The organism is Marinobacter sp. (genome assembly GCF_033722735.1).
Classification (GTDB): Bacteria; Pseudomonadota; Gammaproteobacteria; order Pseudomonadales; family Oleiphilaceae; genus Marinobacter.
The window spans coordinates 1-55,900 of sequence record NZ_JAWVYN010000002.1; the positions used below are offsets into that span (position 1 = coordinate 1).

Below are 55,900 nucleotides of genomic sequence, written 5' to 3' on the forward strand. Positions count from 1 at the left end.
GTTGTGGGACAGAGCGTTGACGGTCTTGATAGCCATCATCGGCCCTTCGAAGGTGGACATGCCGTAAAAGGACAGGGACACCACCAGGAACCGCAGGATCGGGTCGGTACGCAGTTTGTGCCAGGCGCCGGACAGGGTCATCATGCCGTTGATCATGCCGCCCCAGCTCGGAGCCAGCAGAATCAGGGACATAACCATGCCCGCGGTCTGTGCCCAGTCGGGCAGGGCGCTGTAGTGAAGGTGGTGGCCGCCGGCCCAGACGTAGGTGGCGATCAGGGCCCAGAAGTGGACGATGGACAGGCGGTAGGAGTAAACCGGACGGTCCGCCTGCTTGGGAACGAAGTAGTACATCATGCCCAGGAAGCCGGCGGTGAGGAAGAAGCCAACCGCGTTGTGGCCCCACCACCACTGGATCATGGCGTCGGTCACACCTGAGTAGATGGAGTAGGACTTGAAGGCGCTGACGGGCAGTGCCAGGTTGTTACCGATGTGGAGAACGGCCACGGTCAGAATGAAGGCGCCGTAAAACCAGTTGGCCACGTAAATGTGTGCCGCCTTACGCTTGACGACGGTGCCGAAGAAGACAATGGCGTAGGCTACCCAGACCAGCGTGATCAGGATGTCGATGGGCCATTCCAGCTCGGCGTATTCCTTGGTGGACGTGAGTCCCTGTGGCAGGGTGAGCACGGCGGCCACGAGCACGGCTTGCCAGCCCCAGAAGGTGAACTGGGCCAAGCCATCAGAAAACAGGCGCGCCTGACAGGTACGCTGCACCACATAGTAGGAAGTTGCAAACAAGGCAGAACCACCAAAACCGAATATCACGGCGTTGGTGTGCAGCGGCCGCAGCCGGCCGAAGTGAGTAAAGGGTAGGTCCAGGTTGACCGCGGGCCAGACGAGTTGCGCTGCAATCAGCACACCCAGGCTCATCCCGATAATACCCCATACCACTGTCATGATGGCGAACTGTCTCACCACCTTGTAGTTGTATGTCAGGTTTGGATTTACTGTGCTCATAGCCTTACCAATGGATTTAGAGTGGGGAAATGTGCGGGCGCAAGTATGGAGAAACCGTGACGGCTTTGCAATGACTCAGATCAAGTCGTCCCTTGGCTGTCAAAGTCACTCAAATCAGCAACATGGCCATTAATCACCAACAAGAACCGACACTTGGCCATGGTATGCTGACGGCGCCCGGGTGAGGATCATCGCTGCTCGGACGTCATTGTGCCGGCGGGATGGATCCTCAGGGTCCTCTTGGGTGCCCATATAATAGTCACAATTGGAGGTCAGGTGAATTCTACGGTGGGATATACGACCAAAGCGCAAGGTACGGATTGCGGCGCCGTCCTGTTACTTGCTCACGGCGCAGGTGCGCCAGCGGATTCGCCGTTTATGGAACAGTTGGCGAACGCGATCGCCAGTCGGGGCATAACTGTGGTTCGGCTGGAGTTTCCCTATATGAAGCGGCGTCGAGAGGATGGCCGCAAACGGCCGCCGGATCGGGCCGAGAAACTGTTGGCCAGTTTTCGTGACGCTATCGCCCGGTTGCGGGACGAGCTTGGGCCCGATGCTCCCCTCTTTATCGGGGGAAAATCCATGGGTGGACGGATGGCGAGCTTGCTGGCCGCTGAGGACGAGGATCGCGGCGCCTTCAGCGGGGCTCTGTGTTTCGGTTATCCCTTCCACCCGCCCGGCAAAGTCGATAAATGGCGGGTCGAGCACTTTGCCAGACTCTGGTGTCCGGTGTGTGTGGTACAGGGTACCCGTGATCCCTTTGGTAAACCGGATGAGCTCGCCGACCGGTTGGGCGACGCGGTACCTTTTGCCCTGCACTGGCTGCAGGGGGGCAACCACGACTTTCTGCCACTGAAGGCTTCGGGGTTAAGTCAGGGTGATCTCATTGACGAGGCTGCCGAAGTTGCGGCGGCCTTCATTCACAAATCCCTGTAGTCAGCACTCGTCAAGGGCCCTGCGTGCATCGGTGGCGGCGGTCTCGATCCTGTTTCTGCCCCGCTCCTTGGCGCGGTAAAGCGCCTTGTCGGCGCGCTCGAACAGCTCCCGTTCCGATTCGCCAGGGGCCAGGGCGGCGATCCCGGCACTGAGGGTGAGGTTGACCGCCTGGCCGTTGTCGCAGACCAGCTCTGTGTTTTCCATGTCTGTCAGGATCTTTTCGCACACCCGACGGGCGCCGTGAAGATCGGTGTCCGGGAGCAGCAGAGCAAACTCCTCACCGCCAAACCGGGCAACAACGTCCTGTGGGCGGTGAATGTTCTTGGCCAAAACGTCCGCAATGGTCGCCAGGCAGTTGTCGCCAAATCCGTGGCCGTACCGGTCGTTGATTCGCTTGAAATGGTCCGCATCCAGCAGCACCAGAGACAGCGGCTTGCCGCTGCGCCGGGAATCAGCGGTGAGCTGGCTGAACATGGTGTCGAGGTAACGGCGATTGTTCAGACCGGTCAGCCCATCCTGTGTCGTCAGCTCTTCCAGCCGCCGGTTGGCCCGTTCCAGATCCACCATGGCGGAGCGCAGTTGGGCGGTTCGTTCCTGTACCTGGTGTTCCAGGTGTACCTTGGCATCGTGTTCAATGGCCAGGAGCTTCTGGTTCAACAGACGCCAGCGTTGAACCATGGCGTAGTTGAGAAGCACAATCTGCCCGCCAATGGCGGCCTGCATGGTCATCTCGCGGGACAGGAAATCGGGCAGGAAGCCGAAGGCCGCGAGGGCGTAGGAACTGGTACCCAACACCATCAGCGACCAGGACAGGACATACCACTTGGCGTGGGCGTAGCCGCGGCGCCAGCGAGACGCTCCAATCAGGAACAGATTGCCGATGACCACCAGGGCGAACAGCGTGTTGATCTTGATGGCCACCGTATATTCCAGCTCGAATACCAGGGCCAGCAGGAGGATGCTGATGGCACTTTGCGTGGTCAGCAGTCGGGAGGTGGGAGTGGCGTTGCGCTCAACCTCCAGGAACGAGCGACCAAACAGATTCATGGACAGGGCGCACAGGGCGATCAGTAACGGAATGGCGGTATTGGCCATGATCGGCAGGTTGGGCCACAGGTGCTGGTAGGCGAAGCCGCCCATGGTAAACAGGAACAGCCCCATCGACACCATATAGAACGCGTTGTAGAAGTAATAGGTGGTACCGGAGGTGGCAAACAGCAGCAGGTTGAAGACCGAGAATATTGCGATCGCCCCGTAGAACAACCCGTGAGTCAAGGTTAAGTTGTTGCTGTAAGCAACTAGTTCATCGGTGGTAATCAAGGAAAGGGGGACGTTGAGGGCGCCGCTGCTTCGCAGTTTGATGGTGATGCTCTTGGATTCGCCCTGTTCCAGGATGACGGGCAGCAGGTAATACCGGTAGTCTATGCCGCGAGATTGAAAGGGGCGCTGGTCGCCGGTGTCGATGCGAGTGGAATCCCGCTCACCGTCGATCATCAGGGTAACGAAGTCCAGCGGGGCATAGTTGAGCTTCAAATACCAGAAGCCAGCCTGGTTTGAGGGGTTATGCACATTGAGCCGGATCCAGTAGGTGGCGTCCGTCTGGGTGAAGGCCAATTCCTGGCCATTTGCGGACTGCCAGGCGTGTGCGGCGGACAGTTGTTCGGGCCTGTCAGCCTGCCAGTCGGGATCCCCTTGCGGAATGGCCAGGTAACAAAGGTAGCTGAGCAGGCCGGCTCGCTGCTCCGGATCGGTGGCGGCAATGGACGGGCACTGGGATTGCTCACCTATAGGCTGGGCGACCAGGCTGGCCGGCCACAGGAGTAGGGCCATGAGCAACGCCGACAGTGGCAAAATGCGGTCCATAAACTCGGTACCTGTGCAATAAAGGGCAGAAGTGTAGCCGATTGCGAATGGTATAGATGTTAAACAGTTTCAAATTACGGCATAGGGTGGTCATGGCGGAAGTATTGCTGTTCTGTCGGCCCGGCTTTGAAGTGGAGGCGGGCCGTGAAGTGACGGACATCGCAGCCGTCGCCGGGGTGTTCGGATATTTTCAGGCGGGGCCCTGCGCCGGTCTGGTGACGTTTCATCTGCCTGGCCCTGAAACCCCGGTCCAACTGATGGAATGGGTTCACCTGGACCAGCTGGTGTTCATCAGGGACTGGTGCATTTCACTGGGCTCGATGTCACTGCCACCGTCGGATCGAGTCGGGGCGGTCATTGAGTTTCTCCGCGCACAGGAGCAGCCGTTGCCACCCTGTGCCCGGGTGGAGGTGCGGTTGCCCGAGTCCAATACCGACAGCGACTTGGGCAACTTCGCCCGCAAATGGGTGGCGCCCCTTGCCAGGGGGTTGAGGGGAGCGGGCTTGCTAATGGACGCAGCGGAATCCGAATCGGCTTATCGGCTGGAAATGGTGCTGCATGACTTCGGCTCGCTGTCCATTGGCGTCAGCCGGGCGGATAACCGGGCACGGTACCTCGGCGGTATACCCCGACTGAGGCTGCCAGCGGCCGCTCCGAGCCGGTCGGCGCTCAAGCTGGAGGAGGCCTGGAAGGTTTTTCTGCCGGCCGATGAGGAGCTGGCTTACCTGGGCGGCGGCAAGAAGGCGGTTGATCTGGGCGCAGCCCCCGGGGGATGGACCTGGCAGCTAGTGCGTCAGGGCATGACGGTGGCGGCCGTTGATAATGGACCGATGAACGACGAGCTGATGAAAAGTGGGCTGGTGCAGCATGTTCAGGCGGATGGCTACCAGTGGCGGCCCAAAAGGGCGGTGGACTGGATGGTCTGCGATATCGTCGACAAGCCACGGAAAACAGCCCGGCTCGCGGCCGAGTGGGTAGCCGACAGGCTCTGTCGGTACACGGTATTCAACCTGAAGCTGCCGATGAAACAGCGTTACGATGAATGGTTGCTGTGCCGCCAGGTCATTGGCGATGTCCTGGGCCGGGCCGAGGTCGGTTACCGGCTTCGGGCCCGACAGCTATACCACGACCGGGAAGAAATCACCTGTTTCATCGAGCGGCTGGACTAGTGACCACTCTGCTCCAGAATGGTAATTTTCTCGTCCTGGTCCATCATCGGAACGATTTCCGTCATCAGATCCTTGCGGGTCTCCGAGTGGTACCAGCGGTCCCAGTGTGCCACCGAGCGCCAATTGGCCAGGGTCAGACGGTGGTTGGGGTCGGACGTATCCACCAGTGTTTCGCCGGAAATGAATCCGGGTGCGCTCATGGCCTGTTGGAGGATCTTGCGTGACCGGGTTTCGTAGGCGTCTTCCAGGGTCTCGGCGATATGGCGTTCAATCAATACTCGAATCATGAAATACCTCGTCGTTGATCGTCGGCAGCGAGTGTCACCGGAGCGGCTGCTTCGGCGGGCCCGACTTTTTAGTGACTATAAACAAAAATTTAGCACGGTATTGGGAATTTTCCCTGTATCAGGAGGAAGCGAGTTTGGAGAACCCTGAATATGAGGCGGAGCTGGATGCGCGGGGCCTGTTCTGCCCGGAGCCGGTCATGCTGTTGCACGGCCGGATAACCGAGGTGTCGCCGGGTGGCATCCTGAAGGTGATTGCAACCGACCCGTCGACCACCCGGGACATTCCCCGTTTCTGCCAGTTCCTGAATCATGAGCTGGTGGCCCAGCAGACGGACGGGCCGGAGTATCTCTATTTCATTCGGCGGGGTGACTGATCACCTGGCCGGGCTTCAGCTCTGTTGCAGGCCGGTGGCTCCGGTTAGGTGATTGAGGAACTGGCTCCGGGACATTTCCCCCAGAACCCTCAGGTTCCTGGCTTCCTCGCCGTTCGGCTGAAAAAACAGGATGGCTGGCGGGCCAAACAGCCCCAACTCATTCAACAGCTCCTGCTGGGCCGGGGTGTTTTCGGTGAGGTCGATCTGCAGCAGAGTGTAGGGGGTCATGGCCTGGCGTACCTGTGGGTCCGTAAACACCTCCCGCTCCATGATCTTGCAGGAAATGCACCAGTCGGCGTAGAAGTCCAGAATAACGGGGCGACCCTCTCCGGCAGCCTGCTGCATGGCCTGGCGCAGGCGATCCGGTGAACTCAGTCGCACGAATGCCTGCCGTGAAGCATCGTCCTGCAAAGGGCTGGTTGCCCGCACTGTGAAGGGCGACAGCGGTTTCAGCGGATCGTTGGCGCCGGCCATGGCGCCGGCCAGCAGGGCCAGCCCGTAGGCAAAGAGCACCAGTCCGAGGCCTTTCCAGGTGCGTTGCCACCCGGCCCTGGCGGCATCGAAGGCGCCCAGTTGAACCCCGGTAATGGCGGCCAGTATGCCCCACAGTGTCAAGGCCACCCAGTCCGCCACCAATCGTTCGACAAGCCAGATGGCCACGGCCAGCAACATGATGCCGTAGAATGACTTGACCACATTCATCCACTGGCCGGAGGCTGGCAGGAACCGACGCCCCCCCACGGCCACCAGGATCAGGGGTAGCCCCATGCCCAGACCCAGTGTGAACAGCGCGATGCCACCGATCGCCGCGTCCTGGGTGGTGCTGATGTACAGCAGGCTGCCTGCCAGTGGCGCTGATACACAGGGCGAGACAATCAACGACGAAATGGCGCCAATGGCGAACACGCTCATCACCCGGCGACCGGTGAGCCTGTGGCTGGCCTGGTTGAGGCGATCGCGAATGGAGCGGGGCAGCTGCAGGTCGTAGAGGTTGAACATGGAAAGGGCAAAGACGACAAACAGCGTCGCGAATACTCCCAGGACCCAGGGTGACTGCAGGTGCGCCTGCAGGTTGAAACTCGCACCCAGCAGGCCGGTGAGCACTCCGGCCAGGGCGTAGGTCAGGGCCATGCCCAGCACATAGCTGGAGGACAGTAGCAAGGCGTGGGTGTGGGTCTGGGTGTTGCGGCTGGACACCAGGGCGGAGATGATCGGAACCATCGGCAGCACGCAGGGTGTGAAGGTCAGGCCAAGACCCAGCGCCAAGAAGACCGCGGCAATGGTCAGGGTGGATCTGCTGGCCAGGAAGCCGGCCAGGCCGGCGGCGGTGTCGGTGTCATGGGAAGGCCCTGACAACGCAGGTCTATCGCTACCGGTGGCGGTATTCCCGGTGCGATAGAACAGCGCTTCCCGAGTCTGGGGCGGGTAGCACAGGCCCGCTTCGGCGCAGCCCTGGTAGGTGACCTGGAAGACTGCCTCGCTGGCATCGTCGGGCAGGGTAACCGGTAAGGTGACCGAGACTGGTGCACGGAACACCGTCACCTCACCAAAATACTCGTCCTCGGTCACCGCCCCGGGCAGGCTATAGTTGGGGGTGCCCAGTTGAACCTGATCACTGACCGGTTGGACGGTGATGCGGTCCTTGTACAGGTAATGGTCCGGCGCCACGTTCCAGGTCAGAACCAGGTTGTTCCCCTCGGTGGTGAAGGAAAAGGGCAGTGCCTCGTCCACCGGCAGAAACCCTCCGGCTCCTCCGCCAAACAGGCTTGAAGTTGAGGCGGCGTGCCCGGAGATCGGGGCGATCGTCAATGCCACTGCCACGACGAGCGAGAAACAACAGGCGATAAGGGTCCGGGTTGCTGAGGTCATAGATTCCGTAATCTTGTAGAAAACTGGTAAGGGCGCGGTGGATCGATACCGGTGTCCGGATTCTGAGAAACCGGTGGACACAGGAGCTCGTGGAAAGTTCCCTCTGGTATTGCGGGCACTAAAGTCGCACAATAGCCGATCCATGACACACCATCCAAACGATCTTATCATGCTGTTCAACGACCTGTTCCGGGAAAAGTACCGGACGATACTGGTCCGCGGCGGTGAAGAACCCGAGTATATACCGGGCCTTGGCGACCAAGAACCAGCACAGGTGATCTTTGCTCACGGGTATTATGCCAGTGCGCTGCATGAAATCAGCCATTGGTGTATTGCCGGTGAGCACCGGCGCACACTGTCGGATTACGGCTACTGGTATTGTCCGGATGGCCGCACCGAGGAACAGCAACAAGCCTTTGAAAAGGTGGAAGTGAAGCCCCAGGCGCTGGAATGGCTGTTCTCGATAGCGGCAGGTTTTCGATTCCACGTCAGTATTGATAACCTGTCCGGTGGCGGAGCCGCTGATGAGGCAGGTTTTCGGCGCGAGGTCTGGGCCCAGGCCAACCGGTATCTGGAACAGGGACTGCCGGCTCGGGCCGAACAGTTCATTCAAACACTCAAGACGTTTTATGGCACGGCAGACCGGTTTGCAGCAGCGTGGCAGGCTGAAGATCCAGACACGGCAACCGTGAACCAATGACTGCAAGGTAATCTGACTGCTTATGACAACATCGACCCCCCAGGCGACATCGCCGGCTGCCGCTGAGGCAGAGCAAGAGCAAGAGACTTCGGCTCCGTCGACCAGTTCCGATGTGCGCTTCAAGGACCTGAACCTGGATTCGCGCCTATTGGCTGCCATCACCGAGATCGGCTTCACCCATTGCACGCCGATCCAGGCCGAAACCCTGCCATTCACGCTGGCCTGTGAAGACCTGATCGGCCAGGCCCAGACTGGCACCGGCAAGACCGCGGCCTTTTTGATCACCGCCATCCAGAGTCTGCTCGAAACGCCGGTGCCGGAGAAGGATCGCTTCGCCTCCGAGCCGCGAGTGCTGGCGCTGGCGCCGACCCGGGAGCTGGCCCTGCAGATTGCCAAGGACGCCGAGCAACTCTGCGGCTACACCGGGCACAATGTGGTCACCGTGGTAGGCGGGATGAACTACGACAAACAGCGGGACCAGCTGCAGAATGAAATCGTCGATATCCTGGTGGCAACGCCGGGTCGACTGATCGATTTTCTGGGCTCCCAGGACGTATTCCTGGACCAGATTGACCTGCTGATCCTTGACGAAGCGGATCGCATGCTGGACATGGGGTTCATCCCGGACGTCAAGCGCATCATCCGCAAGTGCACAGGCAAGGAAGACCGCCAGACCCTGTTGTTCAGTGCCACCTTCAACCAGGACGTGTTGAACCTCGCCTCCATGTGGACCCGCAATGCCGAGTTCGTCGAGATTGAGCCTGAGCAGAAAACCGCGGAACGGGTGAAGCAATCGGTCTATCTGGTCAGTGAGGATGAGAAGCTGACCGTACTGACAAACTACCTGAAACGGTCCGGAGTGGACAAGGCCATTGTGTTTGCCAACCGTCGCGACCAGTGCCGCGACCTGGAGCAGAATCTCAGGAATCAGGGCGTCAAGGTGGCCATGATGTCTGGCGAGATTGCACAGAACAAACGCCTGAAGACGTTGGACCAGTTCAAGCGCGGCGCTATCCAGGTGTTGGTGGCCACGGATGTCGCCGGGCGGGGCATTCACGTGGAAGGTGTCACCCACGTGTTCAATTACAACCTCCCGGAGAACGCCGAAGATTACGTCCACCGTATCGGCCGTACGGGACGTGCCGGTCAACATGGTATTTCAGTTAGCCTCGCTGGGGAGGATGATTCCTTCTCGCTGCCGGCCATTGAGAAGTACATCAGTCAGAAACTCAACGCGACCGTGCCGGACGAAGACCTGATGACGCCGCTCTCAAAGCCGCCTATTCCTCGTCGACGCGGTGGCGGCGGGGGGGGCGGCGCCCCTCTGGTGGTCGCAGGCCCCGTCCTAACCGGGGCTGAGGATACACCGGGAACTGCCATGCTGATCGTAGCCGACGAAAACATACCGTTGCTGGATTCGTTCTTCGAAGACGTAGGGTGCATTCAGCGCGTATCGGGCCGAGCGATGACTCCCGAGGATGTTCGCCAAGCGGACATCCTGCTGGTGCGTTCGGTGACTCCAGTAAACCGGGCGCTGCTGGAGGGCAGTCGGGTCAAGTTTGTTGGCACGGCGACCATCGGTACCGATCATGTGGACAAGGAATGGCTGGCTGCCCGCGGGATCGCCTTCTGCGCAGCCCCGGGCTGTAACGCCAACAGCGTTGTGGAGTATGTGCTTAGCGTGCTGTCGCTGTATGCCGAACGGCGGGGCCTGGAGGACTGGAGCAGCCTGTCCGTGGGCATTGTCGGGGTGGGCAATGTGGGCGGTGAGCTGGCGCGAAAGTTAGGGCGCCTGGGGTTCTCTGTCAAACTCTGCGATCCTCCACGGGCGACCGAAGAGGAGGGCGAATTCGTTGAGCTGGAGGAGGCTCTCGCCTGCGATGTGGTCACCCTGCATACGCCGCTGACCACCAGTGGCGATTACCCCACCCATCAGTTGATCGATGAGTCGCGGCTGGCGCGTCTTCGCGCCGACCAACTGCTGATCAACACCAGTCGCGGTGGCGTCATAGACGAAGCCGCCCTGCTGCGCCGGTTGGCGGCTGCTGACGCTCCCACCGTGGTGCTGGACGTCTGGCAGGACGAGCCTGGCATCAATCCGGAGTTGGTCGATCAGACCTGGTTGGCGACTCCTCATATCGCCGGCTACAGCCTCGAGGGCAAGGTGCAGGGCACCGAGATGGTGTACCAGGCGGTGTGCCGTTACCTGGGGCTGCCGACACGGAAGAAGGCTGGACAGTTTCTGCCCGAACCGGCCCTGAGCAAGCTCGCGTTTACCAGTTCGGCGGATGAGCTTGGAGCGGTGGTGACGGCTATGAGATGCTGTTACGATCCACGCGGGGATGATGCCGCCCTGCGGCGCAGTATGCGCTTGAGCGCGGCTGAACGAAGGGAGGCCTTTGACCGTCTGCGCCGGGATTATCCGGTACGGCGGGAATTCTCCAGCGTGAAAATCCAACTCAAAGGATCCAGTCGCTCCTCCCAGGACACCTTCAAGTCCCTGGGCTTCAAACTGAAAATCTGAGCCTGTGCCTACCGCGGTGTCAGGCGGTTTTCCGGCGCTCGATGGGTAGTTCCGGCTGGGACTTGAGCAGGCGCTCCAGCGACTGACGCACCATGGTCTCCGTAATCGGGATTTCGCGGCCGTCCGACAGGACAATGGCGGCACCGTTCATCCAGGGTTCCGGGCTTTGCTTGGGTTGTACCACGGCGTTTCCCTCTCTCATTGGTTTATCTCTCTAAGTGGCTGTCCAGTGCATTGGGACGATTCGACACTACCGGTTGATTATGTCCGAATGATGACGCTTCCCCTGTGATGGGCGCTGCACTCTGTGGAACGAGTATGCCGGCCACAAAACTGGTTATCTATTGTACAAAAGGAGGGCGTGGGGCTGCCTGGGGGAGGTCAGCGGGCGGCGATCGCCCGCTAACGGATGGGGGCTTGCGGTTAGATGCGGGCCTGCTGCAACGCCTCTATTCGGCTCTCCAGGGGCGGGTGAGTCATGAACAGGGCGCTGAGCCCCCCGCGTGCACCGCGGTTGATGCCGAAGGCCTGCAGGGTATCCGGCATCTGGTCGGGGACCTCGCTTTCCTGTTTGAGGCGGGACAGGGCGGCGATCATGGCGCCACGACCGGCGAGCTGGGCGCCGGCAATATCGGCACGGTACTCCCGACGGCGCGAGAACCAGAACACGATCGTGCTGGCGAGAATGCCCAGGACGATTTCGGCGACCAGGCTCACCACAAAAAAGCCGATGCCATGGCCTCCCTCATTGCGGAAGACAACACGGTCCACCACTGAACCAATGACCCGTGACGCGAAGATGACGAAGGTGTTCACCACGCCCTGAATCAGGGCCAGGGTGACCATGTCCCCGTTGGCCACGTGACCAATCTCGTGCCCCAGCACCGCCCGTATTTCATCTTTGTTGAATCGGCCTAGGAGTCCTTCGCTTACGGCGACCAGGGCGGCATTGCGATTCCAGCCGGTGGCAAAGGCGTTGGACTGTTGCGCGGGGAAGATGGCCACTTCCGGCATGCCAATGCCGGCATTCCTGGCCAACTCGGCCACGGTCTCCACCAGCCAGCGCTCTGCGGGGGAGCGGGGCGCATCGATGACGCGGGCGCGCGTGCTCCACTTGGCTATGGGCTTGGACATCAACAGTGAGATGATGGCGCCCGCGAAGCCGAACACCGCCGCAAAGGCGAGCAGGGGGCCGAACTGGATGCCGTTGGCCGCCAGGTAGCTGTCTACGCCCAGTAATCTCAGGGTAACGCTGGCGACCAGGATGACCGCGAGGTTGGTGGCGAGAAACAACAGTATTCGCATGGAATGTCCCTTCTTGAAACGAATCGGATCGACGAATCAACCGTCCACCCATTATATCGGGACGAAGGATAACGGCTTCAAGAGACTAACCAAGAATTTAGGCGCCGCTGAATGGCGCCCGATCCCTTCCCCTTCCTGTCCGGTCAGAGGGGCGAGGGTCAGCGGTCGGTCGGGCCGTCGCTGAAAAACGTGGCTCGCATCACCTGGCTGACCTTGGCGGAATGTCCGCCGCGAAGCGCCTGGCGAATCAGGTAGATGTGGGTGGAGTAGTCCGACCGAACCGACGGCGGCGCCTTTTCGGCTTCGGTCAGCGCCTGTGGTGCGATTTCCCTGACCAGTTCCGGGCTGGCCGGCGCGCTTAGCCGGATAAAGGCCGACTGGGTCAGTACCGCCTGATCCAGGGCTTCCTGGCGAATGGTGTCGACATACCGCAGCAGGCCTTCCTCGGCGAGCCACAGCAGACCGCCAAAGCAGGCCATATGCCGCCGGCTGTGAAGGCCGAACTCGTCGGGCTGGTCCGGCCCCGCGATGTCTTCCACAAACAGGTTCACCCGCCTCGGGAACGCGTTATACAGCTGGACCAGGGCAATGGCGGTGTCTTTGTAGAACTCTTCGATGTGAATATCGGCCACGCCGGCACCCATTACTGCTGGTACGTTGAGAGGAAGTGTGCCAGGCGCTTCATGGCGTCTCCCAGGGCATCCTCACGGGGCAGGAAGACCACCCGCAGGTGCTGGCGGTCGTCGATATTGAACGCGGAGCCCTGAACCAGCAGGATGCGCTCCTGCAGCAGCAGGTCGAGCACCAGCTTCTCGTCGTTGACAATGGGGAAGCGCTTGGGGTCCAGCTTGGGGAACAGGTACAGCGCCCCCTTTGGTTTTACGCAGCTGACCCCGGGGATGTCGTTAAGCATCGACCAGGCGGTCTCACGCTGTTCGTACAGTCGGCCTCCCGGTGCCACCAGGTCGTTGATGGACTGGTAGCCGCCCAGGGCGGTCTGGATGGCCAGCTGTGCCGGCACGTTGGCGCACAGTCGCATGTTCGAGAGCATTTCAATGCCTTCGATCAGGTCCGTGGCCCGGTGCTTGGCTCCGCTGATAATCATCCAGCCGGAGCGGTAACCGGCCGCACGGTAATTCTTGGACAGGCCGTTGTAGGTCAGGAACAGCACGTCGTCGGCGAGCGAGGCGGTGGAGACGTGCTGGGTACCGTCGAAGAGGATCTTGTCGTAGATCTCGTCCGACAACACGATGAGGTTGTGCTGACGGGCCAGTTCGATGACCTGTTCCAGCAGGTCCCTGGAGTAAACGGCGCCGGTCGGATTGTTGGGGTTGATCAGGACAATCGCCCGAGTGCGGCTGGTGATCTTCTTGCGGATGTCGTCCAGGTCCGGGAACCAGTCCTGTTCTTCGTCGCAGCGATAGTGCACCGGCTTGCCGCTGGACAAGGTGACCGCGGCGGTCCACAGCGGGTAATCCGGTGCGGGAATCAGCACCTCGTCACCGGTATTGAGCAGCGCCTGCATCGACATGACGATCAGCTCGCTCACCCCATTGCCGAGAAAGATATCGTCGATGTCCACCTTGTCGATGCCGCGCTGCTGGCAATAGTGCATGACGGCCTTGCGGGCGGAAAACAGCCCCTTGGATTCCACATAGCCCTGGGCCAGGTGCATGTTGTAGATGACGTCCTGCTGGATCTCTTCCGGCACATCGAGTTCGAAGGCGGCCGGATTGCCGATGTTCAGCTTGAGTACTCGATGACCTTCCTCTTCGAGCCGACGGGCTTCACGCAAAACCACTCCGCGAATCTCGTAGCATACGTTATCCAGCTTGGCGGACTTCAGGTAGTTCTGCATAAACCTCGGCTTCCCATTGGTGAATCTAAAGGGTCTATTCTATCGGAGCCGGCGACGGCGGCAACAGGGGAAAAGTGATCAATTGTGGAGGAAATGGTACAGATCCCAGGTATTTAACCAGTACAGTGCCCGAAGCGGGTTGAAACCTGCTTCGGGCTGACGTATGGTGCGAAATTATATTGCGCGCAACATAAGATGGGGCGCAATCCAATTGATGCCAATGCAAAAGGAAGCCAGTATGACCGCGCAATCGCTGTATGACATTGAGGTCCGGGATATCAACGGCAACAGCCACTCCATGGCCGAGTTCAGGGGCAAAGTCCTACTGATTGTCAACACCGCCAGTAAATGCGGGTTTACGCCCCAGTTTGAAGGTCTGCAGGAACTGTACGGGGATCTCAAGGGGCGAGGCCTGGAAGTGCTGGGTTTCCCATGCAACCAGTTCATGAACCAGGATCCGGCCGACAACGATGCCATCAGCCAGTTTTGCAGTCTGAACTACGGGGTGGATTTTCCGATGTTCGCCAAGATTGAAGTCAACGGGCCAGGCACCCATCCGCTGTACCAGTTCCTCAAGTCCCAGGCCAAGGGGCTGCTGGGGTCCGAAAAGATCAAGTGGAACTTCACCAAGTTCCTGCTCAACCGGGACGGGCAGGTGGTCAAGCGTTACCCACCGACCGCCAAGCCGGATGCCATTCGGAACGACATCGAAAAGCTGCTGTAATTGCGATGAACCCGGAATCCGACCAGCGGCTGGCGCTGGACAATCAGCTCTGCTTTGCGATCTACGCCGCCAACCGGGCAGTCACTGCCCGGTATCGACCGATCCTGAGCGAACTGGGCCTGACCTATCCCCAGTACCTGGTAATGCTGGTGCTGTGGGAGGCCGATGGGGCGGTAGAGAGTGTCCGGGTCTCTGAGATTGGTCGACGCCTGCGACTGGATACCGGAACGCTGACGCCGTTGCTTAAACGGCTACAGAGCAACGGCTTGTTGGACCGGCGTCGTGACCCAGCGGACGAGCGGGTCGTTACCATTACGCTAACCGCTCGGGGGCGGGAGATGCGTCAGCGCGCCCTGGCCATACCCGGCCAGTTGGTCTGTGGCACCAACCTGGAGCCGGATCGGCTGTTGGCATTGCGGGAGGAGCTCAGGAGTCTGCTGATTGCGCTCGATGATGCCGCCGGCTCCAGCGTTGAATAACTGACAGCAGTTCCTGACGGTTATAGGGTTTGGTGACGTAGTCGTTCATGCCTGCGGTAAAGCAGTCGTCCCGGTCACCCTGCATGACGTTGGCGGTGACCGCGATGATCGGTAGCTCACGCCACCGCGGGTTCTCCCGAATCCTGCGGGTGGCGGTGTAGCCGTCCATGACGGGCATTTGGCAATCCATCAGCACGATGTCGTACGGTCGTTCAGCAAGGGCCGCCAGTGCCTCTTCGCCATTTTCCGCCACGTCCACGGTGTGCCCCATTTTTTTCAGCATGGTGCCGGCAACCATCTGGTTGACCTGATTGTCCTCCACCAGCAGCAGCGTCAGTGGCGGGGTCTGGTCGAGGTCGAGCGCCGGTTCGCCGCCTTCCTGCCTTGCGGGCTCCGGTTGGCACAGGGCCCGGTGTAAGGCCTCCCGTTGCAGTGGCATGGCGACCACGGTCTGGTTGGGTTCAGCCTGGTAGGTGCCACTGCGGTCGAGCCAGATGACCCTTTCCCCCTCCCAGTGCCGGGCAAGGGCAAGGCACTGTTCGTCTTCCGGAGCGGTTATCAGGATCGTTGTCCGGCTGCTTTTGGCGTCATGAACCGGAATGCCCCAGGTTTGCAGTTGCTTTTCCACCGGCGCGCGGTGGGGGTATTCCCGTGGCGTTACCAGGGTTACGCCGGCCTGTCTCAACGAATCCGGTATGGCTCCAAGGTCCCCGGTGTCGACGTCCGGTTTGTGGGGGGGGAGGGAGAGGAGAACGGTGAAATGGGTGCCGCGGCCTGGCTCGGAATCCAGCAGGATCTGGCCGTGCATCCTTTCCACCAGTTGCCGGCACAGGGTCAGCCCCAGACCCGTACCACCATACAGGCGGGTGGTGTCCGAATCCGCCTGGGCGAAGGGCGCGAAGATACGGTTGAGCCCTTCCGAAGACATGCCAATACCGGTGTCGATGACATCGAGCCGGACCTTGCCATTGATCTGCTTTACCTGAATCCGCACTTCGCCGGTATTGGTGAACTTGATGGCATTGCTGAGCAGGTTGTTGATGATCTGGCGAGTTCGTGTGGGATCCCCCAGGAACGTCTCCGCCAGCTTGGGGTCGATGTCGGCAACCAGGTCTATGTGCTTGCGCCGGGCCTGTTGGGCATGCAGGGTGGCGCATTCATCCACCAGGCGGCGCAGGCTGAAAGGGATGACTTCCAGGTTGAGTTTGCCGGCTTCTACCTTGGAGATATCCAGAATGTCATTCAGCAGTCCCAGCAGGCTCTGGCCGGCATTGTAGGCAATCTCCAGACGATCCCGTTGGGCGGTTTCCAGGTCACCCTCCAGGGCCAGCGACAGCATCCCCAGTACGCCATTCAGCGGCGTGCGAATCTCGTGGCTCATGTTGGCCAGGAAGGCCGCCCGTGACCGGGCCCGGCGGACCGCGTCTTCCTTGGCCTTGATCAACGCCCGGTTGCCCCGTTGTAGCGCTTCGTTCTTCTCCGAAATCTCGCGGGTGCGATCCACCACCTCCGTCTCAAGCTGGTTGGAGTAGTTCTTCATGGCGCTTTCGGCCGCGCGCAGCTGCGCCAGGCTGGAATCGATGGTGTCCAGGTGATCGTTAATGATGTTGATCATCAGGCCGATTTCATCGTCCTGGTGTTTCACTGGGACCGGCAGACGGATCTTCTCCGGTGAGTCGGTCTCCACTTTGCTTAGCGCATCCACCACCCTGAGCATGGGCTTGGTCAGCATGAAATAGAACACAAACAACAGCATGATCGACAGGGCGAGGCTCTTAATGAAGCCGCTGATCACGGTGTACCCGGCCCGTTGGAGAAAACTCAGGCCATAGTGGTAGGTGTCGATGGTGATGGCCAGCTTACCCAGGGGAATGTCGGCCAGTTGGGGAACGCTGAGGGGGTCGGCGTAGAAACGGCTGGAGCCGAACAGCAGGTCGCTCAGCCAGCGGTAGCGGGAATCGGGGCTGCTTTCGCTGGCTGCGGCCAGGGTGTGGCCGTCCGGGTCAATGATCCGGGCATCGATAATGGCCGGATGCATCAGCAGGCCATCGAGAAGCTCCTCGGCCAGGCGGACATCAATGTTGTAGGCAATCTGCGACGCCGGGCTTCGGCTGATCTCGATGAGGGCACGGATGTCCTCGTCCATGGCCTCGCGGGCGTTGAAGAAATCCAGGGTCACCTGTGACAGGTTGAGCACCAGCCCCAGGGCCATGGCCAGGAGCACGGTGTTGCGGGTGAGGCGATAGGAGAGACGTTTGGTGAGCCGAGCTGTCACTGCGTGTGGGTTCCCTGTTAGGCGTGTTGGTTCGTCCTGAACGTGGGCATCGGGTCATTCGTCATAGTCGGCTTTCTTTTTCCATTTGTCGTCTTCCAGGAAGGTGTCCCATTCCTTGTCCAGGCGGCTTTGTTCTTCACTGGCCTGTTTGGGTTGGCCCTCGTTAACCTGGCCTTCCAGTTCCTTGATTCGGGTGCGAAGGCTCTTGATCACCTTGGCGGCCAGGGGGTTGTCCCTGGATTTGCCCATTTCGGTGGTGGCCAAATGATACTCGTGAATGGCCTTGCGTTTTTCATCCTGGCGGATGAATTCCCGGGCCTGGAAGATGTGCAGATCCGCGTGGGTTTTGTGGACCAGGAACAGCACGTATTTCAGGTTGCGTTTGGCCGTGGCGCTGTCCAGTTCGCCGGCCTTGTGCATGGTCTCGATGAGCTTGAACAGGTTTTCCAGCAACTCCTTGACCCGTTTTGATTTTTCCGGCGAGTCAATGCGAGTGGACGGGCGCTGATCTTCATCGGCCCGAACCTTCTTGGTGAGTGAATGCGCCTCCGAGAGCCAGTCCGCTACCGGCAGTGAGGTGCCCAGTTTCTGCAACGCCTGACAGCAATGTTCCATGCGTTGCAGCAGGATCAGCTTGAGCTCTCTGGTGAAATACTGGTTGGGTAGTTCGTCCAGCAGGGTGGCCGCACGCTTGTAGCCGTCTTCGAGGATCTTGGCCTTGCGGGCGCGTTCCAGTCTGGCGCGTTCCCGGAGTTGGGTGAATACGATGGCGGCAATGGAAACGACAACGATTGCGGCCAGCAGCCCGATTATAGCGGTGGTATCCATGGTGTCTGAACGCGCTCCAACTAAACCTTCGGAATAAATTGTTGTGTGTTCTGAATGTAGAGCATACAGAATTTCTCACAAGCTGCCGAAAGATTAACAGAAAAGCCGTTTGGCATCTTTTTGGTAGCGTACACCTTTTTCTGTTTTATATCATTGTCATGTATTGTTAAGCTGGCAACTATTAATGGCATGAATGTTGGTTGGGGTAGCCTGGTGTTCCCCCGTTTTCCCACAAAAGGTATGCAATGGATATTTCCCGGGTCGATCTGAATTTGCTGGTCTATCTCGACGTTCTGCTCAGGGAGCGCAACGTGACCAAGGCGGCCAATCACCTGGGGATCACCCAGCCGGCCATGAGCAATGGCCTGCGGCGACTCCGGGACCTCTTTGGCGACCCGCTCCTGGTGAGAACCAGTGAGGGTATGACCGCCACCGAGCGTGCCACCGAGTTGCAACCCCTGGTGCGCAGCATCCTGTCGGACATTGAGCAGGCGGTGCAGGAGAAGACGCCGTTCTCGGCGGGCGAAAGCCAGCGGGTATTCCGCATCATGGCCAGCGATTACGCCGAGTCCTGTCTGATGCCGAGGGTGTTGCGGCGCATTCGTCAGGAAGCGCCCAACGTCACGCTGGACGTCCTGACTCCCAGCGACGTGAGTTTTTTGGATGTCGAACAGGGGCGTCTGGATATGGCCATCAACCGGTTTGACAAGCTGCCCCAGTCCTTCCATCAGAAGACGCTGTGGACCGAGTATTTTGCCTGCCTGATGAACGCCCGTAACCCCATCCTGGGCCAGTCCTTTACGCTGGAGAGCTATCTGGCTGCCAATCACATCTGGGTCAGTAAGACCGGCTTTGGCGTTGGGGTGGGCGTCAATCCAAAGGATGTGCAGCGGCTGGGATGGGTGGACGAAGCGCTGTCCCTGATTGGGCACAAGCGGCAGATTTCGGTATTCACCCGGCACTACCAGGTGGCCATGTTGCTGGCGGAACAGCATGACCTGATTGCCACCTTGCCCTGTCGTGCCGCCTGGTTGCAGAAGGATAACGCCAATCTGGTGGTTAAGGCGCCCCCGTTCGAGATTCCGCCGTTCGAACTGAAGATGGCCTGGAGCCCGTTGCTGCAACACAACCCGGACCACCAGTGGCTGCGTCGTCTGATTGTGGAAGTGGCCGAAGAGGTGGACGCCGAGTTTGCGCCGTTCGGGCGTCGCTTCGAGGTGGACTGGCAGGCACAGGGTTCGGACGTAGGCTGAGCCGGGTCAAATGCCGAGTTGGCGAAACTCCTTGGAGGGTGTGGCGGTGTTCCACATCCGCTGGAAGCTTTCCGCCAGCAGCTTGGCCCGGCCACTGGCACTGAGCTGGGCGAAGCCGGCGGGCTTGCCGAATTCGTGGCGATAGACCACCGCCCGGCGATCGACCACCAAAAACGGCGTGTCATCGAACGGGTGATCCTCGCTGATGATCCTGAGTTCGATCTTGCTGGGAAGCCGTTTCATCAGCTCAATGATCTGGTGGCGTTTTTTGACCAGCGGCTTGTCGTCGTGAACCAGCAGCCGAATCTCACTGAGCCGGTGTCGGCGTGCCAGGGCGGATACGATGTCACGGAAGCGGAGTCGGTCGTAGAGGTCGTGCTCCAGCTCCCGATCATACAGCCAGAGCTGTTGGCGGGCCTGGTTCGCCACCGAATCCATCACCTCGATGAGGCCCTGTTCGGTGTCCACCAGCCAACTCTCCGGGTCCTCGCCCATTACCAGGGGCGCTGGACGCTCGTCCAGGGCCGGGAACACCAGCCCGGGGGCCAGGCAGCGCATATCCACGTGGGGAATGCCGGCGTCATCGTAGGGCCGGGAACACACATGGAACCCGAAACGCTGGTAAAAGGGGATGGCGTGTTCCTGGGCGGACAGGTACAGGTCCTGGAACTGGCCTTCGGCCTCACGGAGCATGGTCCTCATGAGGTGGGCCCCCACGCCCTGGCCCCGGTAGCGGGGCAGTACCGCCATGCGGCCAATATGGGCGGTATCGGTGACCGACGGGTACATCCGGGCCACCCCGACCGGGGTGTTGTCCGGCGTCACCGCCAGGTAATGATCGGCGATCTCATCGGTATCGTCCCACTCCAGTTCGGGGGGGACCTGCTGTTCCTCGATGAACACCCTCTGCCGGATGTCCTTCAGGGATTGGGGGGCCAGCTGCCAGCTGTATTTGCGGACGCGAATGTTCATTCGAAATACAGGCTGCCCTGATTGTGGAGGGCGGCCACCAGTTCGGCCAGGGCGGGTTCATCGAGCAGCGGAGCAAGCAGATCCGCGTCGACGCTGGAAGACCGGCACAGGATGGCGGCCAGGTCACGGGCCTCGCCACGCAACAGGTAGCGTTCACCATCGACGAACAGCGCGGTTTCGTCATCCAGTTCGTGAAACGCAAAGCGGGAGCCTTCGTTCCACCTGAGCGGTTCGCCGTGTTTGAGACGCTCGAGCAAGAGGTCCGGTGCCAGCGGGTCATCGGCGGGAACCACGATGTCGAGACTCTTAGGGGCCGTGGAGTACTGGCCAAACCACAGGGCCAACTGGCGGCGGTCGGACAGCTTGTCGCGGATCATCCTCTCCAGCTCGGAGATCACCTCCGAACCGATCGCGCCCGGATTGGTCTGGGGGGCGAGGTTGGGGTCGGCGTAATGCTCGGAGGCGTCCGTTTGGCTGCAAAGAAAGTCGGTGTAGCCGGTCAGGATGTCATCCATGGTCGGCGCCCGGAATCCGATGGATAGGGTGATGCAGTCGTTCAGCGCGACACCATGGTGACCGATGCCTGGTGGCAGGTACAGCATGTCGCCGGGTTCGAGTACCACGGTTTCCTCGCCCTCCCAGCTACTGAGGATGCGCAGGGGGGTGCCTTCCACCCGGGGCGAGGTGTGATCGCAATGGCCGCCGAAGGTCCACTCCCGCTGGCCCTGGGCCTGCAACAGGAACACGTCGTACTGGTCGAAGTGGGGACCGACACTGCCCCCCTGGGGGGCGTAGCTGGCCATGATGTCGTCCAGCCGCCAGTTGGGAATGAAGCGGAACGCTTCCAGCAGGTCCGAGATCTCCGGGGCCCAGTGGTCCAGCCCCTGAATCAGCAGCGTCCAGTGGGTGGCCGGCAGGGACTCGAAGCGTTCGGGGGAGAACGGACCGTTGTGCAGTTGCCAGGGTTTGCCGTCATCCCGCTCGATGACGATGCGGGATTCGACGCTGTCCTCGCAGGCCAGGCCCGCCAGTTCGTCCGCCGTTACCGGGCACTGGTAGCCCGGTAACGCCTGACGGATTACCAGCGGCTTTTTCTGCCAGTACTCCCGCAGGAAGGCCTCCGCAGTCAGTCCGCCCAGTACGTCCATGGATCAGATGGCCCCCGCCTGGTCGGTGGCGTTGCCAATGTAGGTGCCGGGGGTCAGGGCGAGCAATTCGCTCTTGGCTTCCTTCGGAATATCCAGGCTCTCGACGAATTCACGGATCAGTTCCGGCGTCATGGCCTTGCCGCGGGTCAGGTCCTTGAGTTTCTCGTAGGGCTTCTCGATGTTGTAGCGGCGCATCACCGTTTGGATGGGTTCTGCGAGCACTTCCCAGGCGTTGTCCAGGTCCTCGGCAAGACGGCCGGGGTTGACTTCCAGCTTGCCCAGCCCTTTCAGGGTTGCCTCATAGGCAATCAGGCTGTGTGCAAAGCCGACGCCCAGGTTACGCAGCACCGTGGAGTCGGTCAGGTCCCGCTGCCAGCGGGAAATGGGCAGTTTCGCAGACAGGTGGTTCAGCAGGGCGTTGGCAATGCCCAGGTTGCCCTCGGAATTTTCAAAGTCGATCGGGTTGACCTTGTGTGGCATGGTGGACGAGCCCACTTCACCGGCCACGGTTTTCTGCTTGAAGTAGCCGAGAGAGATGTAGCCCCAGATGTCCCGGTCCAGGTCGATCAGGATGGTATTGAAGCGGGCCACGGCATCGAACAACTCGGCGATGTAGTCGTGTGGCTCGATCTGGGTGGTATACGGGTTCCAGTCCAGGCCCAGGCTCTCGACAAAGGCCTTGGCGTTGGCCGCCCAATCGATGTGGGGGTAGGCGGACAGGTGGGCGTTATAGTTACCCACGGCGCCGTTGATCTTGCCCAGCAGTTCCACCGCCTGGATCTGCTTGAGCTGGCGCTGGAGACGGAAGACCACGTTGGCCAGTTCCTTGCCCACGGTGGTCGGGGAGGCGGTCTGTCCGTGGGTCCGGGATAGCATGGGCGCCTTGGCATGCTCCTTGGCCAGTTCACTGAGCCGGTCGACCACCCGCTCCATGGCCGGCAGCAGGCCTTCGTGCAGGCCTTCGCGCAGCATCAGGCCGTGGGACAGGTTGTTGATGTCCTCGGAGGTGCAGGCGAAGTGGACGAATTCGGTAACGGCGTTGAGTTCCGGAACGTCGGCAATCTTTTCCTTGATGAAATACTCGACCGCCTTGACGTCATGGTTGGTGGTGCGCTCAATGCCCTTGACCCGTTCCGCATCGGCCAGGCTGAAATCATTGACGATGGAATCGAGCACCTGGTGGGCGGCGTCGGAGAAATTCGGCACCTCGGTGATCGCCGGGTGCTCGGACAGCTGCTGCAACCAGCGGATTTCAACGGTTACCCGGTTTCTGATCAAGCCGTATTCACTGAAGATGTTGCGGAAGACGCTGACTTTGCTGCCATAGCGTCCGTCGACCGGTGAAATGGCGGTCAGGGCGGTGAGTTCCATCGAAAACCTCTCAAGTCATCAAAGAAAAATACAGGGTTATATGATACACCAGCCGTGACCGGTATTCAGTCGTAAACCGACCTATTTGCCTGCTCTGCAAGCCTTTTTGCGACGGTTACGGTCTTGCGGCGAGTGAAGATAAGCTGCCAGCGACGGCCGCCGGTCTGGCGCCAGAGAACGGCCGAGCGAATACCGGCCAGGAGCAGGGCGCGGATCCGTGCGGCGTTCTCCTCCATTCTCAGAATGTTGGGATCGCCGGTCACCTGGATGCGGGGGCGCAGGGTGCTGATGGTGTCGGAATAGATCGACGCTAGGTTGCTGATCAGATTGCCGTGGGTATAGCCAAAGTGGTCCGCGGTATGGCGGGCCTGGTCGATGCGGCTTCCGATGATGTTCAACATGTCGCGGTTACGGTTGAGCTTGGACTCCAGATGAACCAGATTGAGCGTGTAGCGGAGAATCTCGATGTCCTGGCGCCGGCTCTGCGTGCTCAACACACTGGCCAGGGTCGCCAGGCCTTCGCGGAGGTCTTTGAGCTCACCGTAGACGGCGAGGGTGGACTCCGGTGAGGTGGCAAACAGCGAGCGGATGCTGGTTTCAAAACTGGAATCGGCGCAGCGACCGGTATGGGCGATCTGCTGTACCAGCGCCGTTGCCTGGCAGACCCCGGCGAGGGCGAGGGTCTGATCCTGCAGTGAGCGGCTCATGAATCGGCTCCCGGTACCACGGATGGAACGAAGTCGGGCGGGGCGTCACCGTCTCGCCAGGTGCGCTCGATGACACCGCCACCCAGGCAGACCTCGCCGTCGTAGAAAACGACCGACTGGCCCGGGGTCACCGCCCGTTGCGGTTCGTCGAAGTCGACGCGTACCCCGGGACCGGATGGGTTCAGCGTGACCCGGCAGTCCTGGTCGGGTTGGCGGTACCGGGTCTTGGCCTTGCAGCGGAACTCGGCAGCCGGTGCTGCTCCGGCTACCCAGTCGATGGGCCCGCTGAGCAGGCCCCGGGAGAACAGCAGGGGGTGGTGCTTGCCCTGAACCGCGATCAGCACGTTGCGCTCGAGGTCCTTGTCCGCCACATACCACGGATCGTCATTGAAATCCTTCAGGCCGCCGATGCCCAACCCCTGACGCTGACCGATGGTGTGGTACATCAGCCCCTGGTGACGGCCGATAACCTGCCCGTCCGGGGTTTCGATGGCACCGGGCTGGGCGGGCAGGTACTGCTTCAGGAAATCGCGGAACTTCCGTTCGCCGATAAAGCAGATGCCGGTGGAGTCTTTCTTGTCATGGGTGATGAAGTTCTGTTTTTCCGCAATGCGCCGTACTTCGGGTTTTTCCAGTTCGCCCACCGGGAACAGCGTGCGGGCGATGCGTTCACCGGACACCGCATGCAGGAAATAGCTCTGATCCTTGTTGGGGTCCAGCCCTTTCAGCAGCTGGGCCCGTTCGGGATCCCCGGGCAGGGGGCGTTGACGGGTGTAATGGCCGGTGGCGATGAAATCCGCGCCCAGGGTGATGGCATAGTCCAGGAAGGCGCGGAACTTCACTTCCTTGTTGCACAGAATGTCCGGGTTGGGCGTGCGGCCGGCGCCATACTCCGCCAGGAAGTGCTCAAACACCCGGTCCCAATACTCTGCCGCAAAACTGGCAGTGTGCAAGGGGATGCCAATGGTGTCCGCCACCGCCTGGGCGTCGGCCAGATCCGCCATGGCGGTGCAGTATTCGGTACCGTCGTCCTCGTCCCAGTTCTTCATGAACAGGCCTTCCACCTGATAGCCCTGGGATTTCAGGAGCCAGGCTGCCACGGAGGAATCTACACCGCCGGACATGCCGACGATCACTCGGGTGTTTTCGGGTGCTTGGGTCATGACTGTGCCGATACTGGTAAAACGCCGAAGTGTATCACTGAAGCCGGGTTACGTCTGCGTGTCGACGATAACGTCCAGGGGAAATCGGCGGCCCTTACGGTAATCCTCTATACACCGCAGCACCAACGGGCTACGGAGTTGGGCCTGCCGGTCCCGGAGCTCCTCCAGGGTGAACCAGTGGGTCGCAATGATGTCGGAATCGAGTTGATCGGTCCGCTTGCTGACTGCGCGAGCCGAGAAGCAGAACCGGTAATAGGTCACGCCGTTGGCCGGTGCCTTGTAAGTGTAGAGACCAAGAAAGTGCTGCAGTTCCACTTCCCAGCCGGTTTCCTCCAGGGCTTCCCTTACGGCGGCGTCGAGGATGGCTTCGTCTTCTTCGACGTGACCGGCTGGCTGGTTCAGCACGATGCGACCGTTACTGTTCTCTTCAACCAGCAGAAAGCGTTGCTGCTGGTCCTGCACAACGACGGCGACAGTGGCGTGGGGCGTCCAGGTCATGGTTTCGGGGCTCTCCGGGAAGTGCTGCGTGATTGTCGGTGGGGCTGGCGTTGCCGTTGAGGCCCCTGCCGTGGCGGCCGTTTGGGGGACCGGGTGGCGGGCATGTGTACTTTTACGGTGGTGCTGTCGCCCGGCGACAGTCCGTCCAGGCGCCAGCTTCCGATCCGGACCCGGATCAGGCGCAGGGTGGGGAAGCCCACCGCCGCGGTCATCCGGCGAACCTGGCGGTTTCTGCCCTCGGTCAGGGTCAGCTCGATCCAGGACGTGGGCTGGTTCGGCCGGTGTCGGATCGGCGGCGTGCGGGGCCAAACGTCGGGTGTCGCCAGGCGCCGCGCCTGTGCCGGCCGGGTCAGGCCGTCCTTGAGCTCAACCCCCCCGGCCAGCTGGTCGAGGGCTGCCTGGTGGATATCGCCTTCGACCTGTACCCAGTAGCTTTTGGGCATCTTGTTGGTGGGGGAGGCGATACGATGTTGCAACTGGCCGTCCCCGGTCAGCAACACCAGCCCCTCGGAGTCATAGTCGAGGCGACCCGCAGGGTATACATCTGGGGTATCGAGATAATCCGCCAGGGTGGCCCGACCCTGCCGGTCGGTGAACTGGCACATTACCTGAAACGGTTTGTTGAATAAGACCAAGTTAGCCATGGGGTATCTGAGGCGCACGGTGTGGTGCGCGCTGGGGCTCCGGCAATGGATGGGGAGTGTACTAAGCTGAACTATATCGCAGGCGAGGCGGCGGTTTAAACCAACCGCAACCGACCGGCCAGTGCAGGCAGCGACATCAGACTCGGGGAGGGCGGGGGATGGCGTACAGCAAGATCGTGGTACCGGCGGATGGTGAGCGGATTACGGTTAACGCGGACCTGTCCCTGAACGTGCCTGACAATCCGGTGATCCCGTTCATCGAAGGCGACGGCATTGGCACCGACATTACGCCGGTGATGAAGCGGGTGGTGGACGCGGCGGTGGCGAAAGCCTATGGGTTGAAGCGGGCTATTGTCTGGATGGAGGTCTATTGCGGTGAGAAGGCAACCCGGGTCTATGGCAGCGACACCTGGATGCCGGAAGAGACGCTGGAGGCACTGCGGGATTATCCGGTGAGCATCAAGGGGCCGTTAACCACGCCGGTCGGCGGAGGCTTCCGGTCCCTCAATGTGGCATTGCGCCAGGAGCTGGATCTCTACGCCTGTATCCGTCCGGTACGCTACTTCAAGGGTGTGCCCAGTCCGGTCAGTCACCCGGAACTGACCGACATGGTGATCTTCCGGGAGAATTCCGAGGACATCTACGCCGGTATCGAATGGGAGGCAGACTCGGAGGGCGCCAGGAAGCTGATCCGGTTCCTGCAGGAAGACATGGGGGTGACCAACATCCGCTTCCCGGAGGGCTGTGGCATCGGCGTCAAGCCGGTATCCCGGGAGGGCACCCAGCGGCTGGTGCGCAAGGCCATCCAGTATGCCATCGACAACGACCGACCGTCGGTGACGCTGGTGCACAAGGGCAACATCATGAAGTTCACCGAAGGCGCCTTCAAGAACTGGGGGTATCAGATGGCGGTGGAGCGTTTCGGTGCGAAGCCGGTGGACGGTGGTCCCTGGCATGTGATGAAGAACCCGGTTACCGGCCGCGACATCGTGATCAAAGACGTCATCGCCGATGCCTTCCTGCAGCAGATCCTGATGCGTCCGGACGAGTACAGCGTGATCGCCACCCTGAATCTGAACGGTGACTACATATCGGATGCGTTGGCGGCGGAGGTGGGCGGCATCGGGATAGCGCCGGGGGCCAACATGGGGGGGGCAATCGCCAACTTTGAGGCAACTCATGGCACGGCGCCCAAGTACGCGGGTCAGGACAAGGTGAATCCGGGCTCGTTGATCCTGTCGGCGGAAATGATGCTGCGGCATCTGGGCTGGGCAGAGGCGGCGGATCTGGTGATTTCCGGTATGGAGGGGGCCATCGCGGCGAAGACCGTCACTTACGATTTCGAGCGCCTGATGCCGGACGCCAAGCTGCTGAAATGCTCGCAGTTCGGCGAGGCGGTGATTGATAATATGGAAAAATAGACAAAAGAAAGCGTTACGCTCAACTTGCTGAGCGAGGAGAGAAACTGGGCGCATAAAGCGCCCCGTCAACTTTCGGATTTAACGCCCGAAAGAAGTGTCCAAAGCCGTAAGTTATCGCCTGAATTTGTTTTTCAGGCGTTCACCGCTCGGGGGTGTTGCGAAATATTAGAACCGTCGGAAGACTGTTTGGTCTCACCTTTACTTTCCCGCTTTGCGGGTTGGTCCACCGGAACAATGTTGACCGCGTGGATGCCTTTTTCACTAGGCTTTTTATCAAAGGTAACCGTCTGACCAGCTTTGAGGGTCTTGTACCCTTCCATTTGCACCGATGAAAAGTGGGCAAACAGATCGTCGCTGCAGCCATCTTCGATAATGAAGCCGTAGCCCTTGGCGTTATTGAACCACTTCACTTTGCCTTTAGGCATTTTGAACTCCCCTGTTCCGTCATTATCAACCGTTATTATTGGTATGGAAGGCCGTTGTCCGGTCGCTACCACGCTGCTCTCGGCTTCCCCTCCGGTAGCAGGCCAGGATACGTCTACGGCTGCAATGTTACAGAAATTACGCGCCGTAACATGAATTAACATTGCAAGGGATACTCTCGACCAATAATCGGTCATAGTCAATAGTGCGGTCACCGGAATAGCTGGTTGGAATGCCCATCGAGACGTTATTATGTGTGGTATTGATAACCAACTCACGCTGTCTTCAGGAATGGACTTGAAAACAGGGTGGGGAGAATCCACCTTCAGAAAAATGGCATCGATTTCCGGTAACGAATCATGCGGACTATCCAAAATTCTCTACTAGTATTAAATCAGGGGAGCGAGGAAGAACCAGGGCATCATGACGATGTCAGTCTTGCCCCGGAAAAACCGGCCCTAAAACGCCCAGCGCGTTACCGGGTTGTGCTGTTGAACGACGATTACACCCCCATGGATTTCGTGGTGGATGTACTCATGAAGTTCTTTGGAATGAACGAAGAAAAGGCGACGCAGGTGATGCTGCTCGTCCATACGCAGGGAAAGGCCGTATGCGGGGTTTATACCCGGGACATCGCAGAAACGAAAGCTGCACAGGTGAACCAGTATTCCTCGGAATGCGAACATCCGCTGCTGTGCGAGATTGAACGTGCGGACTGATAGACCTTGGGGTGGCCCATGCTGAGCAAAGATCTTGAGAATACGCTGAATACGGCCTTTAAAAATGCCCGCGATAAACGCCATGAATTCATGACGGTTGAGCATTTACTGTTGGCGTTGCTGGATAACGATTCAGCCGTTAGCGTCTTGAAGGCCTGTGGAGCTGACCTGCAACAATTACAGGAAGAACTGGTCGAGTTTGTTGACTCTACGACACCGCTGATCCCCAGCAGTGACAGTGACCGTGAAACCCAGCCGACCCTGGGGTTCCAGCGGGTACTGCAGCGGGCGGTGTTCCATGTTCAGTCATCGGGCAAGAAAGAGGTGACCGGCGCCAACGTGCTGGTCGCGATTTTCAGTGAGCAGGAAAGCCAGGCGGTGTATGTGCTGAAGAAGCAGAACATCGCCCGGATCGATGTGGTGAATTTCGTCTCCCACGGCATTTCCCGTGTCCAGGGCTCCGATGAACAGGAAGGCGGTAGCGACCAGGCCTCCCACGAGGAGGGGGCGGAAGAGGGCACCTCCAGCAAGCCACTGGAAAGCTACGCCACCAACCTGAACGAGCAGGCCCGACAGGGCCGTATCGATCCGTTGATCGGCCGCGAGCACGAAGTGGAGCGGGTGGTCCAGATTCTGGTCCGCCGGCGCAAGAACAACCCGCTGCTGGTGGGCGAAGCCGGCGTGGGCAAGACCGCCATTGCCGAGGGCCTGGCCCGTCGCATTGTGGACGGCCAGGTGCCGGAGATCATTGCCGATGCGGTGGTGTACTCCCTGGACCTGGGCGCGCTGCTGGCGGGCACCAAGTATCGGGGCGATTTCGAGAAGCGCCTGAAGGGGCTGCTGGCAGAGCTCAAGAAAGAGAGTCATGCCATCCTGTTCATCGACGAGATCCACACCATCATCGGTGCGGGTTCGGCCTCCGGCGGAGTGATGGATGCGTCCAACCTGTTGAAGCCGATGTTGAGCTCCGGCCAGATACGGTGCATCGGTTCGACCACCTTCTCCGAGTTCCGGGGAATCTTTGAGAAGGACAGCGCGTTGGCCCGTCGCTTCCAGAAGATTGACGTCAACGAGCCCAGCGTGGAAGACACCTACCAGATTCTAAAGGGGCTGAAACCCCATTTTGAGAAGCACCACGAGCTCAAATACACCGACGAGGCGCTCCGGGTTGCTGCCGAGCTGGCAGACCGCTACATCAGCGATCGCCATCTGCCGGACAAGGCCATTGATGTGATCGATGAAGCCGGCGCGCGCCAGCGCCTGCAACCGGCGGGCAAGCGCAAGAAGGTGATCGGGGTCTCTGCCATCGAGGATGTGGTGGCGACCATTGCCCGTATCCCGCCGAAGAACGTGTCCACCAGCGACAAGGACCTGCTGCGCAATCTGGAGCGGGATCTGAAGATGGTGGTCTTTGGTCAGGACACCGCCATCGAGTCGCTGTCGACCGCCATCAAGCTGGCTCGGGCGGGCTTGAAGGCACCGGAGAAACCGGAGGGCGCGTTCCTGTTTGCCGGACCCACCGGGGTGGGTAAGACCGAAGTCACCCGTCAGCTGGCCAAGGTTCTGGGCATTGACCTGGTTCGATTCGACATGTCCGAATACATGGAGCGTCATACCGTATCGCGGTTGATCGGCGCACCTCCGGGGTACGTTGGTTACGACCAGGGCGGGCTGCTCACCGAGGCGGTGAGCAAGCAGCCCCACTGCGTGTTGTTGCTGGATGAGATCGAGAAGGCGCACCCGGAAGTGTTCAACCTGCTGTTGCAGGTCATGGACCATGGCACCCTGACCGACAACAACGGCCGCAAGGCGGATTTCCGTCATGTCATTCTGGTGATGACCACCAACGCCGGTGCCGAGAGCATGGCCCGTCGCTCCATCGGGTTCAGTGAGCAGGATCACAGCACCGATGGCATGGAAATCATCACCAAGACTTTCACGCCGGAATTCCGGAACCGGTTGGATGGCATCATCCAGTTCGGCGATCTGGACAAGGCCACCATCACTCACGTGGTGGACAAGTTCCTCACCGAACTGCAGGCCCAGCTGGATGAGAAGCACGTGGTGCTGCATGTGGATGATGCGGCCAAGCTCTGGCTGGCGGAGAAAGGCTACGATGTGACCATGGGGGCACGGCCCATGGCCCGCCTGATTCAGGACAAGATCAAGCGGCCGCTGGCGGAACAGATCCTGTTCGGCGCGCTGTCCGATCATGGCGGGGAGGTGAACATTCACCTGGACGGTGACGAGCTTGTCTTCGAGTACGAGAACGAGCCCGCGGAAGCCGTGTAACGGCCTCGAAGCCGAAGGGCAACCCTTGGATTGTCAATCCTCAAAAGCCACACAGCGACGGTTGTGTGGCTTTTTTGTGACGGGTTTGGCCGACAGGCGAAAGTTATCGGTTCCTACTGTCAATTTCTTTCCGAACGCAATCTGACATCTTCCTATCTGACAACGTAGGGTTTCCTGCGTCGGATGTGCTTCGCTGGTTCCGGAACCGGCCTAGAGGGCATGCCGAACGTCTTCAAACAATAATGATAAGGAGATGAGTCTGAATGAAGTTGTCCCTGTCCGTGCTGCTCGGCGTTTTCCTGCTGTGCTCTGCCACCGCATCCAGTGCCATCGAACGCAAGGAGTTTTGCGTGTTCGATGTCGCCGGCGCCAGTGGCTTTGTCTACAAGACCCTTGAGACCTATCGTCGCGAGGCCATGAGTGCTGGTGTCCAATTCAGCATGCGGCCGTTCACCAACGAGGAGGAGGTCATTGCTGCCTTTAACGAAGGTGAGTGTGACCTGATCGCGGTCACCGATATCGGTGTTCGCCAATTCAACGATTTTACCTCGGCCATCAGTGCCATTGGGGCCATACCCCGGTACGAAGACCTGAAGGTGCTCATGTACATCCTCGCCAGTCCCCGGGTGGCCCATCACCTGGAGAACGACGCCCACCAGGTCTTGGGGGTGATCCCCATGGGAGCCGCCTACCTGTTTGTCGACGACCGGGAGATCGATCATGTCGACGACCTGAGAGGGCAGCGGGTGAGCGTGTTCGAGGGGCATCACGATGCCTGGCACATGCTCAACTACGTCGGTGCACAACCTGTCCCCGCCAAAATCGCCAACTTCTCCCAGATGTTCAATACGGGAGAGGTGGACATCAGCTACGCGCCCGGCGCGGCTTACGAGCTGCTGGAGATGTTTCGGGGTATGGGGGAGAGCGGGGGAATTGTCCGTTATCCGGTAGGGCAGGTGACTACCCAGTTGGTGGCCCGCACCGGCGAGTTCGACGAGCGTTTCGTGCGCAAGTCGCGCCGCATCATGTCCCGGCTTTATCCGGAGGCCATGCGCATTGTGCGCGAGTTTGAAAACCGTATCCCGGAGGATCGTTGGGTGGATATTTCACCGGAGGCGGTGCGTGGCTACCAGGAGATGTTGCGGGGTGTGCGGCTGGATATGAAGGAATCCTCCAGCGAGAACGCCCGGTTGGCTGCCGCCGCCTATAACGAAGACATGATGACCATTCTGCGAAAGGTGCGCTGCTACACCAATCCCGGTGGCCAGGAATGTTCCGCAGAGGACCGGGAATAACCGGGTCGCCCGTTCGCTCATAAAAAAGCCCCGAAATTCGGGGCTTTTTCAGATGTCAGAGAATCAACGGGCGCGGTAGACGATGCGGCCCTTGCTCAGGTCGTAAGGGGTCAGTTCAACCTTCACCTTGTCGCCTGTCAGGATGCGGATGTAGTTCTTGCGCATCTTTCCGGAAATGTGAGCGGTCACAACGTGGCCGTTGCTCAGCTCTACGCGGAACATGGTATTGGGAAGGGTGTCGATAATAACGCCTTCCATTTCAATGACATCTGACTTCGCCATTCAGTAGAAACCTCGTTTGGTGGACTTTCCGAAATTTTAAATTGCGCAATTCTGCCTGATTTATAGCCGTTTGGCAAAAAGCCTGATGTCCTGTGCGGCCATATTCCGCATTATTTCAGGCTGGACCGGGCTTACTCGGCCTGGAGCGCCTGCCAATGGCCTTCAATCAACGCCTCAATGGGGCGGAATCGGGTTTTGTAATTCATCTTGCGGCAGGCTTTGATCCAGTATCCGAGATACAGATAGTTCGCCCGGCGACGTCGAACTTCCTCTATCTGCCAGAGGATGGCAAAGGTTCCCAGGCTTCGCTGCTCTTCGCCAGGATCGAAGACGGTGTAGATGGCCGACAGCCCATCTTCCAGGGCATCCACGACGGCCAGCCCGACCAGGCGTCCCGCAAGTCGCATTTCCAGAAACCCGGTGTCGGTGGCGCCCTCCACCAGAAAGGAGGTGAACTGCTCGCGGGATGGCGGGTACATGTCGCCGTCGGAATGCCGTTGCTCAATGTATGTCCGGTAGAGCTGGTAATACTCTTCGGTGAAAGCGGCCGGCACCAGTTCGCAGTGCAGGTCTGCATTGCGCTTGAGCACCCGGCGCTGGCCCCGGTCCAGGCGAAACTGATGGGCGTTCAGCCTCACTGGCACGCAGGCATTGCAGGATTCACAGTGGGGGCGGTAGTAATGTGAGCCACTGCGGCGAAAGCCCAGTGTGGTCAGCTGGCTATAGAGCCGCTTGTTGATGTCCGCACGAGGATCCACAAACATGGTGGTGGCCTCGCGGTCAGGCAGATAGCTGCAGTCGTGGGGGGGCGTGGCAAAAAACGCCAGAGTCTTCAGGTTGGTCATTCACACCTCCGGCCCCGTCCAGCACCACTGGAAGTTCCAATCCTGCTGGACTGGTGGTCTGTCGACACTTGACTCCAGTATAGATAAAAACTCGCTTCGTGGAATGCATCGGGCGCCCATGCGCAGCAAATGTCCGCTTTCCACCTGGCAGTCGATGATGGTGTAGCCCCATGCTCGGAGTTGTCCGGCCAGGTGAACCATCACCACTTTGGACGCGTTGGTCTCCAGGGAAAACATCGATTCGCCAAAGAAGCAGCGCCCCAGCGCCAGTCCGTACATTCCGCCCACCAGCTCGCCGTGCCGGTTCCAGGCCTCGATGGAGTGGGCAATGCCCATCTGGTGCAGGCGGGTATACGCCGCAGCCATTTCGTCGGTGATCCAGGTGCCCTCCTGACGACTTTCGGCGCAGATCCGGATGACCTGGGCAAAGGCCCGGTCGGCGGTGATGTGAAAGCGCTGCTGGTTCAGGGCGCGGCGCAGGCTTCGTGATACGTGGATTTCGTCGGGGAAGAGCACGCAGCGTGGATTCGGGGACCACCACAGAATCGGCTGCTCTTCGCTGTACCAGGGAAAGATGCCATGTCGATAGGCCAGAACCAGGCGGTCCGGCGACAGGTCGCCGCCGAGGGCTAACAGGCCGTCAGGGTCATCAAGCGCCTGTTCTGGGGGGGGGAACCAGAGTCGATCGGGGTCTATCCAGGGTAGCGTTGCCATCCACTTCTTCGGGCCGGTGTATGGAAGGGGCTGACAGCGTCAGCCCCTGCAGACCAGTGTAGTCGTGGTCAGTCCTGTTGATCCAGAAAACGCTCGGCATCCAGCGCTGCCATGCAACCGAAGCCGGCGGAGGTGACCGCCTGACGGTACACGTGATCGGCGACATCGCCCGCTGCGAAAACGCCGGGTACGCTGGTTTCCGTGGCCATGCCATTGAGGCCGGAGCGGATCTGCAGGTAACCGTTCTCCATCTCCAGCTGGCCGATGAACAGATCGGTGTTAGGCTTGTGGCCAATGGCAATGAACACGCCCGCCAGGTCGAGGTCCTGGGTGGTCCCGTCCTTGGTGCTCTTGATCCGCATGCCGGTGACGCCGGTTTCATCGCCCAGCACCTCGTCCAGAGTGTGATCCCAGACGATGCGGATATTGCCTTTCTCCGCCTTCTCAAACAGTTTGTCCTGCAGGATCTTTTCGGCCCGCAGCTTGTCACGGCGGTGGACCAGGGTGACCTCTTCGGCAATGTTGGACAGGTAGAGGGCTTCTTCAACAGCCGTGTTACCACCGCCGATGACGGCCACCTTCTGTTTGCGATAGAAGAACCCGTCGCAGGTTGCGCAGGCGGACACGCCTTTGCCCTTGAAGGCCTCCTCCGAGTCCAGGCCCAGGTACATGGCGGAAGCCCCGGTGGCGATGATCAGCGCATCACAGGTGTATTCGCCGCTGTCACCTTTCAGGCGGAACGGGCGGCTCTGTACGTCAGCCTCATTGATGTAGTCATAGACAATGTTGGTTTCGAAACGCTCGGCATGTTGGAGCATGCGCTGCATCAACTCGGGCCCCTGGACGCCCTCATTGTCACCCGGCCAGTTGTCCACGTCGGTGGTGGTGGTAAGCTGCCCCCCCACTTCAATGCCGGTGATCAGGGTGGGGTTGAGGTTGGCGCGGGCGGCATAGACCGCTGCGGTATAGCCTGCCGGTCCGGAGCCCAGGATGATCAGTCGGGAATGCTTGCTTTCACTCATTGCACTTCTCTCGTTTCAAGTCGGTTTCGGTAACCTGGGAGCAATGCCGCGGGCACCACTCGGAAAACGGGTAATTGGATCTGAAGGTGGTGAAGCCTATCATGTCCAGGCTGGCTTCACATTTGATTTGGCCAATGCCGACCATAAATCGTCGCTATGGGGGTGCCCCAGCCATGCCTCTCTACTCTATGACGGATACTGAACTCAACAGTTGCCGCACGCGATCCGTACTTTTACTGGATTCGCCCTGCTCGAGCCGGTGACCGGCCACGGCCGGAAACACCGCCTGGATGTCGTCGGGCAGCACATGGTGGCGCCCGTCCATCATCGCCCAGGCCTTGGCGGCCCGCAGCAGGCCCAGGCCGGCGCGGGGCGACAGCCCGTAGAGCAGGCCGGGCATGCGCCGGCTTTGCTCCAGTAACCGTTGGATGTAATCCAGCAAGGCAGGGCTGGCAGTGACCCGGTCCACCCCGTCCTGGAGCGTTTTCAGATTCTGTTCCGATAGTTGCGGCTGCATCCGCTCGGTCAGTAGCCGTCGGTCTTCGCCCTCCAGCAGTTCCCGTTCCGCCCTGGGGTCCGGGTAGCCCAGTTGCAGCCGCATCAGAAAGCGGTCCAGTTGGGATTCGGGCAGGGGGAAGGTGCCGCCCTGCTCAACCGGGTTCTGGGTGGCAATGACAAAAAAGGGGTGTGGCAGCGGGCGGGTTTCGCCTTCAATCGATACCTGGCGCTCTTCCATGGCTTCCAGCAGTGCGCTCTGGGTGCGTGGGGAGGCCCGGTTGATTTCGTCCGCGAGCACCACCTGGGCGAAGATGGGGCCCCGATGAAAGACCAGGGCTCCCGCCTCTTTGTCGTACATGGAGAAGCCCAGCACATCAGCGGGCAGCAGGTCGTTGGTGAACTGGATGCGCTGATAGCTTAACCCCATGACCTTGGCCAGGGCGTGGGACAGTGTGGTCTTGCCCATGCCCGGGATGTCTTCAATCAGAAGGTGGCCTCGGGCGAGCAATCCGCAGATGGCCAACCGTACCTGGCGTTCCTTGCCGAGCAGGATGTTGTTGAGCTGGTCGACAACCCCGTCAATCAGTTTCTTCATCGTTTGATCAGTCCCGTACCCGCTTGAGGAGGTCGTCGTAAGCATCGATCCGTCGATCACGCAGGTAGGGCCAGATTCGGCGGACGGATTCACTGCGGTGGGTATCAAGGTCAATGGTGAGCACGGTTTCGTCTCGCTCGTTCGCCCGGGCCAGGAATTCGCCCTGCGGGCCACAGATAAAGCTGTTGCCCCAGAACCGGATGCCGTCGCCCTGGCCGCTCGGGTCGGGCTCGTTGCCCACCCGGTTGGGGGCAATCACCGGCAGGTTGTTAGCGACCGCGTGCCCACGCTGGACGGTTACCCAGGCGTCGAGCTGGCGACTGCGCTCGTCATCGTCATCGGTCATGTCCCAGCCGATGGCGGTGGGGTAGATCAGCAGCTCGGCCCCGGCCAGGGCCATCAGGCGGGCCGCCTCCGGATACCACTGGTCCCAGCACACCAACACGCCCAGCTTGCCAAGCGAGGTCTGTACCGGCGTGAAGCCGCTGGCGCCGTTGTTACACCTCGCATCGCCGGGGGTAAAGTAGAACTTCTCGTAGAAGCCGGGGTCGTCGGGAATGTGCATCTTGCGGTACAGGCCTGCCAGGCTGCCATCGGAGTCGAAGACCACCGCGGTGTTGTGGTAAACGCCATTCATCCGACGTTCGAAAATCGAGCCCACCAGCACGATGCCCAACTCTCTGGCCAGTCCGGACAGGCGCTCGCTGGTGGGGCCGGGAATGGGTTCGGCCAGTTCAAAGTTGGTGGTGTCTTCGGTCTGACAGAAATACAGCGTGGCGTGTAGCTCCTGCAAAACGACCAGCTGGGCGCCATCACTCGCGGCCTGCCGCACCAGGCGTTCGCTGGTGGCCAGGCTCTGTTGCTTGTCGGAGCTGCAGCTTTGCTGGATGGCGGAGACCCGTAATGAATGAGCGGCGGTGTTCAAGGTCATCTTACTCCGCTGGAATTTGCATGGTGACACAGTGAAGACTGCCATGCTGCCTGATCAGGGCGTGGCAGTTGATCGGAATGATCTCGCGGTCGGGGAACAGGTCGGCAAGCACTTCGACCGCCTCGCCATCCTGTGGCACGCCGTACACCGGCACCAACACCGCCCCATTGATGATCAGGAAGTTGGCGTAGGTGGCCGGCAATCGCTCGCCGTCCTCGCCGTGGATGGCATCCGGCCAGGGCAGGGGGGTGAGTCGATAGGGCTGGCCATTGGGCTGGTGAAACTGCTCCAGCTCTTCCTCCATGGCCTTGAGCGCGGGGTAGTGCTCATCGTCGGGGTGCGGGCAACGAACATAGCAGATGCCGTCGGCCGCCACGAATCTGGCCAGGGTGTCGACATGGCTGTCGGTGTCGTCGCCGGCCAGGTAGCCGTGATTCAGCCAGAGTACATGGTCGGCGCCCAGATGCTCGCGCAAGGCGGCCTCGAGGCCGGCGCGGTCCAGGTTGGGATTTCGGGTTGGAGTGAGCAGGCATTCGCTGGTGGTCAGCAGCGTACCCAGGCCATTGGATTCGATGGAACCGCCTTCGAGCACCAGGTCCACGGCCCGCAGGGGGAGCCGGCCGAAGGCGCCGGCCTGTGCCAGTGTCCGGTTGAGCTGGTCGTCCTTGGCATGGGGAAACTTGCCGCCCCAGGCATTGAAGCGGAAGTCCAGCAGCGTCAGCCCATCGACACCCCGGCAGGCGAGGGGGCCGTGGTCGCGGGCCCAGGTGTCGTCCGCCGGTGCGACCACGGCGGTAATCTGCCCTGGCGCTTGCTGAGTGCGGATGAACTGCTGCAGCTCCGCCTCCACCAGGGCCAGTTGCGCCGGGTCTTCACAGCTGACAATCAGGTTCTGGAACCGGAGCACGTGCTTGGCGATGTCGAAAAAGACCGGTTCGACTTCCTCGAGAGTGTCGCACCAGTCTGTGCCGGCATGGGGCCAGGTGAGCATGACCGCCTGCTGCGGTGCCCACTCCGAAGGCATTACAGATGTTGAGCTCAATTCGCAACCACCTTCATTACGCAGTATGGGAGGGCTGACATTCTAACGGCTCCGGCGTTCCCCGTCAGGAGCCCCGGGGCCGTTTTTTGTTACGCTTGGAGCGGATTTGTAACGCCTCAGCGCTTGGCTTTCATCACGGTATGAATGACGTGATCGTATTCGAAGTAGACGGTGAAATCCGGGTACTGCCACTGGCTGATGGGGGGCTCGCCGACCGGGCCGGAAATTTGTTGGGGAGCGCCGTAGGTGGCGCGGACCGACTCCTGGCTTTGACCGGTCCTGGGCAGCCTGGCCTCGCTGCGATCGGCCTGGTTCATGACCGGCACCTGCACTTCCTCGGCGTGAACCGGGGCGGCCAGGGGGGCGCTGAGGGCCAGTGCGGTGGCCAGGGCGATCAGACCGGAAGTTGCCTGTTTAATCATGGCTGAGATACTCCTGCTGTTTGTATTATTGGTATGAATTCGATATTAGCTATTCTGGCGTTGCCGGACCTGCCATCGCATCACATGTCGGGCAATCTGCTGCCGATCACTGTCATGGATCGATACGAACTGGGCATGGACGACGCTGCCGCCCTGGTCGTCCGGCACTGACTGGATGACGCGGGCCGTGGCCTGCGGTCTGAACAGTTCCGGCGGCAACGTCATTCTCACTGCCAGTTGGTCGCCTGGCTGGTAGATGTTGGTGGCGGTTGTGAAGGCGATCCCACCCTCGCTTAGCGTAACATCCTGCCACTGCTCCTGTTGCAACGGATTTTGTTCAAAGGCCATAATGCGCGCCAGCGTATCGAGCTTCCCATTCAGGGATTTGATGAGGGTAGTCAACAATCGATCCTTTTCAGCCAGACTGGCCAGGTGAAGCCGAATGTCCTGGTCGAGTCGCCGCATTTCATCCCTGAGACCGTCCAGGTGCCCTTCGTTGAAAGGGTCAGAGAGGTTGGCATGGCCAGGCTCCAGCTTCCGGATCTCCAGGCCAATATGGTCCTCAATCCGGAAATAGTCTCGTCGGTCAGAGGCTGACCCGTTGGACGGGGCTTCAGGCATGATCGCTCCACGTTTTTTGTTAAGTTACACAAGTTTAGCAGCTTCCTGACGGTCTGTGAGCCGGCAGCAGGCCAAACATAATCAAGGTGTATACAGGCTCCGCCACATGTTCAGACCACTGTCGCTTTACATTGGCTTGCGATATACCGCAGCCAAGCGCCGCAATCATTTCATATCCTTCATTTCCATGACCTCCATGATCGGATTGATGCTCGGCGTAGCCGTGCTGATCATCGTGTTGTCGGTGATGAACGGGTTCGACCGCGAACTGAAACAACGCATCCTGGGCATGGTGCCGCACGCGGTCATCCGTGGCGATAACGTGCTGGAGAGCTGGCAGGCGGTGGGGGCATCGGTGATTGAGCATCCTGATGTGCAGGCGGTGGCCCCCTTCATCCAGGGGCAGGGCATGGTCACCGGAGGTGGCAATGTCCGCGGTGTGCTGCTCAACGGCATCCTGCCTGGCGAGGAGCGTCAGGTGTCCATCATCGAAGACCACATGGTGGAGGGTAAACTCGAGGACCTCCGCAGCGGGGAGTTCGGCATCATCGTCGGCAAGCTGATGGCGGCAAGCCTGCGGTTGCAGGTGGGGGACCGGGTGACCATCGTGCTGCCCGAGGCCTCGGTGACGCCCGCCGGTGTCCTGCCCCGCCTCAAGCGTTTTACCGTCAAGGGAATATTCAGCGTCGGCGCGGAGCTGGACGGCAATTACACCCTGATCCACATGGATGATGCCGCCAAGCTGATGCGCACCAACGGTCGGGCCCATGGGGTGCGGCTGCTGGTGGACGACCTGTTCCAGGCACCGAGAGTGGCCGAGGAAGCCGCCCTGGCACTGGGTGGGCGATATTTCGTCTCGGACTGGACCCGTACCCATGGCAACCTGTTCCAGGCCATCCGAATGGAGAAAACCATGATCGGGTTGCTGCTGATGTTCATTGTTGCGGTTGCCGCGTTCAACATCGTGTCCACCCTGGTCATGGTGGTCACCGACAAGACCTCCGATATCGCCATACTGCGAACCATGGGCGCCACGCCGGGGCGGATCATGCGCATCTTCATTATTCAGGGCGCCGTCATTGGCATGGTCGGTACCCTGGTCGGCACCTTGCTGGGGATCCTGGGTGCCTACAACATCAGTGACTTCATCGGTTGGCTGGAGAGGCTCATGGGGCACCAGTTCCTCAATGCGGAGGTCTACTTCATCAGTTACCTGCCGTCCCAGCTGCAATGGGTCGACGTGGCGATCATCAGCGGCGCCGGCTTGTTGATGAGCCTGCTGGCAACCATCTATCCGGCCTGGCGTGCATCCCGGGTCGACCCTGCGGAGGCCCTGCGTTATGAATAACAAACCACAGGATGTGAAGCCCGGGGTGCCGGTGATCTGCTGCAGTGGCGTCACCCGCACCTACAAGGAGGGGCCCAGTGAGCTCACCATCTTTTCCGACATCTCGTTGACGGTGGCCGCCGGGGAGACGGTGGCCATCGTCGGCAGCAGCGGTGCCGGCAAGACCACCCTGTTGAACCTGCTGGGAGGCCTGGACCGACCGTCCTCCGGACACATCGAGATCTGCGGCCGCGATATTCACCGGATGAGCGAGGCCGGTCGGGCGCGCTTTCGCAACCGGCACCTGGGGTTCGTCTACCAGTTCCACCACCTGTTGCCGGAATTCAGTGCCCTGGAAAACGTGATGATGCCCTGTACCCTGGGCGGCATGTCGCCCCAGTCCGCCGCTGGGAAAGCGCAACAGTTGCTGGCCCGGGTAGGGCTTGAAAAACGGCTGGAGCATAAACCCGGTGAGCTTTCCGGTGGCGAGCGCCAGCGGGTGGCCATTGCCCGGGCGCTGGTCAATGAGCCGGAGTGTGTGTTGATGGATGAGCCCACCGGCAACCTGGATGAGCAGACTGGGGAGAGCGTGCGCCGCCTGATCGAATCGTTGCGGGACCAGTTGGGCATCGCCTTTGTGATGGTGACCCACGACATGAAAATGGCCAACAGTCTTGGCCGGGTATTGCGCCTGGAGCAGGGGCGGCTGGAAGAGGCCGTTGGCGGGGGGTGAGCGTTGGCCTCAGGGCTCGCTCTGGGTACGGCGGAGTTGGCGTTCACGCCAGTGCGCGCGAACCTTGCGGCGCCAGAGATACTGTATCAGCAGGTAGCTCACACAGCTCGCCAGGGTGGCGACGATGAGCGAGCCAAAATACAACGGAATGCCGATATCAACCAGACTCTCGCTGATCCAGGACCAGGACAGCTCGAATTGGAAGTGCATCACCGGCCTGTCCAGTATCCAGGCTCCCACCTTGTAGTTGAAGTAGAACAGCGGCGGCATGGTCAGCGGGTTGCTGATCCAGACCAGCACCACGGACAGGGGCAGGTTGGCGTTGAACCAGATGGCGCAGAATGCGGCCGCAACCATCTGGAAGGGCATTGGAATAAAGCAGAAGAAGATGCCGATCAGGATGGCGCGGGCCACGCAGTGGCGGTTGATGTGCCACAGGTTGGGTTCGTGAAGGATATCGCCCAGGAAGTGCAACGCCTGAATCGACCGCACTCGGTCCGGCGTGGGCAGGTATCGTTTCATGAACTGCTTCGGCATTGTGAGGTTCTGCCTGTTCCGGTTACGGATATTGGGGTCCACTCAGTATAGGAGCCGACCTCTTCAACTCTAGCGTCCTGTCTGGTTAATCCGCCAATACAGACGGGACAACAGGCATCGGACATGGATTGTCCGGGGAGTCACGGTTGCGGGCAGGGATTACCGCTTTTTCATGCGGCGTTATATTACTGTATTGCCTCGACTTCATGCCACCTCTGTTGTGGCTGGGATCGACGTCGGTTGCGCTGCTGGCTGTGTCGCAATTCACAACCTGTTTACCGGCCCGGTCTATGGTGCTGATTGCCGGTGCCTTCGTCGCGGGGTTGGGCTGGGCGGGGTGGATGGCCAGCGAGCGCCTCGGCCAATCGCTGCCAGCGGCCTACGAAGGACGGGAACTGGCGGTTCACGGCTATGTTTGTGATGTGCCTTCCCCCGGGGTCTATGACAGCGTCCGTTTCAGCCTGTGTGTTGAAGACTGGCCTTCGCTGGCCGATACCGGCTCGCTGCCGGAGAAGCTGCGGCTTAGCTGGTACGGCGACCAGGCCCGCCTGGATCTGCCGCAGCGGTTACGGGCTGTTGTGGTGCTCAAGCGGCCCCACGGAGCGGTCAACCCCCAGGGGTTCCGCTATGAATCCTGGTTGTTCCGGCACAACTACCGGGCTCGGGGGACTGTTCGCCAACTTGAACCCTTGCCTGGCCAGGAATGCGCCCTCCCGTGCCAGTATCACCGACTTCGCCTTGCGATCGCCCGATCGCTGCATGAGCGGCTAGCCCAGAGCGAGCACCATCCGTTGGCGGAGGCGCTGCTGATGGGACATCGGGGCTGGTTGACCGCAGACCACTGGCGGGTGCTGCAGCAGACGGGGACCGTTCACCTGGTGGCGATTTCCGGATTGCATCTGGGGCTTATTGCGCTGGTCATCGGCCTGGCAGGGCGTTGGGCGCTGGCTCTGCTACCCCGGCACTGGCTTTCCCCCGCCGGCCAAAGGCTGGCGCTGGCGATAACGGTGTTGTTATTCGGCACGGCCTTCGCGTTACTGGCGGGATTCACGGTCCCCACACGGCGGGCGCTGCTGATGCTGGCGGTGGCCAGCCTACTGATGCTTGGCGGTCGCCAGCTCGGAGCCTGGACCGGTTACCTGCTGGCCCTGTTCCTGGTGCTGCTGTTCGATCCTCTTGCCCCCATGGACCAGGGCTTCTGGCTCTCGTTCTCTGCCGTGGCGATCCTCATCCTGGTGTTTGCGGCCCGACTGCAGTCTGCCGGCAGGTTGGCGACCCTGATGATCGCCCAGCTGGCGATTTTTGTCGGACTCTGGCCGGTGCTCGTCGTGGCCGGCCAGGCACCCACGGCGGTTGGGGGGCTGGCCAATCTGGTGGCGATTCCCTGGTTGTCGATCGTGGTCATGCCGGTTCTGCTGCTAGGTGGCGGGATTCTCGCCATCGTGCCGGCCTGGGGAGAAGGGGTTGGCAAGGTCTTCGACCTGGTCCTGGGGGCGATGTGGTTTCTGCTTGACCACCTCTCGGAGCTGCCACTGCCGCCCCTGGACAGTAACCTTGTGTTGGCGACGGTCCTGGCCGTGCAGGTTTTGACCTGTCTGTTTTTTCCCGGTCGCCGCAGCCGCATGGCTGTGGCGGGTGTCGTGCTTGCCTGGGGGGGGAGCTGCCTCGCCCCGACCGGCGATACCAAGCGGGCCAACGAGTGGGTCCGACATCCGGAAGTGTGGGTCTGGGACGTGGGGCAGGGGCTGTCGGTCATGCTCCGCCATCAACGGTCAGTGCTGCTTTATGACACCGGACCGGACTCGCCCTCAGGCTATTCCGCCGTGACCAGCGTGTTGTTACCCAACCTGCGGGCATTGGGGGTAAGCCAGTTGGACTATCTGGTGATCAGCCACGGGGATAACGACCATGCCGGCGGCCTTGAACACCTGCTCGAAGCGTTGCCTGTGGGCGACCTGGTCAGCGGTGAACCCCGGCGTCTGCAGGCGCGTTGGCCGGGCGGGCACACCCGGTCCGTCGATCCCTGCCTGACCGGGCGGTCTTGGCAGGTGGGAGAGTGGACGGTGCGGCTTTGGCAGTATCAGGGCGACGGTACCGGGGGCCCGACGGGAAACAACGCATCCTGTGTCCTGGTCGCCAGCTATCGTGGCAGCGAGCTGATCTTGCCCGGGGACATCAACGCCAACGCCGAGAGGGCGTTCATGGCAGACCCTGGGCGCGGGGCAGCGCCGGTCCGACGGCGCCTCGTGGTGGCTCCCCATCATGGCAGCAAAACGTCGTCGAGCGAGGAATGGGTGGCTTGGCTGGCACCGGAGGTGGCGATCTTCAGCGCCGGCTACCGGCATCGCTTCGGCCACCCCCACGAAGACGTGGTGGCCAGGTACCGGGCCGAGGGTAGCCGGCTGTACAATACCGCCTATTCCGGAGCCTTGCGCCTGGTTCTTGCCGGCGGCGGTCTGGAGATTGTTGAATCCCGGGCGGATTCGCCATTCTGGATTCGTTCCGCCGGGGGCAGGGAGCTGGATCGCGGACCGTGACAATACGGGTGTGGCCTCCAACGGCAGCTATGCTAAAGTAGCGCGGCTTGTAAATAAACAGGGAGACCAAGCGTGTTCGAGCTCTTGAAAGCTGGTGGCATCCTGATGGTGCCGATTGTTGCCTGTTCCATTTTGGCCCTTGCGATCATTCTGGAGCGGTTCTGGACGCTCCGGCCGTCTCGCATCACGCCGGAACACACCATCAATGAGCTCTGGCGCTGGATCAAGAAAAAAGAACTGAACGGCCGCAAACTGAAGATCCTGCAGGCGTCGTCACCCTTGGGGCGTATCCTGGCCGGCGGCCTGATGAACGCCAAGCATGGTCGTGAGATCATGAAAGAGAGCATTGAGCATGAGGCCAGTCAGGTTATCCACGAACTGGAGCGCTTCCTCAATCCGCTGGGTACTGTCGCCACCATCACGCCGTTACTGGGGCTGCTGGGTACCGTTATCGGCATGATCAAGGTGTTTGCCGAGATCCAACTGGCGGGGGTTGGCAACGCCGGCAACCTGGCCGGGGGCATCTCCGAGGCGTTGATTACCACGGCGGCGGGGTTGAGTGTGGCCATTCCCGCCTTGATCTGTCATCGCTATTTCATCCGCCGCGTCGATGAATTGGTGGTTGGCATGGAACAGGAAGCCATCAAGCTGGTGGAAGTTGTCCACGGCGACCGTGAAATCGACGTTGAAGGAGCCTGAGCGCCGTGAAATTCAAGCGCCAGAGGAGTCAGGAGGTCGGCGTTGATCTCACGCCACTGATTGATGTGGTGTTCCTGCTGCTGATTTTCTTTATGGTTTCCACGACCTTCACCCGTGAGAGCCACCTGCAGGTTGACCTGCCGGAGGCCGACGGGGTAACGGCCGAAACCGAGGTCCGTCAGATTGATGTGGTGGTAAACGCACAGGGCCAGTATGTGGTGAATGAACGGACGCTGGTCAACAACCGACTGGAAACCCTGGAAAGGGCTATCCGCGAACTGGCCCAGGGCGACACCAGTCTGCCGTTTATCATCACCGCGGACGCCAATACGCCGCACCAGTTTGTCGTCAGAGCGATGGACGTAGCGGGCCGCCTGGGCTTCGCCAAACTCAGTATCACGACCGAGCGTAGCAGTGAAGAACCTTGACCCGAAACTGGTCCTGCCCGCGGACTCCGCCAGTAACTGGCAAACCTATCGCCGATTGCTCGGCTATGTTCGACCTTTCATGCTGGCGTTTGCCCTGGCGGTGGTGGGCAACATCATCTACGCCGCCGCTTCGACGGCCATGGCCGCAGCCATGGAATACGTCATCGAGGCCATCGAGAATCCTACCGACAAGAACCGCCTGCTACTGACCGCGTTGATCGTGGGGGTGTTTGCGTTCCGCGGTCTTGGCACCTTCATGAGCCAATACTTCATCAGTTACGTGGGACGCAACGTCATCTTCGTGCTGAGAAACCAGGTCTTCGAGCGCCTGATGTCACTGCCGTCCCGCTATTTCGACGACAACGCCTCCGGCCGTCTGGTGTCCAAACTGACGTTCAATGTTGAGCAGGTCGCCGACGCCACTACCAACGCAGTGACCATCACGCTAAGGGAAGGGCTCACCATACTGGGCCTGCTGGGCTTCATGCTGTACACCAACTGGAAGCTGACGGCGGTGTTCGTTGTCGTCGGGCCCATCATCGGCCTGGTGGTCAGCTACGTCAGCAAGCGCTTCCGCAAGCTCAGCAAACGCATCCAGAACTCCATGGGAGACATTACCCATGTGGCGTCCGAGAGCATCTCCGGTTACCGCGTGGTGCGCACCTTCGGCGGTGAGGACTATGAGCGGGAACGCTTTCGTGGGGTGAGCCGCCGCAATCTGACCCAGAGCCTGAAGATGACCTCCACGCAAGCGATCAGCGTGCCGGTGATTCAGGTGCTGGTGGCGCTGGCCATTGCCTCGCTGGTCTGGCTGATGCTGGCCCCCGAGATCCGCGGCACCATGAGCACCGGTGAACTGATTGCCTTCATTACCGCGGCGACCACCATGGCCAAGCCCATCCGCCAGGTAACCTCCGTGCACGCCAAGATCCAGAAAGGCGTTGCAGCGGCTCAGGATGTCTTCAGTACCCTCGATGAGCAGCCGGAAGTGGACCAGGGCAGCTTTGCACCGGAACGGGTCAGCGGCGACATTCGGTTCAGGGACGTCAGCTTTCGCTACCGGGATCAACTGGACGATGTGTTGAAGGATATCAACCTGGACATCCCGGCGGGCCAGAGCGTCGCCCTGGTGGGGCGCTCCGGCAGCGGCAAGTCCACCCTGGTGAGCCTGTTGCCGCGTTTCTATGACCATACCGGCGGCTCGATCGCCATCGACGACCATCCAATCGCCGATTTCACGCTCGCGGCCCTGCGGGCCCAGATCGCCCTGGTCACCCAGAATGTGGTGCTGTTTAACGACACCATCGCGGCCAACATCGCTTACGGCGCCCTTCGGGACTGCAGCCGGGACGAGATCCGTGAGGCGGCGGCCAAGGCCCATGCCCTGGAGTTCATCGACCGGATGCCTGAAGGCCTGGATACCGTGATCGGTGACAATGGGGTCATGCTCTCCGGCGGGCAGCGTCAGCGACTGGCCATTGCCCGGGCGTTGCTGAAGAACGCCCCGATCCTGATCCTCGATGAAGCCACCTCGGCCCTGGATACCGAATCGGAACGTCATATTCAGGAGGCGCTGGAAACCGTGATGCAGGGGCGCACCACACTGGTGATCGCCCACCGACTGTCCACCATCGAGAACGCCGACCGCATCGTGGTCATGGAATCGGGACGCATTGTGGAATCCGGCAACCACGATCAGCTGCTGGCCGCCGGAGGGGCGTACGCCCAGCTGCACCAGATGCAGTTCAGTGAATCGGTATGACCGCCCGGGTCGATCGTCTCTGGTATGGCGCGGGCCGGCCGCTCTGGTTTCTGTGGCCTTTGGCCTGGCTGTTTCGCTGGCTTGCCGGTCGGCGGCGGCAAAGACTGCTAGGCGCGGGTCGGCCCCCCGGCCTTTCCGTTCCCGTGGTTGTGGTGGGCAACATCACCGCCGGCGGCACTGGTAAGTCCCCGTTAACCGCCTGGCTGGTGGCTACCCTGCAGAGTCAAGGCTGGCGTCCGGTGATTCTCAGTCGGGGGTATGGCGGCCGGGCCAGCGACTATCCGTTACTGGTCAGCAATTCGACCTCGCCCGCCCAGGCCGGGGATGAGCCGGTGATGCTGTGGCAGCAGACCGGCTGCCCGGTGGTGGTGGATCCCCAGCGATATCGTGGTGGCCAGTGGGCAATTCAGCAGCGCCTCGGCAACTTTCTTGTGTGTGATGATGGTCTGCAGCATTACCGTCTCCCCCGTGACCTGGAGTTGGCCGTCTTCGACGGTAAGCGGGGGCTGGGAAACGGCGCACCCATTCCGGTCGGACCGCTGCGGGAGCCGGCAGAGCGCCTGGCCTCGGTGGATTACGTGATCACCAATGGTGCTGAGCCGCTCGCGCTGGATCACCCGGAACAGTACTGCATGACACTGCAACCCCAGCGGCTCCGCCATCTGCACACCTCCGAAACCCGGTCCCTGGAGTGGTTACAGGGTCGTAAGGTAAGGGCGGTGGCCGGCATCGGTAATCCCCAACGATTTTTCGATACACTATCGGATCTGGGCGCTCAGGTCCGGGGGCTCGGCTTGCCCGATCATCACCGGTTCGAAACCTCCGATCTGGCCATCGGCCCGGATGAGGTGCTGGTGGTGACCGCCAAGGATGCGGTGAAATGCGCCGCACTGGCCCCGAGAGATACCTGGGTTCTGGACGTCACAGCAGAGTTGCCGGCGTCCTTTCGGAAGTCGGTGTTGACGCGTTTGGCCGCGTTGACCTCCACCGGTGGCGACGCCACCTAGCAAAGGTAATGAGACGACAACATGGATAAAAAACTTCTGGGCATGCTGGCGTGCCCCGTGTGCAAGGGTGACCTGAAATTCGATCAGGAGAAACAGGAACTCATCTGCTACAACGACGCCATGGCGTTTCCCATTCGTGAGGGGATTCCGGTTATGCTGGCGGTTGAGGCACGCACCCTGAGCACCGATGAGCGACTTGCCAAGCGCTGACCAACGTTGCCTGACGACGCAGGACTGAGTTATGTCATTTTCAGTTGTCATCCCGGCCCGCTACGCCTCGACCCGGCTACCGGGAAAACCGCTGGCGGACATCGCCGGCAAGCCCATGATCCGGCACGTATACGAACGCGCCGCGGAGAGTGACGCATCGCGCATTGTGATCGCTACCGACGATGAACGCATTCGGTCGGTCTGCGCGGAGTTCGGGGCCGAAACCGTGATGACGTCACCGGATCACGCCAGCGGTACCGATCGCCTGGAGGAGGTCGCCCGTCAGTTGGGATTCGGTGCCGATCACTGCGTGGTGAATGTCCAGGGAGATGAACCCCTGCTGCCTGCGTCCCTGATCAATCAGGTGGCCGCCAATCTGGCAGAGCACCCGGACGCCTCCATTGCCACGCTTTGTGAAGCCATTGCCGATCCCGCATCGGTCTTTAATCCCAACGTGGTGAAGGTGGTCTTCGACCACCGCGGTATGGCCCACTACTTCAGCCGGGCGCCGATACCGTGGGCCCGGGATGTCTGGGCAGCCGGGACCTTGCCGGATGAGTTGCCACCCAGCGTGGGTTATTACCGGCACATCGGCATCTACGGTTACCGGGTTAAATTGCTGCAGGACTTCGTGACCTGGCCGCCAGCGCCGACGGAGCTCACGGAATCCCTTGAGCAGCTTCGAGCGCTGTATCACGGCGCCCGAATCCATGTGGCGGAGGCCGGTGAGCGGCCACCCGCCGGAGTCGACACCGAAGCGGATCTGGAGCGGGTTCGGGCATGGTTCGAATCCGTGTCCACGCGCTAGGGAAGGACAATGACGGATAAAGTAAGGGTGCTGTTTGTTTGCCTGGGGAACATCTGTCGGTCGCCTACGGCTCAAGGGGTATTCCAGCGGGCGGTGGACCAGGCCGGGCTGGACCGTCTGGTGGAGGTGGATTCCTGTGGTACCGGATCCTGGCACGTGGGCAAGGCGCCGGATGAGCGGGCCATTGAAGCCGCGCGCCGCCGGGGGATCGATATCGGACATCTGAGGGCCCGCCAGTTCCAACCACGGGATCTGGCGCGGTTTGATTTTGTGTTGGTGATGGACCGACAAAACTTGGCGGACGTCAGGGAGCACTGGCAACGGGAAGGCGGGACAGAGCCCGAGCTATTCCTGGCGTACGCTGGCATGGAGGGGCCGCTGGAGGTTCCGGATCCGTATTTTGGTGGCGCACAGGGCTTCGAGCGGGTGCTGGATCTGATCGAATCGGCGAGCCAGGGGCTGATCGCCTCCATCCGGGAGCAGCGAGCGTGAACAACGGACTGGTCGTTCAGGAATCGGTGTGTCTTCGAGAACTCAATACGCTGCGTGTGGGGGTGACCGCCCGATTCTATACGAAGGTGCGGACCCTGGGCCAGTTGAGGCAGGCACTGACCTGGGCCCGGGAGCGAAACCTGGAGACCCTGGTTCTTGGCGGCGGCAGCAATCTGGTGTTTGCCGAAGATGTGAACGCGCTGGTGATCCATCTGGCCATTGTTGGCCGCTGCTGGCGAGACGTTCAGGACAGCCAGGCCACCCTGGTGCTTGGTGCCGGAGAGAACTGGCACGAAGCGGTGCTCTACGCCTCGGGGGCGGGGTATCGGGGTATCGAGAATCTGGCCCTGATTCCGGGCACCGCCGGTGCGGCCCCGGTACAGAATATCGGGGCCTATGGGGTTGAGCTCAGCGACACCCTGCTCAGTGTGACCGCACTCGATACCGAAACCCTGGAACCGGTGGTGCTGGCCAGCAACCAGTGCGACTTCGCCTACCGGGACAGCCTGTTCAAGCGTCAACCCGGCCGTTACATCATCCTGGAGATCGCGTTGCTGTTGTCCCGGTCACGGCCACTGGCCCTGGGTTATGGCGACCTCAAGCAGTATTTTTCCGGGCGACAGGTCTCCCGGTCGCTCACCCCGGCGGATGTCGCCCAGGGCGTAATGGCCATTCGCCGGCGCAAGTTGCCGGACCCGGCGCAATTGCCCAACGCCGGCAGTTTTTTCAAGAATCCCGTGGTAACCGACCAGACCTGGGAGCGTCTGAACAGAGACTACCCGGAGATGGTGGCCTATCCCGCCGACCACAGTGTCAAACTGGCTGCTGCCTGGCTGATCGACCAGTGTGGCTGGAAAGGCTACCGAAATGGCAAGGTGGGGGTACACAACCGCCAGGCGCTGGTGCTGGTCAATCACGGCGACGGTTCGGGAAGGGACATACTGGCGCTGGCGCGTCGCATTCGCGCCGATGTCGAGGAAAGGTTCGGCATTACCCTGGAGATGGAACCCCGAGTTGTGCCCGCCTCGCTGGGGCTGTAGCTAAACCCGAAGCTGCCGGTTGCCTCGGGCCTTGGCGGCTCCAGAGGCGACCGGCGTGCCGGGGGGCGCGGCCGGTTTACAGGCCGCGACGGGGAGAGGCATTGATGAGAAACGGCAGCGCCTCTTCAACGGGAATGTCCTGCCGGTCGGCATCGGTACGCCCCTTGTATTCCAGGGTGCCGGCCGCCAACCCCCGGTCGGACACGACCACGCGGTGGGGAATGCCTATCAGCTCCATATCCGCAAATTTCACCCCGGGCCGCTCATTCCGGTCGTCCAGCAGCACGTCATAGCCGGCCTGGCGCAACTGGTCGTAGAGGGCTTCGGCCGCTTCCATCACTGCCGGAGACTTGTGGGCATTGAGAGTGACGATGGCCACTTCGAACGGGGCAATGGCATCCGGCCAGATAATGCCCTTGTCGTCGTTGTTCTGCTCAATGGAGGCAGCGACGATCCGGGAAACACCAATGCCGTAGCAGCCCATCTCCACAATCGCGGTCTTGCCGTTCTCATCGAGCACGGTGGCGTTCATCGCCCGGCTGTACTTGTTGCCGAGTTTGAAAATGTGGCCCACCTCGATACCGCGACGGATCTCCAGGGTGCCTTTGCCGTCGGGGCTGGCATCGCCTTCCACCACGTTGCGCAGGTCTTCGACCCGAGGCAGGCTGGCATCGCGTTCCCAGTTCACCCCGGTGAGGTGATAGCCTTCCTTGTTGGCACCGCAGACGAAGTCCGCCAGGTGAGCGGCGCTGCGATCCACGATCACCGGAATGCTCAGGCCCACCGGACCGATGGAACCGGGTTTGCAGCCAATGGTCTGTTCAACCTCCTCGTCGGTCGCCATGGTCAGGGGCTCGGCCACCCCGGCCAGTTTCTCGGCCTTGATTTCGTTGAGGGTATGGTCGCCCCGCAGTATCAGGGCCACCAGACCGCCGTCCGCGCCTTCTTCCTCGGCCTCTGCCTTAACCAGCAGGGTCTTGACGGTTTGTGCCGCGTCGATACTCAGGAACTCCGCCACCGCGTCAATGGTGCGTTGGTCGGGCGTGGCCACCTCGGTCATCTGCTGAGAGGGCGCCGGACGCTCCCCGGACGGCGCCATTGCCTCCGCCTTCTCGATGTTGGCGGCGTAGTTACTGTCGGTGCTGAAGACAATGTCGTCTTCGCCGGAGGAGGCGAGGACGTGGAACTCATGGGACGAACTGCCGCCGATGGAGCCGGAGTCGGCCTGCACCGGCCGATAGTCCAGGCCCAGGCGGTCGAAGATGGCGCAGTAGGTCCGGTGCATCACCTGGTAGGTCTCGTCGAGCGAGGCCTGATTGAGGTGGAACGAGTAGGCGTCCTTCATCAGGAACTCGCGGGCGCGCATGACACCAAACCGAGGCCGGCGTTCGTCGCGGAACTTGGTCTGGATCTGGTAGAAGTTTGCGGGCAGTTCCTTGTAACTCTTAATCTCATTCCGGATGAGGTCGGTAATGACTTCCTCGTGGGTGGGGCCGAAACAGAAATCCCGGCCATGTCGATCATTAAGACGCAGCAGCTCGCCGCCATACTGCTCCCAGCGGCCGGATTCCTGCCACAGTTCCGCCGGTTGCACGGCGGGCATCAGGACCTCCTGGGCGCCACTCTTGTCCATCTCCTCGCGCACAATGCGCTCCACCTTACGCAGCACCCGAAGGCCCATTGGCAACCAGGTATACAGACCGGCAGCCAGCTTGCGGATCATGCCGGCCCGGAGCATCAATTGGTGGCTGATGACTTCGGCGTCGGCCGGGGTTTCTTTCAGGGTTGCAATCAGGTAGCGGCTTGCTCGCATCGTGTCTTCCGTAAGCAATTGAACTGTGGGATAGCGGGCCCGTTTCGATGGGAGCCGGGCTGGCTTCCGACCTTGGCCTGCTTTATTTGTCGTTTCGCGGGGGTTATTGTACGGAGCCTACGGAACAAGGTACAGATTTGAGGGGTACTGTATGAGCCTGTCTGCGGTGGAAGTGGAGGAATTGATCCGGGCCGGTGTGCCGATGGCGTCGGATATCGGCTTCAAGGTTGACCGTGCCGGAGAGGGGTTTGCCCATACCCGCATCCCGTTTACCGACCGACTCATCAGGCCGGGTGGGACAATTTCCGGTCCGGTTCAGATGGCTTTGGCCGATGCATCCATGTATGCCGCTGTTTTGGCCTCTTTAGGCAAGGTGGAAATGGCAGTAACGAGTAACCTTTCGATCAATTTTCTGCAGAAGCCGGCTCCCTGCGACCTGCGGGCCGAAGCGGTCGTTCTGCGATTGGGCCGACGTCTCGCTTTTTGCGAAGTTAGGCTACTCTCAGGAGGAGAAGGAGACGAACAATTGGTGGCGCACGTGACAGGCAGTTACGCGTTACCGGCCAAGTAATTCTCTACAGGACCAGCATGAGCGACGACCAAATTGATGTAAAACCCCGCCGTACCCCAGTGCAGGCCCGCAGTCGTGAGCGGGTCAACAGCATCCTTAAACACGCGGCGGAGATCTTCAATGAAGTGGGGGTGGACGGAACCAGCATGTCCGCGATCGCACGTAAGTCCGATATGTCGCTGGCATCCCTGTACCGCTACTACCCCAATAAGGCGGCGATCGTCCAGGCCATCGCGGAAACTCACGTGGCCCGGATGGAGCAGGAGTTGCGGGACCGTCTGGCCGAGACCAGCATTGAAGATGCCGTCGATGTGCTGATTGACCTGTACTACGACTTTTATCGCAATGAGCCCGCCTATTCCGCCATATGGAGCGGGGTGGAGTCCATGCCCGAACTCCGGGACCTCGACCTCAAGGAGCTGTACACCAACGCCCGGGATCTGGACCGGAGGCTCAAGCACGAGTTCCCCCACCTGCCGGACCAGCGTCGCTGGAGCGCCAGTCTGCTCCTGCCCAGGGCAACAGGCACCATGCTGCGGCTCGCCGTGACCTTGCCCGAGGACGAAGCGGAAAACCTGGTGGAAGAAATCAAATCCATGGCCCGGGCCTACCTGATGCAGCTGGCCGGCGCCGGCGTATAGCCGCTAACCCTCAACGCCCGTCCTGGGCCAGGTAGCCCAGGGGCAGGGCGGTGCTGTCGATCACCCGCCGCAGAACAAAGCTGGAATGCACGCCGCTCACCCCCTGGATGCGGGTGATGCGATTCAGCAGAAAGTGATGATAGTGGTCCATATCGGGCACGACCACCTTCAGCATGTAATCCGCATCCTGGCCGGTGATCAGGTAGCATTCCTGTACCTCCGGGTATTCCGCGACCTGCTCTTCAAACGCCGCAAAACGCTCCGGTGTGTGTCGGTCCATGCCGATCAGGATGATCGCCGTTAGCGAGAGCCCCAGTTTCTTGTGGTCCAGCACCGCCACCCGTTTGATGAGGATCCCCGCTTCTTCCAGTGCCCGCACCCGGCGCAGGCAGGGGGACGGGGACAGTCCTACCTTGTCGGCCAGTTCCTGGTTGGTCAGCGAATCGTCCTTCTGGATCTGTTCCAGGATTTTTCGATCGGTGCGGTCAATCTCGATGAGTTTCTCAGGTTTCATGTCCGATAATTCCAAATACCAATGATTGAGAGCAATAATATTGCGATTAATCTCGGGTTTCCAAACAATTTCGCAAGCAAATTTCGAAAAAACTCGCGTAGTCTGTTTCTGAATCCGAATCGTCATCCCAGAAGGAATTTGTCCGATGTCTTTTGATCACCAGAAATACGTTGCGTTTCAGCCGGTCAGAAAAGCCGATCGTCGTTGGCCGGATCAGGTCATTGAGCGTGCACCGACCTGGTGTGCGGTGGACCTGCGAGATGGCAATCAGGCGCTGGTCAAACCGATGACGGTGCAACAGAAACAGCGACTGTTCGATTTGCTGGTGAAGCTTGGCTTCAAGGAGATCGAAATCGGCTTTCCGGCGGCCAGCCAGCCCGATTTCGACTTTTGTCGGGCGTTGATTGAAGAAAACCGGATTCCCGATGATGTGACCATTCAGGTGCTCACCCAGGCTCGCGAGGAGCTGATCGCGCGAACCTTTGAGGCCCTGGAGGGCGCTCCCCGGGCCATTGTTCACGTATACAACTCCACCTCCACGGTGCAGCGGGAGCAGGTTTTCGGCATGGACCGGGCTGGCATCCGGGAGATTGCGATCCAGGGTGCCAACTGGGTCAAGCGGCACGCCGAGTCACGGCCGGACACGGACTGGACCTTCCAGTATTCGCCGGAAAGCTTTACCGGTACCGAGCTGGACTTCGCCGTCGAGGTCATTGACGCGGTGACTGCGGTCTGGCGTCCGGATCAGGCTCAGCGGGTTATCATCAACCTGCCGGCTACCGTGGAGATGGCCACCCCCAATGTGTTTGCCGATCAGATCGAGTGGGTGTGTGATCACATTCAATACCGGCCCCATGTGGAGATCAGCGTTCACACCCATAACGACCGGGGTTGCGCCGTGGCGGCAGCGGAACTGGCGGTCATGGCAGGGGCTGACCGGGTAGAGGGCACCCTGATGGGCAATGGCGAGCGGACCGGGAACATGGACCTGGTGACCATGGCCATGAACCTGTACTCCCAGGGGGTTGATCCCGCTCTTGACCTGTCCGGCATGGCCGAGATCACCGAAGTGGTGGAGGCCTGTACCGAGATTTCCACCCATCCTCGCCACCCCTATGCCGGGGAATTGGTATTCACGGCGTTTTCCGGCAGCCACCAGGACGCCATCAAGAAGTGCCTGGCCCGTCGCAAGGAGGGAGAGACCTGGCACGTTGCCTACCTGCCCATCGATCCCAGTGACGTCGGCCGCCGTTACGAAGAGGTGGTGCGCATCAACAGTCAGTCGGGCAAGGGCGGGGTGGCCTACGTGCTCGAGCGGGACTATGACATTACCCTGCCGCGGTGGTTGCAGATTGAATTCAGTAAACTGGTTCAGCGCGAGGCCGAGGAGAATGGGGGGGAGATTGATTCCATTTCCATCCACCGGCTGTTCAAGAAGCACTACCTGGGCGTCATGCCTGGCTGGGAGCTGGAATCCTACGACCTCCACCGAGACAGTGAGGGCGTGGTGGCGCAGGTGCGTGTTGGTGGCGAAGGGGGGGAGAGCCTTTTGCTGGAGGGGCGAGCGCAGGGCGCCGTCGAGGCGGTCGCCTCTGCCCTGGAGCAGCGATTCGGGATTCGCCTGGCGGTTGAGGCGTACGATGAGTTTGCTCTGGGCGAGGGAACCACCGCCAATGCGCTGGCCTGTATCCGGGT

At 60.7% G+C, this 55,900-nt stretch carries 56 protein-coding genes and 1 pseudogene (1 of these 57 cut by a window edge); 27 read left to right on the forward strand and 30 right to left on the reverse strand.

The window, feature by feature from the left end; translation table 11 throughout:
* The coding region (locus R3175_RS01820) for a cbb3-type cytochrome c oxidase subunit I (protein WP_318941937.1) at positions 1-1,017 on the reverse strand (1,017 nt) is incomplete at its 3' end.
* A gap of 288 nt (positions 1,018-1,305) precedes the next feature.
* Here R3175_RS01820 and R3175_RS01825 point away from each other — a divergent pair.
* Positions 1,306-1,953 carry an alpha/beta family hydrolase gene (locus R3175_RS01825; RefSeq protein ID WP_318941940.1) on the forward strand — a complete coding sequence of 216 codons (648 nt, stop codon included), beginning with the start codon at positions 1,306-1,308 and terminating at the stop codon, positions 1,951-1,953.
* Here R3175_RS01825 and R3175_RS01830 read toward each other — a convergent pair whose 3' ends face one another.
* A complete protein-coding gene (locus tag R3175_RS01830) occupies positions 1,954-3,783 on the reverse strand; it encodes a diguanylate cyclase (protein WP_318941941.1) in 1,830 nt (609 codons plus the stop codon).
* A 125-nt stretch (positions 3,784-3,908) separates the two neighbouring features.
* Here R3175_RS01830 and rlmM point away from each other — a divergent pair, with 125 nt between their 5' ends.
* Positions 3,909-4,985: a 23S rRNA (cytidine(2498)-2'-O)-methyltransferase RlmM gene (gene rlmM, locus R3175_RS01835; RefSeq protein ID WP_318941942.1), complete on the forward strand. Its 1,077-nt coding sequence runs from the start codon at positions 3,909-3,911 to the stop codon at positions 4,983-4,985.
* On the opposite strand, the gene R3175_RS01840 is transcribed toward rlmM, so the two are convergent.
* Positions 4,982-5,272 carry an antibiotic biosynthesis monooxygenase family protein gene (locus tag R3175_RS01840; RefSeq protein ID WP_318941943.1) on the reverse strand — a complete coding sequence of 97 codons (291 nt, stop codon included), beginning with the start codon at positions 5,270-5,272 and terminating at the stop codon, positions 4,982-4,984. The genes rlmM and R3175_RS01840 overlap by 4 nt on opposite strands.
* A 134-nt stretch (positions 5,273-5,406) precedes the next feature.
* Here R3175_RS01840 and tusA point away from each other — a divergent pair, with 134 nt between their 5' ends.
* Positions 5,407-5,646: a sulfurtransferase TusA gene (gene tusA, locus R3175_RS01845; protein WP_318941945.1), complete on the forward strand. Its 240-nt coding sequence runs from the start codon at positions 5,407-5,409 to the stop codon at positions 5,644-5,646.
* Positions 5,647-5,661: 15 nt separating this feature from the next.
* Here tusA and dsbD read toward each other — a convergent pair whose 3' ends face one another.
* Positions 5,662-7,515: a protein-disulfide reductase DsbD gene (gene dsbD, locus R3175_RS01850; RefSeq protein WP_318941948.1), complete on the reverse strand. Its 1,854-nt coding sequence runs from the start codon at positions 7,513-7,515 to the stop codon at positions 5,662-5,664.
* Positions 7,516-7,684: 169 nt separating this feature from the next.
* Between dsbD and R3175_RS01855 the strand changes: the two genes are divergently transcribed.
* The 3 genes and pseudogenes from R3175_RS01855 (at position 7,685) to pdxB (ending at position 10,739) form a co-directional block, all read left to right on the forward strand.
* Positions 7,685-8,215 carry an elongation factor P hydroxylase gene (locus R3175_RS01855; protein WP_318941949.1) on the forward strand — a complete coding sequence of 177 codons (531 nt, stop codon included), beginning with the start codon at positions 7,685-7,687 and terminating at the stop codon, positions 8,213-8,215.
* 22 nt (positions 8,216-8,237) lie between these two features.
* Positions 8,238-9,302 (forward strand): annotated as a pseudogene (locus R3175_RS01860) (DEAD/DEAH box helicase); the annotation flags it as partial.
* A 291-nt stretch (positions 9,303-9,593) separates the two neighbouring features.
* Positions 9,594-10,739 carry a 4-phosphoerythronate dehydrogenase PdxB gene (gene pdxB / locus R3175_RS01865; RefSeq protein ID WP_318941951.1) on the forward strand — a complete coding sequence of 382 codons (1,146 nt, stop codon included), beginning with the start codon at positions 9,594-9,596 and terminating at the stop codon, positions 10,737-10,739.
* Positions 10,740-10,758: 19 nt separating this feature from the next.
* Here the strand turns inward: pdxB and R3175_RS01870 are convergent, their stop codons facing one another.
* From R3175_RS01870 to R3175_RS01885, 4 genes are all read right to left on the reverse strand, one after another.
* Complete coding sequence (locus tag R3175_RS01870; RefSeq protein ID WP_413231708.1) at positions 10,759-10,941, reverse strand: PA1571 family protein; 183 nt, start codon at positions 10,939-10,941, stop codon at positions 10,759-10,761.
* Between the two features lie 221 nt (positions 10,942-11,162).
* The gene (htpX, locus tag R3175_RS01875; RefSeq protein WP_318941953.1) at positions 11,163-12,044 is read right to left on the reverse strand and encodes a protease HtpX; all 882 of its coding nucleotides are present in this window, start codon (positions 12,042-12,044) and stop codon (positions 11,163-11,165) included.
* A 158-nt stretch (positions 12,045-12,202) separates the two neighbouring features.
* Positions 12,203-12,676, reverse strand: a complete 474-nt coding sequence (locus R3175_RS01880) for a hypothetical protein (protein ID WP_318941954.1) — start codon at positions 12,674-12,676, stop codon at positions 12,203-12,205.
* An 11-nt stretch (positions 12,677-12,687) separates the two neighbouring features.
* Positions 12,688-13,902, reverse strand: coding sequence for a pyridoxal phosphate-dependent aminotransferase (locus R3175_RS01885; protein WP_318941956.1), 1,215 nt, complete (start codon positions 13,900-13,902; stop codon positions 12,688-12,690).
* Positions 13,903-14,140: 238 nt separating this feature from the next.
* Between R3175_RS01885 and R3175_RS01890 the strand changes: the two genes are divergently transcribed.
* Together R3175_RS01890 and R3175_RS01895 are read left to right on the forward strand one after the other, a co-directional pair.
* Positions 14,141-14,626, forward strand: coding sequence for a glutathione peroxidase (locus R3175_RS01890; RefSeq protein ID WP_318941958.1), 486 nt, complete (start codon positions 14,141-14,143; stop codon positions 14,624-14,626).
* Positions 14,627-14,631: 5 nt separating this feature from the next.
* Positions 14,632-15,105, forward strand: a complete 474-nt coding sequence (locus tag R3175_RS01895) for a MarR family transcriptional regulator (RefSeq protein WP_318941960.1) — start codon at positions 14,632-14,634, stop codon at positions 15,103-15,105.
* Here the strand turns inward: R3175_RS01895 and R3175_RS01900 are convergent.
* On the reverse strand, positions 15,053-17,317 hold the full coding sequence (locus R3175_RS01900) for an ATP-binding protein (protein ID WP_413231715.1): 2,265 nt from the start codon (positions 17,315-17,317) through the stop codon (positions 15,053-15,055). The genes R3175_RS01895 and R3175_RS01900 overlap by 53 nt on opposite strands.
* A gap of 117 nt (positions 17,318-17,434) precedes the next feature.
* Positions 17,435-18,208: a hypothetical protein gene (locus R3175_RS01905; RefSeq protein WP_318941962.1), complete on the reverse strand. Its 774-nt coding sequence runs from the start codon at positions 18,206-18,208 to the stop codon at positions 17,435-17,437.
* A 245-nt stretch (positions 18,209-18,453) separates the two neighbouring features.
* Here R3175_RS01905 and R3175_RS01910 point away from each other — a divergent pair, with 245 nt between their 5' ends.
* Positions 18,454-19,461, forward strand: coding sequence for a LysR family transcriptional regulator (locus tag R3175_RS01910; RefSeq protein WP_318941963.1), 1,008 nt, complete (start codon positions 18,454-18,456; stop codon positions 19,459-19,461).
* 6 nt (positions 19,462-19,467) lie between these two features.
* On the opposite strand, the gene R3175_RS01915 is transcribed toward R3175_RS01910, so the two are convergent.
* The 7 genes from R3175_RS01915 to R3175_RS01945 form a co-directional block, all read right to left on the reverse strand.
* Positions 19,468-20,433, reverse strand: a complete 966-nt coding sequence (locus R3175_RS01915) for a GNAT family N-acetyltransferase (protein ID WP_318941964.1) — start codon at positions 20,431-20,433, stop codon at positions 19,468-19,470.
* Positions 20,430-21,581: a cupin domain-containing protein gene (locus R3175_RS01920; protein ID WP_318941965.1), complete on the reverse strand. Its 1,152-nt coding sequence runs from the start codon at positions 21,579-21,581 to the stop codon at positions 20,430-20,432. Before R3175_RS01920 ends, R3175_RS01915 begins: the two co-directional genes overlap by 4 nt.
* A gap of 3 nt (positions 21,582-21,584) precedes the next feature.
* A complete protein-coding gene (purB, locus tag R3175_RS01925; protein ID WP_318941967.1) occupies positions 21,585-22,952 on the reverse strand; it encodes an adenylosuccinate lyase in 1,368 nt (455 codons plus the stop codon).
* 65 nt (positions 22,953-23,017) lie between these two features.
* Entirely contained in the window at positions 23,018-23,659 is a 642-nt protein-coding gene (gene hflD / locus R3175_RS01930) for a high frequency lysogenization protein HflD (protein WP_318941968.1), read from the reverse strand.
* Positions 23,656-24,822: a tRNA 2-thiouridine(34) synthase MnmA gene (gene mnmA / locus R3175_RS01935; protein ID WP_318941969.1), complete on the reverse strand. Its 1,167-nt coding sequence runs from the start codon at positions 24,820-24,822 to the stop codon at positions 23,656-23,658. The genes hflD and mnmA overlap by 4 nt, the downstream gene beginning before the upstream one ends.
* A gap of 48 nt (positions 24,823-24,870) precedes the next feature.
* Positions 24,871-25,320 (reverse strand): NUDIX hydrolase, encoded by a 450-nt coding sequence (locus R3175_RS01940; RefSeq protein ID WP_318941971.1) that lies wholly within the window; start codon positions 25,318-25,320, stop codon positions 24,871-24,873.
* Complete coding sequence (locus R3175_RS01945) at positions 25,317-25,964, reverse strand: pseudouridine synthase (protein WP_318941973.1); 648 nt, start codon at positions 25,962-25,964, stop codon at positions 25,317-25,319. Before R3175_RS01945 ends, R3175_RS01940 begins: the two co-directional genes overlap by 4 nt.
* 158 nt (positions 25,965-26,122) lie before the next feature.
* Here R3175_RS01945 and icd point away from each other — a divergent pair, with 158 nt between their 5' ends.
* A complete protein-coding gene (gene icd, locus R3175_RS01950) occupies positions 26,123-27,385 on the forward strand; it encodes an NADP-dependent isocitrate dehydrogenase (RefSeq protein WP_318941974.1) in 1,263 nt (420 codons plus the stop codon).
* A 131-nt stretch (positions 27,386-27,516) separates the two neighbouring features.
* Here the strand turns inward: icd and R3175_RS01955 are convergent, their stop codons facing one another.
* On the reverse strand, positions 27,517-27,810 hold the full coding sequence (locus tag R3175_RS01955) for a cold shock domain-containing protein (protein ID WP_318941976.1): 294 nt from the start codon (positions 27,808-27,810) through the stop codon (positions 27,517-27,519).
* A gap of 357 nt (positions 27,811-28,167) precedes the next feature.
* Between R3175_RS01955 and clpS the strand changes: the two genes are divergently transcribed.
* The 3 genes from clpS (at position 28,168) to R3175_RS01970 (ending at position 32,114) form a co-directional block, all read left to right on the forward strand.
* Positions 28,168-28,527, forward strand: coding sequence for an ATP-dependent Clp protease adapter ClpS (gene clpS / locus R3175_RS01960; protein WP_318941977.1), 360 nt, complete (start codon positions 28,168-28,170; stop codon positions 28,525-28,527).
* An 18-nt stretch (positions 28,528-28,545) separates the two neighbouring features.
* Complete coding sequence (gene clpA, locus R3175_RS01965) at positions 28,546-30,819, forward strand: ATP-dependent Clp protease ATP-binding subunit ClpA (protein WP_318941979.1); 2,274 nt, start codon at positions 28,546-28,548, stop codon at positions 30,817-30,819.
* Between the two features lie 263 nt (positions 30,820-31,082).
* Entirely contained in the window at positions 31,083-32,114 is a 1,032-nt protein-coding gene (locus R3175_RS01970; RefSeq protein WP_318941981.1) for a putative solute-binding protein, read from the forward strand.
* A 63-nt stretch (positions 32,115-32,177) separates the two neighbouring features.
* On the opposite strand, the gene infA is transcribed toward R3175_RS01970, so the two are convergent.
* The 9 genes from infA to R3175_RS02015 form a co-directional block, all read right to left on the reverse strand.
* Positions 32,178-32,396: a translation initiation factor IF-1 gene (gene infA, locus R3175_RS01975; RefSeq protein ID WP_014421226.1), complete on the reverse strand. Its 219-nt coding sequence runs from the start codon at positions 32,394-32,396 to the stop codon at positions 32,178-32,180.
* Positions 32,397-32,527: 131 nt separating this feature from the next.
* Positions 32,528-33,241: an arginyltransferase gene (locus tag R3175_RS01980; RefSeq protein ID WP_318942003.1), complete on the reverse strand. Its 714-nt coding sequence runs from the start codon at positions 33,239-33,241 to the stop codon at positions 32,528-32,530.
* Entirely contained in the window at positions 33,242-33,955 is a 714-nt protein-coding gene (gene aat / locus R3175_RS01985; protein WP_318942005.1) for a leucyl/phenylalanyl-tRNA--protein transferase, read from the reverse strand.
* Positions 33,956-34,023: 68 nt separating this feature from the next.
* Positions 34,024-34,977 (reverse strand): thioredoxin-disulfide reductase, encoded by a 954-nt coding sequence (gene trxB / locus R3175_RS01990; protein ID WP_318942006.1) that lies wholly within the window; start codon positions 34,975-34,977, stop codon positions 34,024-34,026.
* A 181-nt stretch (positions 34,978-35,158) separates the two neighbouring features.
* Positions 35,159-36,070, reverse strand: coding sequence for an AAA family ATPase (locus R3175_RS01995; RefSeq protein WP_318942008.1), 912 nt, complete (start codon positions 36,068-36,070; stop codon positions 35,159-35,161).
* Positions 36,071-36,077: 7 nt separating this feature from the next.
* Positions 36,078-37,001 (reverse strand): carbon-nitrogen hydrolase, encoded by a 924-nt coding sequence (locus R3175_RS02000; RefSeq protein WP_318942009.1) that lies wholly within the window; start codon positions 36,999-37,001, stop codon positions 36,078-36,080.
* Between the two features lies 1 nt (position 37,002).
* On the reverse strand, positions 37,003-38,025 hold the full coding sequence (locus tag R3175_RS02005; protein ID WP_318942011.1) for an agmatine deiminase family protein: 1,023 nt from the start codon (positions 38,023-38,025) through the stop codon (positions 37,003-37,005).
* Positions 38,026-38,159: 134 nt separating this feature from the next.
* Positions 38,160-38,465 carry a hypothetical protein gene (locus R3175_RS02010; RefSeq protein ID WP_318942013.1) on the reverse strand — a complete coding sequence of 102 codons (306 nt, stop codon included), beginning with the start codon at positions 38,463-38,465 and terminating at the stop codon, positions 38,160-38,162.
* 45 nt (positions 38,466-38,510) lie between these two features.
* Complete coding sequence (locus tag R3175_RS02015) at positions 38,511-39,086, reverse strand: PilZ domain-containing protein (RefSeq protein WP_318942015.1); 576 nt, start codon at positions 39,084-39,086, stop codon at positions 38,511-38,513.
* A gap of 106 nt (positions 39,087-39,192) precedes the next feature.
* On the opposite strand from R3175_RS02015, the gene R3175_RS02020 reads away from it, so the two are divergent.
* Positions 39,193-40,434 (forward strand): lipoprotein-releasing ABC transporter permease subunit, encoded by a 1,242-nt coding sequence (locus R3175_RS02020; protein ID WP_318942016.1) that lies wholly within the window; start codon positions 39,193-39,195, stop codon positions 40,432-40,434.
* Entirely contained in the window at positions 40,427-41,146 is a 720-nt protein-coding gene (locus R3175_RS02025; RefSeq protein ID WP_318942018.1) for an ABC transporter ATP-binding protein, read from the forward strand. Before R3175_RS02020 ends, R3175_RS02025 begins: the two co-directional genes overlap by 8 nt.
* A gap of 9 nt (positions 41,147-41,155) precedes the next feature.
* Here R3175_RS02025 and R3175_RS02030 read toward each other — a convergent pair whose 3' ends face one another.
* Positions 41,156-41,683, reverse strand: a complete 528-nt coding sequence (locus tag R3175_RS02030) for a DUF2062 domain-containing protein (RefSeq protein ID WP_318942019.1) — start codon at positions 41,681-41,683, stop codon at positions 41,156-41,158.
* A gap of 206 nt (positions 41,684-41,889) precedes the next feature.
* Here R3175_RS02030 and R3175_RS02035 point away from each other — a divergent pair, with 206 nt between their 5' ends.
* The 9 genes from R3175_RS02035 (at position 41,890) to murB (ending at position 50,666) form a co-directional block, all read left to right on the forward strand.
* Positions 41,890-44,220 (forward strand): DNA internalization-related competence protein ComEC/Rec2, encoded by a 2,331-nt coding sequence (locus R3175_RS02035; RefSeq protein ID WP_318942021.1) that lies wholly within the window; start codon positions 41,890-41,892, stop codon positions 44,218-44,220.
* A 72-nt stretch (positions 44,221-44,292) separates the two neighbouring features.
* A complete protein-coding gene (locus R3175_RS02040; RefSeq protein ID WP_318942023.1) occupies positions 44,293-44,919 on the forward strand; it encodes a MotA/TolQ/ExbB proton channel family protein in 627 nt (208 codons plus the stop codon).
* A gap of 5 nt (positions 44,920-44,924) precedes the next feature.
* Positions 44,925-45,347, forward strand: coding sequence for a biopolymer transporter ExbD (locus R3175_RS02045; RefSeq protein WP_318942025.1), 423 nt, complete (start codon positions 44,925-44,927; stop codon positions 45,345-45,347).
* Positions 45,334-47,109, forward strand: coding sequence for a lipid A export permease/ATP-binding protein MsbA (gene msbA / locus R3175_RS02050; protein ID WP_413231709.1), 1,776 nt, complete (start codon positions 45,334-45,336; stop codon positions 47,107-47,109). Before R3175_RS02045 ends, msbA begins: the two co-directional genes overlap by 14 nt.
* Positions 47,106-48,116, forward strand: coding sequence for a tetraacyldisaccharide 4'-kinase (gene lpxK / locus R3175_RS02055; RefSeq protein ID WP_318942027.1), 1,011 nt, complete (start codon positions 47,106-47,108; stop codon positions 48,114-48,116). The genes msbA and lpxK overlap by 4 nt, the downstream gene beginning before the upstream one ends.
* Before the next feature lie 21 nt (positions 48,117-48,137).
* On the forward strand, positions 48,138-48,326 hold the full coding sequence (locus R3175_RS02060; protein WP_318942029.1) for a Trm112 family protein: 189 nt from the start codon (positions 48,138-48,140) through the stop codon (positions 48,324-48,326).
* A 31-nt stretch (positions 48,327-48,357) separates the two neighbouring features.
* Positions 48,358-49,134 (forward strand): 3-deoxy-manno-octulosonate cytidylyltransferase, encoded by a 777-nt coding sequence (kdsB, locus tag R3175_RS02065; protein ID WP_318942030.1) that lies wholly within the window; start codon positions 48,358-48,360, stop codon positions 49,132-49,134.
* Positions 49,135-49,143: 9 nt separating this feature from the next.
* Positions 49,144-49,626 carry a low molecular weight protein-tyrosine-phosphatase gene (locus R3175_RS02070; protein WP_318942031.1) on the forward strand — a complete coding sequence of 161 codons (483 nt, stop codon included), beginning with the start codon at positions 49,144-49,146 and terminating at the stop codon, positions 49,624-49,626.
* Positions 49,623-50,666 carry a UDP-N-acetylmuramate dehydrogenase gene (gene murB / locus R3175_RS02075; RefSeq protein ID WP_318942033.1) on the forward strand — a complete coding sequence of 348 codons (1,044 nt, stop codon included), beginning with the start codon at positions 49,623-49,625 and terminating at the stop codon, positions 50,664-50,666. The genes R3175_RS02070 and murB overlap by 4 nt, the downstream gene beginning before the upstream one ends.
* A gap of 76 nt (positions 50,667-50,742) precedes the next feature.
* Here murB and R3175_RS02080 read toward each other — a convergent pair whose 3' ends face one another.
* Positions 50,743-52,479, reverse strand: a complete 1,737-nt coding sequence (locus R3175_RS02080) for a proline--tRNA ligase (RefSeq protein WP_318942036.1) — start codon at positions 52,477-52,479, stop codon at positions 50,743-50,745.
* A gap of 157 nt (positions 52,480-52,636) precedes the next feature.
* Between R3175_RS02080 and R3175_RS02085 the strand changes: the two genes are divergently transcribed.
* Together R3175_RS02085 and R3175_RS02090 are read left to right on the forward strand one after the other, a co-directional pair.
* A complete protein-coding gene (locus R3175_RS02085; protein WP_318942472.1) occupies positions 52,637-53,050 on the forward strand; it encodes a PaaI family thioesterase in 414 nt (137 codons plus the stop codon).
* A 17-nt stretch (positions 53,051-53,067) separates the two neighbouring features.
* Positions 53,068-53,691 (forward strand): TetR/AcrR family transcriptional regulator, encoded by a 624-nt coding sequence (locus tag R3175_RS02090; RefSeq protein WP_318942038.1) that lies wholly within the window; start codon positions 53,068-53,070, stop codon positions 53,689-53,691.
* Between the two features lie 10 nt (positions 53,692-53,701).
* Here R3175_RS02090 and R3175_RS02095 read toward each other — a convergent pair whose 3' ends face one another.
* On the reverse strand, positions 53,702-54,205 hold the full coding sequence (locus R3175_RS02095; RefSeq protein WP_318942040.1) for an Lrp/AsnC family transcriptional regulator: 504 nt from the start codon (positions 54,203-54,205) through the stop codon (positions 53,702-53,704).
* 145 nt (positions 54,206-54,350) lie between these two features.
* Here R3175_RS02095 and leuA point away from each other — a divergent pair, with 145 nt between their 5' ends.
* On the forward strand, positions 54,351-55,900 hold the 5' portion of the coding sequence (leuA, locus tag R3175_RS02100) for a 2-isopropylmalate synthase (RefSeq protein ID WP_318942042.1). The gene runs 145 nt beyond the window's last position; only the first 1,550 of its 1,695 coding nucleotides appear in the window; its start codon is at positions 54,351-54,353; its stop codon lies off the right edge, out of view.

What these genes read in the sequence shown, in the direction of transcription:
- R3175_RS01830 (WP_318941941.1), bottom strand. Translation starts at nt 3,783, where the DNA reads ATGGCCCTACTCCTGTGGCCGGCCAGCCTGGTCGCCCAGCCTATAGGT.
- rlmM (WP_318941942.1), top strand. Translation starts at nt 3,909, where the DNA reads ATGGCGGAAGTATTGCTGTTCTGTCGGCCCGGCTTTGAAGTGGAGGCG.
- R3175_RS01840 (WP_318941943.1), bottom strand. Translation starts at nt 5,272, where the DNA reads ATGATTCGAGTATTGATTGAACGCCATATCGCCGAGACCCTGGAAGAC.
- dsbD (WP_318941948.1), bottom strand. Translation starts at nt 7,515, where the DNA reads ATGACCTCAGCAACCCGGACCCTTATCGCCTGTTGTTTCTCGCTCGTC.
- R3175_RS01855 (WP_318941949.1), top strand. Translation starts at nt 7,685, where the DNA reads ATGCTGTTCAACGACCTGTTCCGGGAAAAGTACCGGACGATACTGGTC.
- pdxB (WP_318941951.1), top strand. Translation starts at nt 9,594, where the DNA reads ATGCTGATCGTAGCCGACGAAAACATACCGTTGCTGGATTCGTTCTTC.
- R3175_RS01870 (WP_413231708.1), bottom strand. Translation starts at nt 10,941, where the DNA reads ATGAGAGAGGGAAACGCCGTGGTACAACCCAAGCAAAGCCCGGAACCC.
- htpX (WP_318941953.1), bottom strand. Translation starts at nt 12,044, where the DNA reads ATGCGAATACTGTTGTTTCTCGCCACCAACCTCGCGGTCATCCTGGTC.
- R3175_RS01885 (WP_318941956.1), bottom strand. Translation starts at nt 13,902, where the DNA reads ATGCAGAACTACCTGAAGTCCGCCAAGCTGGATAACGTATGCTACGAG.
- R3175_RS01890 (WP_318941958.1), top strand. Translation starts at nt 14,141, where the DNA reads ATGACCGCGCAATCGCTGTATGACATTGAGGTCCGGGATATCAACGGC.
- R3175_RS01895 (WP_318941960.1), top strand. Translation starts at nt 14,632, where the DNA reads ATGAACCCGGAATCCGACCAGCGGCTGGCGCTGGACAATCAGCTCTGC.
- R3175_RS01900 (WP_413231715.1), bottom strand. Translation starts at nt 17,317, where the DNA reads ATGGCCCTGGGGCTGGTGCTCAACCTGTCACAGGTGACCCTGGATTTC.
- R3175_RS01905 (WP_318941962.1), bottom strand. Translation starts at nt 18,208, where the DNA reads ATGGATACCACCGCTATAATCGGGCTGCTGGCCGCAATCGTTGTCGTT.
- R3175_RS01910 (WP_318941963.1), top strand. Translation starts at nt 18,454, where the DNA reads ATGGATATTTCCCGGGTCGATCTGAATTTGCTGGTCTATCTCGACGTT.
- R3175_RS01915 (WP_318941964.1), bottom strand. Translation starts at nt 20,433, where the DNA reads ATGAACATTCGCGTCCGCAAATACAGCTGGCAGCTGGCCCCCCAATCC.
- R3175_RS01920 (WP_318941965.1), bottom strand. Translation starts at nt 21,581, where the DNA reads ATGGACGTACTGGGCGGACTGACTGCGGAGGCCTTCCTGCGGGAGTAC.
- purB (WP_318941967.1), bottom strand. Translation starts at nt 22,952, where the DNA reads ATGGAACTCACCGCCCTGACCGCCATTTCACCGGTCGACGGACGCTAT.
- hflD (WP_318941968.1), bottom strand. Translation starts at nt 23,659, where the DNA reads ATGAGCCGCTCACTGCAGGATCAGACCCTCGCCCTCGCCGGGGTCTGC.
- mnmA (WP_318941969.1), bottom strand. Translation starts at nt 24,822, where the DNA reads ATGACCCAAGCACCCGAAAACACCCGAGTGATCGTCGGCATGTCCGGC.
- R3175_RS01940 (WP_318941971.1), bottom strand. Translation starts at nt 25,320, where the DNA reads ATGACCTGGACGCCCCACGCCACTGTCGCCGTCGTTGTGCAGGACCAG.
- R3175_RS01945 (WP_318941973.1), bottom strand. Translation starts at nt 25,964, where the DNA reads ATGGCTAACTTGGTCTTATTCAACAAACCGTTTCAGGTAATGTGCCAG.
- icd (WP_318941974.1), top strand. Translation starts at nt 26,123, where the DNA reads ATGGCGTACAGCAAGATCGTGGTACCGGCGGATGGTGAGCGGATTACG.
- R3175_RS01955 (WP_318941976.1), bottom strand. Translation starts at nt 27,810, where the DNA reads ATGCCTAAAGGCAAAGTGAAGTGGTTCAATAACGCCAAGGGCTACGGC.
- clpS (WP_318941977.1), top strand. Translation starts at nt 28,168, where the DNA reads ATGCGGACTATCCAAAATTCTCTACTAGTATTAAATCAGGGGAGCGAG.
- clpA (WP_318941979.1), top strand. Translation starts at nt 28,546, where the DNA reads ATGCTGAGCAAAGATCTTGAGAATACGCTGAATACGGCCTTTAAAAAT.
- R3175_RS01970 (WP_318941981.1), top strand. Translation starts at nt 31,083, where the DNA reads ATGAAGTTGTCCCTGTCCGTGCTGCTCGGCGTTTTCCTGCTGTGCTCT.
- infA (WP_014421226.1), bottom strand. Translation starts at nt 32,396, where the DNA reads ATGGCGAAGTCAGATGTCATTGAAATGGAAGGCGTTATTATCGACACC.
- R3175_RS01980 (WP_318942003.1), bottom strand. Translation starts at nt 33,241, where the DNA reads ATGACCAACCTGAAGACTCTGGCGTTTTTTGCCACGCCCCCCCACGAC.
- aat (WP_318942005.1), bottom strand. Translation starts at nt 33,955, where the DNA reads ATGGCAACGCTACCCTGGATAGACCCCGATCGACTCTGGTTCCCCCCC.
- trxB (WP_318942006.1), bottom strand. Translation starts at nt 34,977, where the DNA reads ATGAGTGAAAGCAAGCATTCCCGACTGATCATCCTGGGCTCCGGACCG.
- R3175_RS01995 (WP_318942008.1), bottom strand. Translation starts at nt 36,070, where the DNA reads ATGAAGAAACTGATTGACGGGGTTGTCGACCAGCTCAACAACATCCTG.
- R3175_RS02000 (WP_318942009.1), bottom strand. Translation starts at nt 37,001, where the DNA reads ATGACCTTGAACACCGCCGCTCATTCATTACGGGTCTCCGCCATCCAG.
- R3175_RS02005 (WP_318942011.1), bottom strand. Translation starts at nt 38,025, where the DNA reads ATGCCTTCGGAGTGGGCACCGCAGCAGGCGGTCATGCTCACCTGGCCC.
- R3175_RS02010 (WP_318942013.1), bottom strand. Translation starts at nt 38,465, where the DNA reads ATGATTAAACAGGCAACTTCCGGTCTGATCGCCCTGGCCACCGCACTG.
- R3175_RS02015 (WP_318942015.1), bottom strand. Translation starts at nt 39,086, where the DNA reads ATGCCTGAAGCCCCGTCCAACGGGTCAGCCTCTGACCGACGAGACTAT.
- R3175_RS02020 (WP_318942016.1), top strand. Translation starts at nt 39,193, where the DNA reads ATGTTCAGACCACTGTCGCTTTACATTGGCTTGCGATATACCGCAGCC.
- R3175_RS02025 (WP_318942018.1), top strand. Translation starts at nt 40,427, where the DNA reads ATGAATAACAAACCACAGGATGTGAAGCCCGGGGTGCCGGTGATCTGC.
- R3175_RS02030 (WP_318942019.1), bottom strand. Translation starts at nt 41,683, where the DNA reads ATGCCGAAGCAGTTCATGAAACGATACCTGCCCACGCCGGACCGAGTG.
- R3175_RS02035 (WP_318942021.1), top strand. Translation starts at nt 41,890, where the DNA reads ATGCCACCTCTGTTGTGGCTGGGATCGACGTCGGTTGCGCTGCTGGCT.
- lpxK (WP_318942027.1), top strand. Translation starts at nt 47,106, where the DNA reads ATGACCGCCCGGGTCGATCGTCTCTGGTATGGCGCGGGCCGGCCGCTC.
- R3175_RS02060 (WP_318942029.1), top strand. Translation starts at nt 48,138, where the DNA reads ATGGATAAAAAACTTCTGGGCATGCTGGCGTGCCCCGTGTGCAAGGGT.
- kdsB (WP_318942030.1), top strand. Translation starts at nt 48,358, where the DNA reads ATGTCATTTTCAGTTGTCATCCCGGCCCGCTACGCCTCGACCCGGCTA.
- R3175_RS02070 (WP_318942031.1), top strand. Translation starts at nt 49,144, where the DNA reads ATGACGGATAAAGTAAGGGTGCTGTTTGTTTGCCTGGGGAACATCTGT.
- R3175_RS02080 (WP_318942036.1), bottom strand. Translation starts at nt 52,479, where the DNA reads ATGCGAGCAAGCCGCTACCTGATTGCAACCCTGAAAGAAACCCCGGCC.
- R3175_RS02090 (WP_318942038.1), top strand. Translation starts at nt 53,068, where the DNA reads ATGAGCGACGACCAAATTGATGTAAAACCCCGCCGTACCCCAGTGCAG.
- R3175_RS02095 (WP_318942040.1), bottom strand. Translation starts at nt 54,205, where the DNA reads ATGAAACCTGAGAAACTCATCGAGATTGACCGCACCGATCGAAAAATC.